Origin of the sequence: Pseudomonas sp. NBRC 111124, assembly GCF_001320245.1 — a bacterium.
GTDB lineage: Bacteria > Pseudomonadota > Gammaproteobacteria > Pseudomonadales > Pseudomonadaceae > Aquipseudomonas.
On sequence record NZ_BCBA01000053.1, the window covers coordinates 112,988 to 170,658 of the forward strand.

A 57,671-nucleotide genomic window follows, 5' to 3' on the forward strand; every position below is an offset into this window, starting at 1 on the left:
TCTTCAGGCACGAACACGCCCACCACGCCTATGCCACCGGTCGCCTTGGTCGAAGCGACCAAGTTGTTCATCGTCAGGTAGTTCGCCTCATGACCATGTTTGTCGCAGCACTGGTAGCCGACACATTCGCATCCGCGGTCGGTGCCTTTGCCATGGGTCAGGTTCATGATTTCTTCCACCGCCTTCTGCTCGACAGCATTGATAGGCGTTGCCCCAAGCTGCGCGGCCAGCTGCAGGCGATCCGGCTGATTGTCGATGACGAATACCTGAGACGCTCCTTTGATGATGGCCGAGTGCGCCGCCATCAGCCCGACGGGCCCAGCACCATAGATGGCAATGCTCTCGCCTGGCTGCAGGCCCGCCAGCTCCGTTGCGTGCCAACCGGTGGGGAAAATATCCGAAAGCATGACGTAGTCGTCTTCACGCTCCTGGGCATCCTCGGGCAGTACGAGGCAGTTGAAATCGGCATAGGGAACACGTAGCAGCTCCGCCTGGCCACCTTGATAGGGCCCCATATCGGCAAAACCGTATGCGGCACCGGCAGCGCCTGGGTTGGCCGTGAGGCAGAAACCCGTGAGCCCTTTTTCGCAGTTCTCGCAGAACCCGCAGCCGATATTGAAGGGCAGGCAGACCCGGTCGCCGACCTTGACCCGGTCGACCCCGGCGCCCACCTCGATCACCTCCCCCAGGTTTTCGTGCCCGAAGACGCGCCCGGCTTCGAAAGAGGTGCGGCCTTCATACATGTGCAGGTCAGAGCCGCAGATGTTGGTCGTGGTGATGCGCACCAGCACATCGGTGGGTTTCTCGATTCTTGCGTCCGGTACGTCCTTGACCGCGACGTCGCGGGGGCCGTTATACACAATCGCTTTCATGTTGAACTCCCAGTATCAATGGGCGACAGAAGAGCGCCCTGCCCTATTGAGGTGTTTACTGAGCATCGACTGTTCAATGCGCCGAGTCATGAGGCGGATCGGTGGCGCTAATCATCATTGCCACGGGCATCAAGAAGTACCCGCCAGGCAGAACCTTCGAACTTAAGGTATGCCATGCACTCGTAACGTTTAGACACATAATAACGGCGAGAAGAGGTCGGTATGCGGATGATCCATGGCACTTCACATTATCGACCGTACACCAGCGCTTCAGGAGGTTGGGGATCGGCCCACTCCGTACTGAACATTCTCTGGCGTGAGCAAGCCTTGATCAAAAGCGCAGCCGCTTTGACCAAACAGAACAAGCCCCAAGGTTTCGCCTGCGTCAGCTGCGCATGGGCCAAACCTGGCGCCCCCCACGCCCTGGAATTTTGCGAGAACGGTGCCAAGGCGACGGCGTGGGAGTTGACATCCTTGCGCAGCTCGCCCGACTTCTTCGCAGCGCATTCGGTGACCGAGCTGCGAGGTTGGACCGATTTTGACCTGGAGCAGCATGGCCGACTTACCCACCCGATGCGCTACGACAAGCAGACTGATCGATATCAGACGACGACATGGGAAGAAGCAACGGAGGCAATCAGCGCTCAGTTACGCGCGCTGCACCCCGACGAGGTTGTCTTCTACGCGTCAGGGCGCGCATCGCTCGAGACGTCGTTCCTCTACCAGCTGTTCGCGCGTGCCTACGGCACCAACAATCTTCCCGACAGCTCGAACATGTGCCACGAGAGTACTTCGGTAGGCCTGCAGGAAAGCATCGGAGTACCGGTGGGTACGGTCACACTCGCCGATTTCGAACACACCGACTGCATCTTTTTCTTTGGGCAGAACGTCGGCAGCAACAGCCCGCGTATGCTTCATCCGTTGCAAGAGGCGCGCAAGCGCAAAGTACCGATCATCACCTTCAATCCGATTCGGGAGCGTGGATTGGAGCGCTTTGTGAATCCCCAGTCCCCTACTGAAATGCTCGGTCCGAACTCCACGGCCATCAGCACTCAATATCATCAAGTCGCCATCGGCGGCGACACCGCTGCCATCATGGGGGTGGCCAAGGCGCTCCTGGAAATGGAAGATCGGGCGAAAAGCAACGGCGAGCCGCCGGTGCTGGATCACGACTTCCTCGCGCAACATACCGACGGCCTCATACGCTTCGTGGACCGGGTGCGGGGGTATGCCTGGGGTCAGCTGGAGGATCGATCCGGCCTGACCCGAAGTGCGATGGAAGCCGCTGCCACCGTTTATGCGCGCAGCGAGAAGGTGATGATCGTCTACGGCATGGGCATGACCCAACATCGGCACGGCGTCGGCAACGTGCAGATGATGGTCAATTTGCTGCTGTTGCGCGGAAATATCGGTAAGCCGGGAGCCGGTATCTGTCCCGTGAGAGGCCACTCGAACGTTCAAGGCCAGCGCACGGTAGGGATCACCGAAGACCCTGCGAAGATTCCCAAAGAAAAAATCGAGTCTCTGTTCGGCTTCCAGGTGCCTGAGCACAAGGGCCTGACGACTGTCGATACCTGCGAGGGCGTTCTCAGCGGCAGTGTGAAGGGCTTCATCGGGCTTGGCGGTAACTTTCTGCGCGCTGTCCCTGATACCAGCCGCATGGAGCCCGCTTGGGCGCGGCTTCGCCTGAGTGTACAGATCGCCACCAAGCTCAACCGCACGCACCTGATACCCGGTGAACACACGTGGCTGCTGCCATGCCTGGGTCGAATAGAAGTCGACCGGCAGCTTGGCGTTGAACAGACGTACACCACTGAAGACAGCACCGGCTGCATACACGCCTGGCGCGGCAACGCCGAACCCGCAGGTGAGCACCTGCGCTCGGAGTTGGCAATCATCGCAGCGTTGGCCCACGCGACGCTTGGCGACTCAGTCGGCATTCCATGGCAGCACTGGAAGCACGACTACGCCCTGGTTCGCGAGGCGATAAGCAAGGTCTATCCAGACATCTTTCATGAATTTGAAGCACGCATGTGGGAGCCCGGCGGGTTTCATCGACCGCTGGGGGCGGCGCATCGTCAATGGACTACGCCATCAGGTAAGGCACAGTTCATCACCCCGGATACGCTCGATGAAGATGATGATGTGCTCACCGGGGAAGCGGGCCGCAATGTCCTGCAACTGATGACGCTGCGCAGCAACGACCAGTTCAACACAACGGTGTACGGCTACGATGATCGCTTCAGGGGCGTAAAGGGCACGCGCAAAGTGGTGTTCCTCAATCGCAACGATATTGTGCGTCTTGGCTTTGCGCCGGGCGACTGGGTTCACTTGCGCACGGCCATCGAACCGGCCGTGCGCCGCGTAGCGGGCCCTTTTCAGATTATCGCGTATGACATTCCCGAGGGATGTGCCGCCTCTTACTACCCTGAGTCCAATTCGCTCATCCCCCTATGGCATTACGCGAAGCGCAGTAAGGTGCCCGCCGCAAAATCGGTGCCCATCATCCTGCTTCAAGCGCAGCCAGACGCTGACGATCTCGAGCACGCCGTGCCCGAATCAGATCAAGTCGTGTAGAGGGGCATCGAGCAGAGGAAACGCTATGGACAGTATTGAATGGGGGCTGATGGCGGCACGGGCCCAATTCGCCGTGACCATCAGCTTTCATATCGTGCTGGCGGCGTTCAGCATCGGTCTGGCGAATTTTCTGCTGGTACTGGAAGTACTGTGGCTGAAGCGCCGGGAACAGGTCTATCTGGATATCTACCAGTATTGGCTGAAGATCTTCGCGCTCAACGTCGCCATCGGTACTGCTTCAGGCCTGATGCTCGAATATCAATTTGGCCTCAATTGGGCACGGCTCTCCAGCCAGGCAGGAGAGATCCTTGGCCCACTGATGTTTTACGAGGTGATGGCGGCTTTTTTCCTGGAGGCAGGCTTCCTCGGGATCATGCTGTTCGGCATGAAAAAAGTCGGGCCAAAGCTGCATTTCTTCGCCACCTGCGCGGTGGCTGTCGGCTCCATCATCAGTGCATTCTGGATCCTGTCGGCAAACTCCTGGATGCACACGCCTAGCGGTTTCGGCATTGGCGCAGATGGGCGGTTTATCGCGCAGGATTGGTGGGCGATTATCTTCAACCCCTCTTTTCCCTATCGCTTCGCTCATATGATGCTGGCGACCTTTCTGGCCACCGCGGTGGTGATCGCTGGCGCAAGTGCATGGCAGTTGTTGCGCGAGCCCTCTAACCGCCATGCCAGAGTCCAGTTCTCCATGGCCATGTGGACCCTTGCGGTACTCGCACCCGCCCAACTTGTCGTGGGTGATCTACACGGCGAGAACACACTGAGGTTCCAGCCCCAGAAAGTGGCGGCGATGGAGGGCGCCTGGGTGCGCCCGTCACCCGGCACAGGTGAACCCCTGCGTGTGTTTGCATTGCCCGATACAGCCGAGCGGCGCAATCATTTCGAATTGGCTATTCCACACGTTGCATCGTTGTATCTGCGCCATGACCTGAGCAGTACGATCAGACCGCTCACGGAATTCTCGCCTGAGGATATTCCTCCTGTCGCGATTGTGTTCTGGGCCTTCCGCCTGATGGTGGGCCTGGGATTGCTGATGATAGTGCTCGGCATCACCAGCCTGGTACTGCGTCATCGACACCGCTTGTACACAGCCCACTGGCTGCACCGTTGCTGCGTGCTGATGGCGCCGGCCGGTTTCATGGCCATGATCAGTGGTTGGGTGGTCACCGAGGTTGGCCGCCAGCCCTTTACCGTCTATGGCTTGCTGCGAACGGCGGACAGTGCATCGCCAGTTTCCAGCGAGCAGATCGTCGGCTCAACACTGGTGATTCTGATCTTTTATCTGCTGGTGTTCGGCATCGGATTGTGGGTATTGCTGCGCATTCTGCGCCATCCGGCCAAAGCAGGAGAGCAGCAACCACAGCCGACCCTTGCGGACGAAATCGGCAGGCCATGAGGTGCACTTATGCTCGACGGTGACGTGATCGTTCTGCTTTCAGCTGCGGCTCTCGCCTTCTCGGTGCTCAGCTATGTCCTGCTCGACGGCACTGATCTGGGAGTGGGTATTCTCTTGGGGTTCACCCGCTGCGCCAGGCGACGACGCGCCATGGCCGTGTCCATTTTGCCAATCTGGGATGCCAACGAAACCTGGCTCGTGCTGGGAGGCGGCGGGCTGTTAGCGCTGTTTCCGCTGGCCTACGCGGTTTTATTGCCGGCGTTATACCTGCCTTTCATTGCGATGTTCCTGGCGCTGATCATCCGCGCCATGGCACTGGAATTTCGGGATTACACGCAAAGCATGAGCATCAAGCGAGGCATCGACACCTTGCACATGTGCGCGTCACTGTTAGCCGGGGGGTGCCAGGGCGCCGCGTTGGGGACACTGGTGCAGGGCATCGCTCAGCAGAACGGGCAGTTCACCGGTTCAGGCTGGGAATGGATCAGCCCTTTCCCGCTGTACTGCGCTGCCGTGCTGGTGGTGGGCTATGCATGGCTAGGGGCTTGTTGGCTGTATTGGCGAAGCGAATCCGACTTACAGCAATCATCACGCAGGCAAGCGCACGTGCTGTGTGTGGCCACCTTCGTGCTGGTGATCATTCTGCTCTTCTGGACATTCGGCTTGTCGCCAGCCTATGCGCAGCGACTTTCCAACCCTGTCGTTATGGGTTCAGCTGGCGGAATTGCGCTCATTGCTTTTATCGGTTTCTGGGCGAGCTTTCGCAGTCGCTACGATGTAATGCCCCTACTCTGTGCGCTGACCCTGTTTGTCCTGGCATTCACACTGATGGTCATTACGATTTTCCCCTTGATCGTGCCACCCAGCCTCACGCTCTTCGCCGCCGCATCAAGCCGGACAAGCCAAACGTTCATGCTGGCGGGTTTTGCCCTGCTGATGCCAGTGACCTTCTTCTACAACACCTACGGCTTTCGAATTTTTAGCGGGAAAATTCATCCGCCAAAGGCTCGCTCGTCAGAATAAACCGAGTATGCATGTGGCAGGTAAAAGAACGGGCCCGGTGCATCCTGCGCCAGGCCCGCACCTTCATTACTCAACCAAGTGCAGATGTTGGTAATCTCCTAACGGTAATAGTCAGTGCAAGGTGTGACTCAGAAAGGTTTCAGGTTGCTCTTCATACGGCCCTTCGGCAGGAAGGTCATTGGGTAGAAGCGAGCCGACTCCGAATGTCATGACCGCCATTCGTACCCGTAGCGCCCGGCAGGCCAAGCGTGATTCCGCTTCGAATTCGGCCAACGCTTGGCCCATCAGGTACTCAACGCCGATCAGCTGATGTGGCGCGGCCTTTTTGCGCAACGTGCTCATTGACGCCTCCGGGAGCTCAGTCTTTGCCATTGATCAAGCCGGAGCCGAGGTCTGCACCGGTGACCGGACTGCTGGTTGGGTCAGACATCGTCCGAAGCTTCATTGCCTCCACAGTTTCCGCCTCAGCAGGGGCAAGCGTCACCGAAGCGGTGCCATCGCCTCCATCGACGGCAGCCGACGGGTTTTCCACGTATTCCCACTCGCTGCCCTCGTTCCAAGGGCCACGTACATTGGGTTCACCGGACATATTGAAGTACTTGTTGGTAAACGCAGGCATGCCAGGGAGTTTGCCTTGAGGGAAATTCGGCTGAATGGCGTGAAGCGCCTTCTCAAAGGAGAGCTGATGGGCGATTTCCCGTGTCATGAGGAAGCCCAGGGCCTCCTTGACCCCTGGGTCATCGGTCACGTTCATCAGGCGCTCGTAGACGATCTTGGCCCGCGCTTCAGCCGCGATATTCGACCGAAAGTCAGCCGTAGGCTCACCGATGGTATCGACATAGGCAGCGCTCCAAGGGACGCCAGCCGAGTTGGTGAGCGGGGCGCCAGCACCATAGAGGATGCTGGTGATGTGTGAGTCATTGCCCGCACCATTGATCGCTCGATACAAATCGCCCTCTTCTTCAACGCCCTCGGCCAAGCGACCTTTGGCGCCCTTGTTGAGCATGACGATGATGGAGCCAACGATCTCCAGGTGGCTGAGTTCCTCGGTGGCGATATCCATGAGCAGGTCCTTACGCCCCGGATCGTCCTCGGCCAATGCCTGGGTGAAATAGCGGCCGGCAGCCGCCAGCTCACCTTGGGCACCACCGAATTGTTCAAGCAACAGGTTGGCAAGGCCCGGATTGGGCTGCGCCACCCTCACGGTATATTGCAAGCGTTTGTTATGAATAAACATGGTTAGCTCCTCGCGGCTAGTCGAACGCCCATCACTATTTGCAGGCGTCGTCAAAGGCTGGGAGTGGAACCTCATGAGTATCGTGCCAAACAGGAAGTAAAGTTCAGGACGGACGGATTACTTGCAAAAGTTCAAATAACCCTCATCACACAAATTCCAAAAATAATTTCCTCCAATAATTAGCGCCCACTTCTATTGCTGTCTGGAACTCACGTCGGCTAAAGACAGGCTTCCCAATAACTTCATCACAATACTATTTAGGGCTGGCGATTTTTTTAGCGAATTTCTTGTACCACCGGACGAGTTAGTCTGAACTTCGCCGCCTCCCGTGGCTTCCCTTGAATACCTATGACGGAAACAAGCGGCTACAGGAGCTGACGCCATGAGAGCATTGACCTATCACGGAGCACACGACGTCAGGGTCGACAACGTCCCTGATCCCATCATCGAGCAAGCAGACGACATCATCCTCAGGGTGACTGCAACCGCCATTTGCGGCTCCGACTTGCACCTCTACCACGGTAAGATTCCACAAACCGAAGCGGGCGATATCTTCGGCCATGAGTTCATGGGCATCGTCGAAGACACCGGTAATGCAGTCACCAACCTGCAGGTCGGCGACCGCGTCGTGATTCCATTCGTGATCGCCTGCGGCAGTTGCTTCTTCTGCCAGCACGATCTGTTCGCTGCCTGTGAAACCACCAATACCGGGCGTGGTGCAATTATCAACAAGAAGGGAATCCCGCCTGGCGCAGCGCTGTTTGGGTACAGCCACCTCTACGGAGGCATCCCAGGCGGACAGGCCGATTACGTCCGGGTACCCAAAGGTAACGTTGGCCCGTTCAAAGTGCCCACTGAACTGGCCGATGACAAAGTGCTGTTCCTCTCGGACATCCTGCCGACTGCATGGCAGGCGGTCATCAATGCCGAAATTGGCCAGGGTTCATCCGTGGCGATCTACGGTGCCGGGCCGGTGGGTTTGCTGAGCGCCGCTTGTGCGCGGATGCTTGGGGCTCAGACCATTTTCATGGTGGATGACAACGACTACCGCTTGGCCTACGCCAAGGAGGCTTACGGCGTCATACCGATCAACTTCGAGCAGGACGACGACCCGGCAGACAGCATCATCCGGCAGACGCCAGGCATGCGCGGGGTGGATGCGGTGATCGACGCGGTTGGCTTCGAGGCTAAAGGCAGTACCGCCGAAACAGTCATGACGGCGCTCAAGATCGAAGGCAGCAGTGGCAAGGCGCTGCGCCAGAGCATTGCTGCAGTGCGTCGTGGCGGCGTTGTCAGCGTCCCTGGTGTGTACGCCGGCTTCATCCATGCGTTCATGTTCGGCGATGCCTTCGACAAAGGCCTCACCTTCAAGATGGGTCAGACCCACGTCCAGAAATACCTGCCTGAACTGCTTGAGCACATCGAAGCAGGCCGCCTGCAACCGGAACTGATCGTCACCCACCGCCTGGCCCTCGAAGAGGCAGCCATGGGCTACAAGATGTTCGATCAAAAGCAGGACAACTGTCGCAAGGTGATCCTGGTGCCAGGGGCTGCAGCGGGCACCTTGGGCCCTGACTACATCTAGTGGAGGCAAGCACATGAATGGTCTGGCCAGCTACTTCTGGATTGCCGTGGTGGCAATTTTATTGCTCATTGACCTGTGGGCCATCGTCAGCGTGTTCAGGAGCGACAAGACGGATGCCGTCAAAGCGGCGTGGGCCCTGCTGATCGTGGTGTTCCCTCTCATTGGCCTGGGCATATGGGGCGTTGCTGGCCCTCGGGGCATCAAGCGAGGCACGGGCCCCACTTCCGACGAGCACAGCAAAGGCTGATGTTTACGAGCGCCACCTTGAGGAGGTTTTCAAAACATGATCGATCGAGCGACTGGCAGTGACCTTTCATTCAAAGGGCCGCTGCGCGGCAAGGTGGTCGTCATCACCGGCGCATCCAGCGGCATAGGCCGCGCCGCCGCGCACGCATTCGCTTGCAAAGGTGCTCGCCTGGTACTCGCAGCACGCGATGAAGAAGCGTTGTTCGATGTCCTGGATGAATGCACCGATTGCGGTACGGATGCCCTGGCGGTTACGACCGACGTCACCCATAGCGACCAGGTTCAAGCGTTGGCCCTGCAGGCTGCGGAATTTGGCCAAGGTCGGATCGATATCTGGGTCAACAATGCCGGCGTGGGGGCGGTCGGCAACTTCGAGGATACGCCACTGGAGGCTCATGAGCAGGTTATTCAGACCGACCTGATCGGTTACCTGCGAGGTGCCTACGTGGCCCTTCCCTTCTTCAAGGCGCAAGGGAGCGGCATTCTGATCAACACGCTGTCGCTGGGCAGCTGGGTGGCCCAACCGTATGCAGCCGCCTACTCGGCCAGCAAGTTCGGATTGCGTGGGCTGACCGAGGCGCTGAGGGGCGAATTAACGGATTTTCCTCACATCCATGTGTGCGATATCTTTCCAGCCGTCATGGACACACCCGGCTTCCGAGACGGCGGCAACTACACAGGACATGCGTTGACCCCGCCAGGCCCGATTTACGACCCCGAACAGGTAGCGAAGGCAATGGTGGCCTGCGCCATCTCACCTCAGGCTCACACCACCGTTGGCACTGCTGCGCGCCTTGCGCATCTGGCCAGCTACCTCGTACCTGGGCTGCCGCTATTGTCGGGGTGGCTGACGCGGTGGGGATTGAACCGCAGCCCCGCCGCCGAGCAGTCGTCGGGTAATCTCTTTGAGCCGCCGACTGGCCGGCGAAGTATCGAGGGTGGTTGGAGAAATCCGGAAAATAGAACCCCTCTGCTGCTAAGTGCAGCCGTAATCGGGCTGCTAGCGGTGCTTGTGATTTCCCACGGGCAGCGCCGGCGCCGATGATTGGCGGCAGGCCGGCCTCGTAGCCTCAACCCACGCCGGTCGGACCATCAAGGACTTGCCTTACCCTGCGGACAAGGTCGTGGGGTTGACAGGGTTTGGAAATGACCTCGAACTCAGAACCCCCGATATCGGTGCGTTCTATCGAGTTTTCCGCGTAGCCGGTGGTCAGCAGCACCTTGATCTGCGGTTGCAGGCGGCGCACCTCTCGGGCGAGCATGACCCCATTCATGCCGCCCGGCATGATCAGGTCGGTGAACAACAGGTCGTAGCGTTCACCTGCCTGTATCAGCTTCAAGGCTTCACGCGCATTGAGCACCATGTCGGCGGCATAGCCGTAATCCTCCAGTACCATCTTGGCCAGTTCCGCCACATCCGGCCGGTCTTCGACGATGAGGATACGCTCGGTGCCGGCGCTACGCTCAGCCACCTTGTTGGGCTTTTGCGGGACGATGTTGGCCTCGTCAACCGGGAAGTACAGACGCAGCGTGGTGCCCTCGCCTTCTTCGGTATAGATGCGCGCAGCCCCGCCGGACTGCTTGGCAAAGCCGTACACCATTGACAAGCCGAGGCCGGAGCCCTTGCCCTCCTCCTTGGTGGTGAAGAAAGGGTCCATTACCCGATCACGGATGCTGGCCGGGATGCCGATCCCATTGTCGGTGACCGACAAGCTCACGTAGTTCCCTGGCAGCAGGCCATCGAAGGACAGGTTGATGTCCGTGACCTGGACATTGCGGGTTTCAATGAACACGTGCGGGCGTTTGCGTCCGATGAGCGCGTCACGCGCATTCATGAAGACGTTGAGCAACGCCATTTCGGCCTGTGTGGCATCGATGCGGCAATTTCGCAGTCTGGTTTCGAGGTCGAACTCCACTACCACCTCGGCACCAAAGGTTCGCTCCATCATCGGCCGCACATCATCGATCAGGTGATTAAGATTAAGGACGCGCCCATGCAATTTCTGCTTGCGGGCAAAGGCCAGCAACTGCTTGGTCAAGGTACTGGCGCGCTCAACCGCCGTCTGGGCGTGCCCCACACTGCGCCGGACCCGGTTGAGATCGACCTGGGATTTGTCTGCTTCGCTTGCGATCAAACCTAAGTACCCGCCCATAACCTGCAGCAGATTGTTGAAATCGTGGGCAATACCCCCGGTCAATTGCCCCAGCGCTTCCATCTTCTGCGCCTGGCGCAGTGCGTCTTCAGCGTCACGCCGACGGCTTACGTCCAGTTGCGAGGCGAAGTAGTAAACGAGGTCGCCGCGCTCGTTGAATATCGGGGAGATGAACAGCGCATTCCAGAAGCTGGAGCCGTCCTTGCGGTAATTGAGAATTTCAGTGGCTATATCGACACGCTGTGCGATGGAATCGCGCAAGGTGTCGACGACCGAAGCATCGGTCTCAGGGCCCTGCAAGAACCGACAATTGCGTCCGATGATCTCCCCAAGGCCATAGCCCGTCATTTCCAGAAACGCCCGATTGGCGAAGATGATCGGGTTGTCGTCACGGTTGGGGTCGGTGACGATCATTGGCATGCGGGTGGTTTCCACGGCTGCGAAAAAAATGTCGTTCGGCAGCTGAGTGATGTCGCCTGATGCCTGGTTACTGACGCGCGCCTTCTTGCTGGTCAAGCAAACCTCCTTGATCACTGTGATGCTGACCGATCTGGACAACGATAAAGGGCAAATTGCTCACCCCTCACCGCTGCGCTTGAAATGATGATCGGTGCACTACTGTCGACTCGCCGTCGCTTCGCTTAGTTTCACCTTATGGGCCCATCATCTGCATTGAACCCTTCTGCGCGTCGCCTACTCCATCGAGAGCAACCGTGATTTTTCCCAGCCCCTGAAGAGGTGTCCCATGAACGCAATCGAACTGCTGATCCAGGACCATCAACTGGTGAAGAAACTGCTCGAGGAACTGTCCTCTACCACCGAACGCGCCGTGAAAAAACGCGCCGAACTGCTCGAGCGCATCAAGCAGGAAGTGAGTATCCATACGGCTCTGGAAGAAGAAATCCTGTACCCCGCGATCAAGCAGGCCGGCGGCAAGGAAGAAGCAAAGATGTATTACGAGGCCAAGGAGGAACACCGCACGGTCGACTCGCTGGTCATACCCGACCTGCTGCAGACCGATACCGGCACCGTGGAGTTCGCCGGCCGGGTCAAGGTGATGAAGGAACTGCTTGAGCACCATATCGAGGAGGAAGAAAGCGAGCTGTTCCCTACCGCACGCAAGCTGCTGGGCAAGCAGGCGCTGGAAGAGATGGGCCAGGCCATGGAGGCGCAGAAGAAACTGCTCAAGGGCGAACAGCGCGCAGCGTGATAACCGCCAGCGCGCCCATCCGGGCGCGCTGGCCCGGGTTTACTCAGTGGGCGACTCGGTGTTGACCATCGGCGGCACCGACGCCAGCGGGAATGCCCGGCGCTGCTCACGGCGCCGGGCAAACGGCCGTGGTGCCAGCGGCTCCAGAGCCTGCGGTTGGCCGGTTTCCAGCGCGCGCTGGATCGCCGCTATTACCCGCACATCACGCCAGCCCTCCTCACCATCAGGCTCCGGCGCCAGGTTGCTCAATATGCAGTCGGAAAAGTAAGCGGTTTCTCCGGCGAATTGATCGACGACCGGGTTCACGTGGACGCGGGTTTCGCCGTCAATGGTCGCCCGGTAACTGATCGCCACACCTTCCCCATATCCAAAGCACGGCGAGGCTTCGATTTCGCCCTTGCTCCCCAGCAACTGGAAACGCTCAGTGTCCGGCAAGGTGTAGCTGACGGTGAACTGAGCCAGGCGCTCATCGGGAAAGCGCAGGCTGACGGTGACCGTGTCCCAGGTGTCGATGCTGCTGCCCGGCGAGTGCACGCCCACTGCAGCAACCTCGATGGGCTCGGCATTGAACAATTGGCGCACCATGTTCAGCGGGTACGGCCCCATGTCGGCTACGGGGCCTGCACCGAAGCCGTTCTGCGCCCGGTGGTTGTCAGGCTTGACGCGCTGGGTAAAGGTCGAGGTAAACAGCCGCGGCTCACCGAAATTGCCGGCATGCACCCGCTCGATCATGTCCAGCGTGCCGGGCTCGCAGTGCAGGCGGTAGGCGACCATCAGCCTGGCGCCTGTCCGCCGGGAAGCCTCGATCATTGCCTGGCAATCGGCTTCGTCGGTGCCCATGGGTTTTTCCAACAGCACATGGATGCCCGCCTCCAGCGCCGGAATCACGAACTCGCGGTGGCGAAAATTCGGCGTGGCGACGTACACCGCATCCACTTCGCCCGAGCCGAGCAGCGCCGCGTAATCTTCGTAGGCATAGGCTTTGAGCCCGTACCGATCAGCCAGTGCCGTCGCCTTCTGCGGGTCGTCGGTGACCAATGCGGTCATGACCGAGTTGTCGGTCTGGCCGATGCCCGGCATGAACGCGCCTTGGGAAATCGAGCCGCCAGCCACTACGCCATAGCGGATCTTGCCTGCTGCATTGGGCATGAAACCCCTCCTTGTCGTGACGATGATTGATGTCGGTTACCAGAGTGGGCAGGTCGTTCGGCCGTGAGGTTCCATAAATCTGGCCGTCGTGAGTGTCGGCAAAGCGTTATGAACCTGGATGGAAGCTCGTCAGTCCCACATCGAAACGCAATCAGTTTGGGTATCGCGTGATGAATGACTGGATCGACTTTCTCGAATGGCCTGCCATGGTCCTCACCGTGCTGGCCGCCTGGTGCATCGGTTCACGGCGCCCGGGCAGACGCAAGCTGGGCTTCTGCTGCTTCATCGCCAGCAACGTGCTGTGGGGGGTATGGGGATGGCAGGCACAGGCTTGGGCGCTGATTATCCTGCAGGCCTGTCTGGGCGTCATGAACCTGCGAGGCTGGAAGAAAAACACCGCGATGGAGCCGGGCTGAATCCACGGGTTCGTGCCTATGTGCACCGCAAAGTACGGCGCCTGAGATGTTCGTTCCACCCGTCGGCGCCATCGCACAGGTCACCACACGGGCAGGACGAAGTAAGGGTGAACACCCTAAAAGGAGATTAACCATGAAGGCCCTCAGAACCCACACAGTATTATTGGCACTGTGCCTTGGCATCAGCGCACCCCTTGTGCTGGCCGCCACTGACATGAACGACCAACGCGCGCCTGGCACGCAAACCCAAGACAGCGGCCACATGAATGGCAATGGCGGCGCCACCGGCTCAGGTACGCCTGGGGATGGCATGGGTACCGGCTCAGGAGGTACAGATAGCAATGGCACTGACAATACCGGTGGTGATGGCACCACAAACGGCTCGGGGACTGGTACTGGAAGCGGAAGCGGAAGCGGAAGCGGCAGCGGCAATGGTACCGGCACGGACACTGGCGGCGGCACCGGCACCGGCACCGGCACCGGCACCGGCGGCTCGGGCGCTAGCGGCTCAGGTAGTTGAAGGCCGGATGCGAGCATTACTCTTGAACTGACCCATAGGCGTGCCCAGGGGCGAAAGCTTGGCCATGATGCCCTTGGACATGCCTGTTCCTATGCCCACTCCCAGCGGTATCATCGACGGCGCGTAAAGGTGCTGACACGCGCTCCGAGACGACACCCACGCGCCTGAGTCATTGCTGCCCTCTTCCTCATTTTTTTTCTCGGTCATTGCTTTTGCATTGGTCTCGCTTAATGATGACCGACTGTGGTCGCTGGAGGCATCTTCGATGGCCTGCTAACGGCTTTCGCAAGTGAGGAAACCGCACATGGTTGATACCACCTCCACAGTCAGTGAACAGCCGCCATCGCAAGCGACTCAGCAGCCGATCGGCCTCTATCAAGCCTTCCTGTTCTGGCTCAAGTTAGGCTTCATCAGCTTTGGCGGGCCCGCCGGACAGATCTCGATCATGCACCAGGAGCTGGTCGAGCGCAGGCGGTGGATCAGCGAGAAGCGCTTTCTGCACGCGCTGAACTACTGCATGTTGCTGCCCGGCCCCGAGGCTCAGCAGCTCGCCACGTATATCGGTTGGCTCATGCACCGCAGCTGGGGCGGGGTGATTGCCGGCGCCTTGTTCGTGCTGCCTTCGTTGGTCATCCTGATCGCTTTGTCCTGGGTCTATGTCGCCTTTGGCGAGGTACCGATAGTCGCGGGGATTTTCTATGGCATCAAGCCGGCGGTCACGGCCATTGTCGTCCACGCCGCCCACCGGATTGGTTCACGGGCCCTGAAGAATGGCTGGCTGTGGGCCATGGCCGGAGCCTCGTTCATCGCCATCTTCGCCTTCAACGTGCCGTTCCCACTGATAGTGCTGATGGCTGCCATCATCGGCTATCTGGGTGGTCGCTTCGCCCCAGGCAAATTCATGCTCGGCGGTAGCCACGGGGCGGCGAAGAACGGCTTTGGCCCGGCTGTGATCGATGACGACACGCCAACCCCTGAACATGCCCGTTTCAGCTGGGGGCATCTGCTACGGCTGCTGCTGGTCGGTGCAGGACTGTGGGTGCTGCCCATGGGGTTGCTGACGCTGTCGTTTGGCTGGGACGGCACCCTGACGCAGATGGGCTGGTTCTTCACCAAGGCCGCCCTGATGACGTTTGGCGGCGCATACGCGGTGCTGCCCTATGTTTACCAGGGCGCTGTCGGGCACTACGGTTGGCTGACGCCAACCCAGATGATCGATGGCCTTGCCTTGGGGGAAACCACGCCAGGGCCATTGATCATGGTGGTGGCCTTCGTCGGCTTCATCGGTGGCTACGTCCAGCCGATGTTCGGCAGCGAACACCCATTCCTTGCCGGCGCTGTCGCGGCGAGCCTCGTCACCTGGTTCACCTTTTTGCCATCGTTCCTGTTCATTCTCATCGGTGGCCCGTTGGTAGAGTCGACCCACAACGAGATTAAATTTACCGCACCGCTGACGGCGATCACGGCTGCAGTAGTGGGCGTGATTCTGAACCTCGCCCTGTTCTTCGGCTACCACGTGCTTTGGCCGAAAGGCTTTGGCGGAGCATTTGACTGGCCTTGCGCAGTGATTGCCGCTGCAGCGGCGATTGCTTTGTTCCGCTTCAAGCGGGGCGTGATTCAGGTGCTGTTCGCCTGCGCCCTGGCTGGCCTGGCCGTTCACCTGTTGCGGGCATGAAGCCTGAGCATCTGCTCAGCAGTACATTTTAGCTCAACGAAACCATTGTTTTTCATGAATCAATATGCCCATATCGCATACTTAACAGAAACAACAATCAGTAAAACTCATAATTAGCTTAGACCCAAAAAGCCTTTTACAGAAGAAAAATATAAGCATACGGTCTTATGCAGCTACCTCATCACGCTGGGGCGCCGAAGGAGTCGGCACTGATCGCTCCATACCCTGAACCTGTGGTGAGAAATCGATATGCTGCACATCAACCAACGCCCGCCCTTTGCGCTGCGATCAGGGCTGACCGCACTTGTTACCTGCCTGGCGCTGCCGCAACTCTCAGTGCAGGCAGCCGAGCCGGAAGAAACCCGGCTCGGCACCGTCTCGGTGATTTCCACCGGCCTGCGTGGGCAGCAGCGCACTGTCGCCGACAGCCCAACGCCCATCGACATCATCAACAGCGAGCAATTGCTCAAAACCGGCCGGGCCGAACTGTCGGAAGCCATATCCAAGTTGCTGCCTTCGTTCAACTTCGGCACCAACATCGCCGGGGTCAATTCGTCAGTACGGCCGCTCAGCAACCGCGGCCTAGGGCCGGCGTACACGTTGGTACTGGTCAACGGCAAACGCCGGCATAACGGCGCGGCCCCCGCCAATGGCAGTATCGACACCAGTGGTGCCAACGCAGTCGACATCGACATGATCCCGATCAGTGCGGTCGACCATATCGAGGTGCTCAAGGACAGCGCCGCCGCCCAGTACGGCTCTGATGCGGTGGCCGGGGTCATCAACATCATCCTCAAGAGCAACGCTTCCGGCGGCTATGCCGAGGCCAGCTACGGCCAATTGTTCTCGGGCCAGGGCGAAACCATCAAGACCGCTGCCGATCATGGTTTCGCGCTGGGTGACGGGGGCTTCCTGCACCTTTCTGCCGACGCTCGCAAACGCGGTACAGCCACCTGGGTCGGCAAATCACCCGACAGCGTGCGGGCGTTTTTTGAAGATGATCGCCAGGCCAGCTGGGATCATGTGAGCACCCGGAACGGCGACCCTGACCTGAAAGCGTTCAACCTCGCCTACAACGCCGAGCTGCCGTTATCCGACGACCTCAAACTCTACTCCTACGCCACCTATGGCGAGCGCAAGACCGAAGCCAACAATCAGTTGCGCGCAGCCAATGGCGCGGCGTCAATCCCGGCGCTGTTTCCCGACGGCTACTACCCCTTGAACAACCTCAAGGATACTGACTACCAGTTCCTGTTCGGGGGTAAAGGTAACGCCGCAGATTGGGATTGGGACCTGTCCACTACCTATGGCCGCGACAAGATCGAGCATGCCAGTGACCTGACTGCCAACCCGACCTATGGCCCGGCGTCGCCGACCCAGTGGGATGATCTGGCAACCCTGCAGTTCGAGCAGTGGGTCAACAACCTGGATATCACGCGCCATTTCGATGGGCTGTTCGGTGTTTCTGTTCCCACCCAGGTGTCTGTCGGCCTGGAACACCGCTGGGAACGCTTCCGGACATTTGCCGGCAATGACCCACGTGCCTACAGCGTCGGCCCCTACACCTTCCCCGTGGGTAGCCCGCTGTATGTCGCCAACGGTGCGCAACCGTCAACCGGCGCGCAGGGCGTACTGGCAATCCGACCGGAAGATGAAGCGGATCTGAAGCGCAACAACTATGCGGCCTATCTGGACCTGGGTTTTGATCTCACGCCGAAATGGTACGTCGGCATCGCCGGGCGTGCGGAGCACTATGACGACATCAAGGAAAACACCTACAGCTTCAAACTCAACTCACGCTACGCGCTCACTGACCAGGTCGCCGTTCGCGGCACACTGGGTTCCGGCTTCCGCGCGCCCTCTCTGACCCAGCTCGGCTACACCGTCACCGATAACCGTACCGCGGCCGACGCGAATGGCAACGCGGTGCCTGCCTTGCGTTACACCGCCACGCCAGACAGCCCCGTGGCCCAGGCGTTGGGCGCAACGGATCTGAAGCCAGAAAAATCGCGCAATGCAGGCCTTGGCATCACCTGGCAGCCAGCGCCGCGCACCAGCTTTACCGCCGACGCCTACGTGATCGATATCGACGACCGCATCCTGCTCAGCGAAAACCTGTATGACCGCAGCAACGGCAGCGGCGTGATCGGCGACATCCTCGAGTCGGTCGGCGTGGCCCGCAACACGTGGGTCAGTTATTACACCAACGCCTTCGATACGCGCACCCGCGGTATCGACCTGGTAGCCGATCACAGCAGCCAGTTCGGCGCCTGGGGCGATGTACGCTGGAGCGCTGCGTTCAATTACAACAAGACCACCCTCGAGGGCAGCCGCGGCACGCCGGCCGCCCTGCAAAACGCCGGCGTCAGTGTCGTGGGGCATGCCGCAGAAGGCTTGCTGGTGGCAGCCACACCACGCAGCAAATGGATACTGGGGGCCAACTGGACCCTCGGCGACTTCGCCGCCAACCTGCAGACCACTCGCTACGGCAAGGTCGAGACCTGGCAACAGAATGCCGCCAATGACCGTTCATTCGGCGCCAAGTGGATCACCGACCTCGACCTGTCCTACCTGCTGTTCGACAGCCTGACGCTCAGCGTCGGCGGTACCAACATCTTCAACGTGCGCCCCGACAACAATGGCATCACCCAGGCTGCCTACAAGTACAACTACGGATCCCCGCCTTTCCATCCTGGCGGCGGGTTCTGGTACACCAAGATCGCCTACGACTTCTGACTGCATGCGCAGGTTACCCAGCAGCAACCTGCGCGCTCCGTCACTCTCACAATCAATGAAACCTGAGGTCCCGATGACTGTGCTTGTTCTGGAAAATCCTCCCGTGGATGTTGTCGACGCCAATGCCTTCAAACTGGCCATGCGTAATACGGCGGCATCGGTCAACATCATCACCTGTGCAGGCAGTGACGGCGACTACGGCCTGACAGCCACGGCCTTCAGCTCGGTGACACTCGACCCACCCACCGTACTGGTCGCGGTGAACGCGAGCGCCAGCATTTACCCACACCTGATCCAGCACAAGCGCTTCTGCGTCAACGTACTGAAGGAAAATGCCGAGTCTGTCGCCGGTGACTTCGCCGGGGGACTGCCTGCAGAACAACGCTTTGGCCGCCACGCCTGGCGGCGATTGGCCAGCGGCAACCCGGCACTGCTGGCCAGCGCGGCCGGTTTCGATTGCCGTATCAGCGAACTCCACCACATCGGCACGCATCTGGTGGCGATCGCTGAAGTCCTGGAATGCTGGCACAGCGACGAGCTGCCATTGCTGTATGCCTCGGGCCGTTACGGCGGCTTCTCCTGAGCGGCCCGGCAAGCTCTGCTTGCGATGACTAGGGCTGCGCCGGCTCATAAAGGCTCACCGCGCTGGCATCCACCGCCTTTGGCAGCAACCCCTCGCGATAGAACGCATCGGCGATGCGCTGCTGCTCGGCCAGGTTCTCCCGCTTCACAGGCTGCACGTCATAACTGCGCCGTGCGTTGGCCTGCTGCACCGTGACACTGTCCAGGTTACCCCACAGCGGGCCAAGGATACGCGCGGCTTCTGCCGGGTTGGCCTTGGTCCAGGCACCGACCTCGCGCAAGGCCAGGTAGACCTGCTGCAACACCTCGGGGTGGGCCTTGGCGTAATCGCTGCCGGCCAGGTAGTAACGCTGGTAGCTGGCCAGCTCGCTGCCATCGGCCAGGATGCGCGCATGCTGCTGACGCTGGGCACTGGCCACGTACGGGTCCCAGGTTACCCACGCGTCGACCTTGTGGTTCTCGAACGCGGCGCGGCCATCGGCGGGAATCAGGTAGGCCGGGGTGATGTCCTTGAAGGTGAGGCCCGCCTTGGCCAGGGCCTGGATCAGCAGGTAGTGGCTGCCCGCTGCCTTCGTCACCGCCACGCGCTTGCCTTTGAGGTCGGCCAGGGTCTTGAGCGGCGAGTCCGCCGGCACCAGGATCGCCTGGGCAGTTGGCGAGGGGGTTTCGCGGGCGAAGTAAGTCAGCTTGGCACCCGCCGCCTGGGTAAACACCGGCACGGTGTCGGCAACATCTGCCGACAGGTCGACATTGCCCAGGTTCAGCGCCTCCAGCAGCGGCAACCCGCTGGGAAACTCGTGCCAGGTGACACGAATGCCCTCGGCCTGCAGGCGTTGCTCGAGGCTGCCGCGAGCCTTGAGCAGGGTCAGCAGGGTCGAGGACTTCTGGTAGCCGATGCGCAGGGTCTGCTCGGCGCTGGCCAGGCTTGGCAGCAACGCACTGGCCAGCAGCGCCAGCACTAGCTGGCGCAAGGGTTTCAATGGCATGAAAAGATCTCCGGAGTCAGGGTTGCGCGGCCAGCTTGGCGGCGCCTGGAAGGGTGAAGCCACTGGCGAAGGTGGGAGCCACGTCGAGGCGTTCGTTCATCAGGCCATGGGCGTGATAGAAGTCGGCGGTGTCCTGCTGTTCTGCCACGGTCTGCGGGTCGACTACTTGCCAGCGCAGCTGGCGACGCTCGAACTGCAGGCGGGCAGCGTCCTCGGGGAAGCCGATGATTGCAGCCAAGGTTTTCGAGTAACTGTCCAGATGCTGGTTGGCCCACACTTGCGCGCCCGCCAGGCGGTTGAGGTAGTCCTGCAACGCCGCACGCCGTGCAGGTTGGTCAAGGGCCTTGTCGGTGGCGGCGAGGAAACTGTTGCCGCTGGACAGGCCGCGGCCGTTGACCAGCACCCGGCCCTGCCCACTCAGCTCCGCCAGCGCGGTGTAAGGCTCCCAGGTCGACCAGGCGTCCACCGAGCCGTTGGCCAAGGCGATCTTGGCATCCACTGGCCCGAGAAAACGGAACTCCACGTCTTTCTCGCTCAGCCCAACCTGGTCCAGTGCCTTGAGCGCCAAGTGATGACCAATCGAACCTCGGCCGGTGGCGATGCGCTTGCCCTTGAGCTCGGCCGCACTGTGCAGCGGCGCGTCAGGCCGCACCAGCAGCGCTGTACCGTAGGGGTCGGATTTGTCCACGGCGATTGCCTTGACCGGGGCCCCCGAGGCCAGCACGAACAACAACGGCGCATCACCGATGATGCCGGCATCGATCGCCCCGGCATTGAGCGCCTCGGCTAGCGGCGCGGCAGCAGGGAATTCGGCCCAGTGGATGTCATAGGGCAAGTCGCGCAAGGCGTCGGCGGCTTCCAGCTGGGCGCGCATGTTGCCCTTCTGGTCACCGATGCGCAGGGTCAGGCGCTCAGCGGCGCTGGCCTGGCTGGCCAGCAGCAGTGCCGCGGCCAGGGTCAATAGTTTCGCTCGAATGGACATGACGCTCCTCGGTGTCTTGGCGGGCGGCATCATGCGGCCCGGTCAGGCGACTCTAGCGAGAACCATCAAATAAATTAAAGTAATTTTAGGAATAACCTAATATGCGTTTTTATCTTTCCAAATCATGTGGATGGCATTACCTGCCTTTGCGATTATGCTGTTACTTTATTTTTCCCGTTCGAGCCTGTGAGCGCCGATTATGAAAATCGATGATATGGACGCCTTCGTCGCGGTCATTCGTTGCCAGTCAACCAACCTTGCCGCCGAGGCCCTGCAACTGACGCAGCCGGCCATCACCCGCCGGGTGCAGAACTTCGAGGAAGACCTCGGCGCCACCCTGCTCGACCGCAACACCAAACCCCTCAAACCTACCCCCATGGGCCTGCGGGTGTACGAGCAGTGCAAGGCGATCCTGCGTGAGATCGACTCGCTGCGCGAACTGGTGGCCAACGATGGCGCCCCGTCGGGCACCCTGCGCCTTGGTGTACCGCAGACCCTGGGTGATGTGGTGCTGCTTGACGCCCTGGCGCAGATCCGCGAAGCCTACCCACAGCTGCGTACCCAGGTCAGCAGTGGCTGGGGCAGCAGCCTGATCGCGCGCATGGAGAACGGCGAACTGGACGCCGCTGCCGCGTTGTTCCCACCCGGCAAGATCTTCCCCGAGGGTATCGCCAGCCAGTCCATCGTACGCATGCCGCTGAAGGTGGTGGCAGCCAAGGGCAGCGCAGGCAAACGCAGCTACAAGCTCAAGGACTGTTATACCCGAGGCTGGGTGCTCAACCCTGACGGCTGCGGTTTCCGCGCCGGGCTGCAGCGTGCACTGAGCGAGCAAGGGTTGAGCCTGTCGATCAATCTGGAGACCTTCGGCACCGAGTTGCAGCTGGGGCTGGTCGCCAACGGCCAGGGCCTGGGGCTGGTCCCGGAACCCTTGCTGCAGGCCAGCCGGCATCGCGATGCGCTGGATGTGCTCAATGTCAGCGATTTCAAGCCACAGGTGGACCTGTGGCTGTTCCATCCGCGCTACCTGGGCAACCTGCAGGAGCCGGTGGAACTGTTTGGTGAAGTGGCTGGCCACCGTCTACTGGGCTGAGCCTGTCGGGGCTGCCAGGCAGCCCCGACGTTAAATGCAAAACATGCATAATATAAAAACACTAAATATAAAAATCTAATAATTAGCTTAGAACCAAAAAGACTTTTACAGACGTCATCCATACGAATACGGTCTTAGGCAACACACCGTCATTCAGGGATGAAACCCCATGAGTCACCCCTCCGACAGCGCCCTCGCCGAGCTGACGCAAGCCCTTGCGGCCAATGCCGAGCGCTACGACCGCAGTGCCCAGTTCCCTCAGGACAACTTCAGCCTGCTGCACCGTCACGGCCTGCTTGCCCTGACCGTGCCGCATGCCTTGGGTGGCGGCGGCGCCGACCTCGCCAGCGCACGCCGGGTCATCAGCGCCGTTGGCAAAGGCGACCCGGCCACCGCGCTGATCCTGGTGATGCAGTACCTGCAGCACTTCCGCCTGCAGGACGAAGCGCGCTGGCCCGAGCACCTGCGCCGACGCGTGGCCTTTGATGCCGTGCAGCACGGTGCCCTGATCAATGCCCTGCGCGTGGAGCCCGAACTCGGTACGCCGGCCCGCGGCGGCTTGCCTGCCACCGTGGCACGGCGCACCGCCGAAGGCTGGCGCCTGAGCGGCCGCAAGATCTACTCCACCGGCAGCCACGGCCTGACCTGGTACCTGGTGTGGGGCCGCAGCGATGACAGCGACCCGCTGGTGGGTGGCTTCCTGGTGCATCGCGATACCCCAGGCATCACCATCGTCGACGACTGGGACCACCTGGGCATGCGCGCCACCTGCAGCCACGAAGTGCGCTTTGATGACGTGCTGATCCCCCTCGACCACGCCGTCAGTGTCAGCCCTGCAAGTGCGCCAAAGGCCGAACTCGACGGCGAAAGCCTGCTGTGGATGGCCGTGCTGTTGCCGGCGGTGTACGACGGTGTGGCCCGTGCCGCCCGCGACTGGCTGGCGGGCTTCCTCAAGCAGCGCACGCCGTCCAATCTGGGTGCACCGCTGGCCAGCCTGCCACGTTTCCAGGAAGTGCTGGGCCGCATCGACACCCTGCTGTTCGCCAACCAGAGTCTGCTCGACGCCGCCGCCAGCGGGCAGATCGCCGCGCCGCATGCCGGCCAGCTCAAGCACCTGGTCAGCAGCAATGCCATCCAGGCCGTGGAGCTGGCCATCGAAGCCGCCGGCAACCCCGGCCTGTCCCGGCGCAACCCACTGGAACGGCACTACCGCGACGTGCTCTGCAGCCGCATCCACACCCCGCAGGACGACGTGGTGTTCGGCCAGGTCGGCCGCGCGGCACTGACGCAGGTGCAGCCATGAGCCATTCGATCATTGCCAGCCAGCTGGACCCCCAGGTCAACCAGCAACTGCGCGAGCACTTGCCGGACCATGAAGTCATCGATATCGCCTATGGCCAGCTGGCCCTGGAGGCCCCCGCCGACGTCTTCATCCTGCGCCCCATCAACGTGCGCGGGCAGCGCGTCGACACCCCACCCGCAGGCTGGCCATGGGGGCTCAAGTGGGTACAGCTGGTGTCTTCGGGCATCGACTTCTACCCCGACTGGGTGTTCAAGGGCGCACCTGTGACCAGTGGCAAAGGCGCCAATGCCGAACAAGTGGCCGAGTTCGCCCTGGCCCTGGTGTTTGCCGCCGCCAAGCAGTTGCCCGGGCTGTGGGTCAAGCATGCCGACTGGCGCCTGACCCCGCTGGCACCCCTGCGTGGCCGTACCCTGGGCATCCTCGGCTTTGGCAGCATCGGCCAGAGCCTGGCACGCAAGGCCGTGGCCCTGGGCATGCGGGTACTGGCCCTTAGCCGCCCCGGCCAGGCCATCGCCGAATTGCCTGGCGTGGAGCGCGCCAGCGACCTGCGCCAGCTGTTCGCCGGCAGCGACCACCTGGTGCTGGCCGCCCCGCTCACCCCGGCCACCCGTGGCCTGATCGACCGGCAGGTGCTGGCCTATGCCCGCCCCGGCCTGCACCTGATCAACATCGCTCGCGGCGGCCTGCTCGATCAGGAGGCCCTGCTGGAGGCCCTGGACAGCGGCCTGATCGGCCGAGCGAGCCTGGATGTCACCGAGCCCGAGCCGCTGCCCGCCGGCCATCCGCTGTACCAGCACCCACGGGTGTTCCTGTCACCCCACACCTCGGCCATTTCCGAGGATGGCTACCCGGCCTTCCTCGAAGCCTTTATCGCCAACTTCCACCGCTACCGCGAGCAGGCGCCCCTGGCCAATTTGGTCGACACCGCACGCGGCTACTGATTACCGGAGAGCACACCATGAGTTCACTGTCTGCCATCACCCCTCATACCGACACCGTGCGCGACCGGGTCAGCGCCGAAGAATGGGACGTGCGCGTCAAGCTGGCCGCCGCCTACCGCCTGGCGGCACTGTTCCGCTGGACCGATCACATCTACACGCATTTCTCGGCCCGCGTGCCGGGGCCGGTCGAACACTTCCTGATCAACGCCTTCGGCCTGCTGTTCGACGAAATCAGCGCCTCCAACCTGGTCAAGGTGGACGTCGACGGCACGATCATCGACGACCCGCTGGGGCTGGGCATCAACCAGGCCGGCTATGTGATCCACAGCGCCATTCACCGCGCCAGGCCCGATCTGAAAGCCGTGCTGCACACCCACACCCGCGACGGCGCGGCGGTGTCGGCACAGCGCGACGGCCTGCTGCCGATCTCCCAGCACGCCCTGGGCTATTACAGCCGGGTGGCCTACCACGACTACGAAGGCGTGGCCCTGGACCTGGACGAGCAACAGCGGCTGGTGGCCAACCTGGGCGACAGCAACATCCTCATCCTGCGCAACCACGGGCTGCTCACCGGGGGCATCAGTGTCGAGCATGCGTTTCGTGAACTGCATGGGCTGGAGCGGGCCTGCAACATTCAGGTGGCAGCCCAGGCCGGGGGCAACGCGCAGCTGCTGCATGCGCCACAGGCGGCGATTGCCAAGGTGCACGAGCAATCGAAGCGCTTTGCCGATGGCAAGGGCGAAGGCATTCAGCGGCATTGGGATGCGTTGATCCGCCAGCTGGACCGTGAAGGCCGCGATTACCAGGACTGACAGGTATCCGTTTGCTGTTCTGCGAAAAGACCGGAACAGCAGCCCCCACTTTGATGAAGGACCACCCCATGCCCCCACTGCGCCGCCTGTTCGCCATCGGCTCCCTGGCCCTGGCCCTCACCGCCTGCTCGCCCGCCGACAACAGCAGCACCAGCAAAACCCTTAATATCGCCTTCTGGGGGGACAACACCACCCTGGTCAGCGTCGACCCCTTCCAGGTCTACTGGCTGGAACACCGCGTGCTGCTGCGCAACGTCGCCGAATCGCTCACTGACCAGGACCCGGAGAGCGGCCGCATCATCCCTTGGCTGGCAAAAAGCTGGGAGGTCGGTGCCGATGCCTTGAGCTACACCTTCCACCTGCGCCAGGACGTGACTTTCAGCAACGGCGAACGTTTCGACGCCCACGCGGTGAAAACCGCCTTCGACAGCAACAAGGCCTTCGCCACCCAGCTGCCGGCCACGTTCGGCGCTACCTACCTGGCCGGCTACGACCACGCCGAAGTGCTGGACGATTTCACCGTGCGGCTGGTCCTGGCAAAACCCAACGCTGGCTTTCTGCAAGCCACCTCGACCACCAACCTGGCCATCCTCGCCCCCGCGTCCTACCAGCTGACGGCTCAGGAACGCTCGCTGGGCAAGATCATCGGTACCGGCCCGTTCGTACTCGAACATTACACGCCGGAAGTCGGCGCGCGCCTGGTCAAGCGCGCCGACTACGCCTGGCCCTCGGCCAACGTGCGCAACCAGGGCCCGGCGCACCTGGACGCCGTGGAAGTCAGCTACATCCCCGAAGAAAGCGTGCGCAACGGCCTGTTCCTGCAGGGCAAGGCCGATATCCTGTGGCCGCGCAACCCGTTCTCGGAAGTCGACCTCAAGCTGTTCCAGGCCAAGGGTGCAACACTGCAGAGCCGTTCGTTGCCAGGCCCAGCCCTGAACCTCTACCCCAACACCCGCAACGGCCGACTGCTGGGCGACCGCCAGGTGCGCCTGGCGCTGCAAAAGGCCATCGACCGCACCAGTTACGCGCACACCGTATACAACGCCGAATTCCCGGTGGTTAGCGGCGTGTATGACGTGACCACCCCCTACTTCAAGCCCCAGGCCGGCAAGCTCGCCTACGACCCCCAGGGCGCCGAGCAGCTGCTCGACGCTGCGGGCTGGCACAAGGGCGAGGATGGTTACCGGCACAAGAATGGCCAGCGCCTGACCCTGCGCTACAACCTGACCCCCGCCGAAAGTGCCGGTGACGTGCTGGTGCAGGACCAGCTGCGCAAGGTCGGCATCGAGCTCAAGCTGAACGTGCTGACCCGCGCCGAATGGGTGGCCGGCAACGCGGCAGGCAGCTACGACCTGACTTCGACCTACATGACCCGCGCCGACCCGATTATCCTGCAGACCATCCTCGACCCGCGCGCAGCCAACAGCGCCACGGTCGCCACCAACACCTACGAGCCACACACCCTGGCCACCGCCCAGGCGCTGTTCGACCATGGCATCACCGCCACCGCCGATCCCCAGCGGGCCCAGGCCTACGGCCAATTGCAGGACCTGCTGGTCGACGAAGCCTCGGCGTTCCCGCTCTACGAACGGGTGTGGCAGGCCGCCACCGCGCCGCGGGTCAAGGACTTCCGCTGGACCGCTGAAGGTTTCGCCTTGCTCAGCGACATCCAGGTCGAGCAGCCATGAAACGCTACCTGATCGGCCGATTGGGCCAGGCGCTGCTGGTGCTGTGGGGCGCCTACACCATCACCTATTTCATCCTCTACCTGCTGCCCGGCGACACCCTGGCGATCATGCTCAGCGCTTCGGGCATGGAGGCCGACGGCCTGTCGCCCGAGGACCTGGCCAAGGCCCGTGCTTACTACGGGCTGGACAAGGGCCTGTTCGAACAGTACTTCGACCTGCTGTGGCGCGCCCTGCACGGTGACCTTGGCCAGTCGCTGTCGCTCGGCCGGCCGGTCACCGCGCTGTTGGCCGAGCGCCTGCCGCAGACCCTGGCGCTGGCTGGTGCGGCGATCGTGCTGTCGCTGCTGGCCGGGGTCGGCCTGGCCTACCTGACCGCCTACGTGCAATGGCGACCGCTGAAGACCGCGCTGGCGCGCCTGCCCTCGCTGGGCTTTTCGGTGCCGGTGTTCTGGATGGGGCTGCTGCTGATCCAGGTGTTCGCCTTCGCCCTGGGCTGGTTCCCGGCCACGGGCAGCCAGGGCCTGGCCAGCCTGATACTGCCGGCAATCACCCTGGCGATCCCCAGCGCCGCCGTATACGCCCAGGTGCTGCAGCGGGGTTTTCAGGGGGTGTGGCAAGAGCCGTACATCACCACCGCGTTTGCCAAGGGCCTGAGCCGGGCGCAGGTGCAGGCGCGCCATGGCTTGCGCAACGCGGCCCTGCCGCTGCTGACCCTGGTCGGCCTGCAGGTGGGCAACACGGTGTCCGGCGCGGTCCTGGTGGAGACCATCTTTTCGCGCAATGGCGTCGGCCGCCTGGCCCAGGAAGCCGTGCTGCGCCAGGACATCCCGGTGGTGCTGGCGATCGTTGCGGTGTCGGCCGCCGCCTTCGTGGTGGTCAACCTGATCGTCGACCTGCTCTACCCCTACCTCGACCCCCGCATTACCCACGCCACCAAGGTGAGCTGAGATGACCATCGACCTTACCCGCATCGCCCATGAAGCGCTGCCGGCCACGACCTGGCAACGGCGCACGCGCCTGCAGCGCGCGCAGCAGGCGCTGGTGCCGCTGCTACGCCGCCCAGGCTTCAGCCTGGCCCTGCTGATCGTGCTGTTCGCCCTGCTGAGCGCGCTGGTCCCCCACTGGCTGACCAGTTTCGACCCGTACGCTACCGCGCCGGCCGCCAAACTCAGTGCGCCCGGCGCAGCGCACTGGTTCGGCACCGACGAGCTGGGCCGCGACCTGTACACCCGGGTGGTGTACGGTGCTCGCCTGTCGGTGCTGGCTGCCCTGTTGGCCGTGGCCATTGCGCTGGTCGGCGGCCTTGGCCTGGGCGTGCTGGCCGGTTTTGCCGGCGGGCGCGTCGACGCGGCGCTGATGCGCCTGATCGACGTGCTGCTGGCCCTGCCCGGGCTGCTGCTGGCCCTGGCCATCGTCACCGCCATCGGTTTCGGCACAGTGCCGGTTGCCGTCGCCGTGGGCGTCGGCATCATTCCGGGGTTCGCCCGTACCACCCGCGCCGAAGTGCTGCGCATCAAGACCCTGCCCTATGTCGAGGCCGCGCGGCTGGGCGGTGCCAGCTGGGCACGTACACTGCTGCGCCATGTGCTGCCCAACGCCTGGGGCCCGGTGGCCGTGCTCGCGACCCTGGACTTCGGCGCGGCGATCCTGGCCACCGCCGGGCTGAGTTTTCTCGGCTTCGGCGCAGCGCCGCCGGCTGCGGAATGGGGCACGCTGATCGCCAACGGCCGGCACTTTCTGATCACTGCCCCCTGGGTATCGCTGCTGCCGGGGCTGTTCGTGGTCGCGGTGGTGTTCAGCCTCAACCACCTGGCGCGCAGCGCCGAGGAGCAAGCCCGATGAGCCAGCCTGCGTTGATCGAAGTGCGTGACCTGAGTGTCAGCTATGGCTTTGCCGGGCAACGCACGCACGCCCTGAAGCAACTGTCGTTCAGCCTGGCCCAGGGCGAGACCCTGGCCATCGTCGGCGAGTCGGGTTCGGGCAAGTCGACCTTGGCCAGCGCCCTGCTCGGCCTGCTGCCGGGCAATGCGCGCATCGACCAGGGCCAGTTGTGGGTCGACGGCATCGAGGTGACCCGTGCCAGCGAGCGGGCCAAACGCCAGCTGCGCGGGCGCACCATCGGCCTGGTGCCGCAAGACCCGATGGTCAGCCTCAACCCGACCCTGCAAATTGGCCAACAGATTGCCGAAGCGCTGGTGCTGGCCCGTGGCCGGCGCTACCCGACAGTGGCCGCCGAGGTGCTGGAGCTGCTAGCCCAGGTTGGCCTGGACGACCCGGCGCTGCGGGCCCGCCAGTATCCCCACGAGCTGTCCGGGGGCATGCGCCAGCGGGTGCTGATCGCCATCGCCCTGGCCGGCCAGCCGCGGCTGATCATCGCCGACGAGCCGACCAGTGCGCTGGACGTGACCGTGCAGCGACGCATTCTCGACCACCTGCAGCAACTGGTAGCCGAACGCGGCATCTCGCTGCTGATCATCACCCACGATCTGGGCATGGCCTGCGACCGTGCCGACCGCCTGCTGGTGATGAAACAGGGCCAGCTCGTGGAACAGGCCTCGCCCCGGCAGATCCTCTGGGGCGCGCAGCAGCCCTATACACGCGACCTGCTCAACGCAGCGCCCGCCTTCGTGCCGCGGCAACGGCCAGCTGGCGTGCCGAAGCAGGCGCCGCTGTTGCGCCTGAGCAACGTCGGCAAACGCTTTGCGCTACCTGGGCAGGATGGCGACTTCATCGCACTGCACGGTGTGAGTCTGGAGGTGCAGGCCGGGCAGACCCTGGCGATCGTTGGCGAGTCAGGCTCAGGCAAAAGTACTGCGCTACGCATTGCCTTGGGGCTGGAGAACCCCAGCCAGGGGCACGTCGAATTTGCCGGCGAAGAGGTCAGCGGATACAGCTGGCGGCAATTCCGCCCGCTGCGCCGGCGCATCCAGCTGGTGCAGCAGAATCCGTTTGCCGCACTCGACCCCCGCTTCACGGTGTTCGACAGCATCGTTGAACCGCTGGTGTCGTTCGGCCTGCTCAAGGGCGAGGCACTGGAGCGCAAGGCCCGCGAACTGATCGCCCGGGTGCAGTTGCCGGTTCACTTCCTCGACCGTCTGCCGCGGGAACTGTCCGGCGGCCAGCGCCAGCGGGTGGCGATAGCGCGGGCATTGGCCCTGGAGCCCGAGGTGCTGCTGCTCGATGAGCCGGTGAGTGCACTGGACGTGTCGGTGCAGGCACAGATTCTGGCGCTGCTGAACGCGCTGCAGCAGGAGTTGGGGATGGCCTATGTGCTGGTCTCCCATGACTTGGCAGTGGTGGCGAGCATGGCCGACCAGGTGCTGGTGCTACGGCGCGGGCAGGTGGTCGAGCAAGGGCCGGCGGTGCAGGTGTTCAGCGAGCCGGCCAACGCCTACACGCGCGAACTGATTGCGGCGATACCCGGGCATTCGCGCAGTGTGCTGCCGGTGGCCGTCTAGCGGGGGCGTGTAGTTTGCGGTGTTCGCCTTGGCATTTTTAGCGCCTGTGAGATCGAGCGCCGCCCGCGCGGCGCTTCGCGGGGCAAGCCCGCTCCTACATCTGTTTCGGGCCAATTATTCCTGTTTCCATTGGCGCGCGGTCCCTTGTTGGTACGACGCAATATCGTGTCATGTGCCAAGGGTACGCGCGGCAATGGTGGCAGGAGATACTGGCCCGAAACAGATGTAGGAGCGGGCTTGCCCCGCGAAGCGCCGCGCGGGCGGCGCTCGATCTCACAGGCGCAAAAACTCTATCGTCGGACCCATCGCCCCCAACACAAAATCCACATAGAACATATTAAACAAAACACTAAATAACCATCCCGCATAATTAGCTTAGAACCACAAAGCCTTTCACAACCCCCACCACCGCGCGCTAACGTCGCCATCAACAGTCCGACCCCACACCTGGCGGAGGCCGTCCACACCGACCTAAACCCACAGGTATCATCCATGAGCAAGCGACAGATCCACCTCGGCGCCATGATCCACGGCGTCGGTCACGGCTGGGGCGAATGGCGCCACCCCGAGGCACTGGCCGATGCCAGCGTCAACTTCGGTTTCTACAAGCAACAGGCGCAACTGGCCGAAGCCGCCAGGTTCGACTTCGCCTTCATCGCCGACAGCCTGCACATCCACGCCCGCTCCAGCCCTCACTACCTCAACCGCTTCGAGCCACTGACCATCCTCTCGGCACTGGCGGCCGTCACCGAGCACATCGGCCTGGTGGCCACGGTCACGGTCAGCTACACCGAGCCCTTCCAGGTCGCCCGCCAGTTCGCCTCCCTCGACCTGATCAGCGGCGGCCGTGCCGGCTGGAACGTGGTCACCTCGTGGCTGTCGGGCACCGCCGACAACTTCGGCAAGGCCGAGCACCCGGCGCACGCGGTGCGCTATCGCATCGCCCGCGAGCACGTCGAGGTGGTCCAGGGCCTGTGGGACTCGTGGGAAGACGACGCCTTTACCCGCAACAAGCAGAGCGGCGAATTCTTCGACCCGGCCAAGCTGCACACACTCGGCCACCAGGGCGAGTTCTTCAAGGTCAAAGGCCCGCTCAACATCCAGCGCTCGCCCCAGGGCCAGCCACTGATCTTCCAGGCCGGCGTCTCGGAGGACGGCCGAAATTTTGCTGCGCAGAATGCCGATGCGATCTTCGTCAACCCCGAGTCGTTCAGCGATGCCCAAGCCTATTATCAGGACCTCAAGCAACGCGCCGCAGCCCATGGCCGCAACCCTCAGGCGCTGTTCATCCTGCCGGGCATCCGCCCCATCGTCGGCCGCGACGAAGCGGAAGTCGAGCGCCGCTACCAGCAGGCAGTCGAGCTGGTGAGCATCGAGGACGCGTTGGTCGCCCTCGGCCGCCCGTTCAACGACTATGACTTCAGCCAGCATGACCTGGATGCGCCGTTCCCCGACCTGGGCACGCTGGGCGACAACAGCCACAAGGGCACCGCCGACCAGCTCAAGCAACTGGCGCGCGACGAGGGCCTGAGCCTGCGCGCGGTGGCGCTGCGCTTCTCGCGACCTCGGCGGGACTTCACCGGTACCCCGGAGCAGGTTGCCGATGCCTTGCAGAAGTGGTTCGACAACGAAGCCGCCGACGGCTTCATCATCAACTCGCTGCTGCCCGACGGCCTGCAGTACTTCACCGAGCTGGTGGTGCCCCTGCTGCAGGCCCGCGGCCTGACGCGCAGCGAATACACCGGCAACACCCTGCGCGACAATTTTGGCCTGAGCGTACCGACCAACCGCAACACCCTGCGTCGCGAACAGGCCGCTGTCGCCTGAAAACGCCCCGATTGAAAAGGAGTTCCACTGCATGAGCCTCGAATTCATCGGCCTCATCGGCCCCCAGGAAAGCAGCGAATCACAGGCCCCACGCGGCCCGCTGGTTGACCTGGCGTTCATCAAGGCCTTCGCCCAGGCCCAGGAATATGGCGGTTTCGACAAAGCCTTGCTGGCGGTCAACACCAGCGCGCCCGACTCGATGATCCTGGCCAGCTATGTCGCCGCGCTCACCGAACGCATCGGCCTGCTGGTGGCCCACCGCCCCGGTTTCCAGGCACCCACCTTCGCCGCCCGGCAGTTCGCCACCCTCGATCAGCTCAGCGGCGGCCGCGCCTCGATCAACGTGATCACCGGCGGCGACAGCGGCGACCTGCAACGTGACGGCGACTTCCTCGACAAAGATGCCCGCTACGCCCGCACCGACGAATACCTGGATGTGCTGCGCAACACCTGGACGCAACAGCAACCGTTCGACCACCACGGCGCGCACTATCGGGTCGAAGACAACCTGACTCTGGTCAAGCCGGTGGGCCAGTTGCCGGTGTACTTCTCCGGCGCCTCGGACGCTGCGGTAGAGGTCGCGGCGAAGCACGCCGACGTGTACATGATGTGGGGTGAGCCGCTGGAGCAGGTGCGCGAACGCATCGCCCAGGTGCGTAAGGCCGCCGCCCGCTACGGGCGGGAAAAACACATCCGTTTCAGCCTGTCGTTGCGGCCGATCCTGGGGGCCACCGAGGACGAAGCCTGGGCCCGCGCCGAGCGCATCCTGGCCGACGCCCAGCAGCGCATCGGCATACGCCAGGGCAACCGGCGCGAGAAGAACTTCGGCAAGAGCAATATCGGCTCCGAGCGCCTGGTCCAGCTGGCCAGCTAACGCAAGGTGCATGACACCCGGCTGTGGACCGAAATCGCGGCCTTGGGCGGTGGCGCCGGCAATTCCACCTCGCTGGTGGGCACCCCGGAGCAGGTGGCCGAGGCTGCACTGGCGTACTACGAGTTGGGGGTGAGCACCTTCCTGTTCCGTGGTTTCGACCAGCTGCGTGATGCCGTGGAGTACGGGCAGTCGCTGATTCCGCAGATTCGCCAGCGCGTTGAGCAACGGGAGGCACAACGCACGACCCGCTCGGCCTAGATCCCCTTCGCCTGCCCAAGCGCCGCCTGCGCGGCGCATCGCGAGCGCTCGCGCCTACCGGGGTATATACGCCCCCTTCGTAGGCGCGAGCGCAGCTCGCGATGCGCCGCGCAGGCGGCGTTCTATTTACACCAAAAAATTAACTTTGCGCATTTAACAGCCTACTAATTATTCTTACATTACATAATTAAGTTAGAACCAAAAAGACTTTCACACCTTGTTGAAAGTCCATTAGGTTCTACTTACCGACCCCCAACATGGCGGAGGCAAATGGATTGTGCCAGCCGCCGTCGAGCCCTTCTCCAGGGCAGCCCACCCGTTGCGCACATCCGGACCTTACCTTCTCGGAGCACGCGACATGGGATTGTCCCGTAGAGATCTGATCACCCGCCTCGCCGCCATTGGCGGCTACTCGGCGGCCCTGGGCGCACTGGGCAACAATGCCCTGGCCGCCACCTTCGAACCCCTGCAACTGGCCGCCAACGGTGGCAACGGCAAGCGCGTGGTGATTGTCGGCGCCGGTATTTCCGGCCTGGTATCGGCCTACGAGCTGCGCAAGGCCGGCTTTTCCGTCACCGTCCTCGAAGCCCGCGAGCGCGTCGGCGGCCGGGTCTGGACCCTGCGCCACGGTGACCGTATCGAACACAATGACGGCAGCGCACAAACCGTCGAGTTCGACCCGGGCCACTTCTTCAACGCGGGCGCCGCACGCCTGCCCAGCCACCACCTGACCATCCTCGGCTATTGCCGCGAGCTGGGCGTGGAGCTGCAGGTGCTGGTCAATAGCAGCCGCAACGCCCTGGCCCAGCCCGACCTTGCCCGCCCACCGCTGCTGCTGCGCCAGGCGGTCAACGACACCCGCGGTCACTTCAGCGAACTGCTGGCGCGCAGCGTCAGCCGCAACAGCCTCGATGCCGAGCTCGACAGCGGCCAGCGCAAGGCCTTGCTGGAGTTTCTCAAGGTCTATGGCGACCTCGACAGCCAGCAGCAATATCGCGGTTCGGTGCGCGCCGGTTACACACGCTTTGCCGGTGCCGGCGACCAGACGCCGGTGCAGCGTCAGCCGGTACCGCTGGACCAGCTGCTGGACAGCAACCTGTTGCTGCCACTGGTGTTCGACGAAATACCCGAATTTTCCTCGACCATGTTCCAGCCGGTGGGCGGCATGGACCAGATCCCCAAGGCCTTCTACCGCCAGGTCAAGGACAGCGTGCGCCTGGGCGCCGAGGTGCTGGGGGTGGAGACCGGCGAGCAAGGTGCCAAGGTGGTATGGCGCGACCGCAAAAGCGGCAAGCAACACGTGGAACAGGCCGATTACGCCATCGTCACCCTGCCCCTGCCGCTGCTGGCGAAACTGCCGAACAACTTCAATGCGCCGTTCAAGCAAGCCATCGCCAGCGCCGAAGGCGACAAAGCCAACAAAGTCGCCTGGCAGTCACCGCGCTTTTGGGAAACCGACTTCCAGATTTACGGCGGGCTCAGCTACATCAACCACGAGGCGCGCACCCTGTGGTACCCCAGCGACCACCTCAACAGCGCCCAGGGCGTGCTGGTAGCTACCTACAACACTGGCGCCGTAGCCCAGCAGTTCGCTGGCAAATCGCTGCAGGCACAGATCGCCTCGTCGCGCCAGGCGGTGGAATCGCTGCACCCCGGCCACAGCCACAAGCTGGGCCGGCCGGTGGTGGTGAACTGGTCGAAGATCCCGTTCAGCGAAGCGCCATGGATCGTTCACGACGAAGTTGCCCAGCCTGGCTACGACGTGCTCAACCAACCCCAGGGCCGCACCTGGCTGGCCAGCGATGCCCTGGCCCATGGCGGGGTCGGCATCTGGCAGAACAGCGCCGCCGAATCCGCCCGCCGGGTGGTGGGCCTGATCGCTCGCCATGCCAGCCATTCCACCCGCGGCGCCGCCGCCTGACCTGCAAGGAACCTCCCATGCCTCGTCTTCTTCTGCTTGCCGGAGTACTCATGTCGCTGACCCTCACTGCCCACGCCGACGGCATCAAGCGGGTCGCACCCGCCGGCTCGAATTTCCCCATCTCGCAACTGGTCACGGTACCGGCCGGCAGCCAGCTGACCTTCGTCAGCGGCACCTTGCCGGACGTCGCCGACCCCAAGGCGCCCAAGGGCAGCATCGCCGCGCTGGGCAACACCGAAACCCAGGCCCGCTCGGTGCTGAACAAGCTGCGCACGGTATTGCGCAGCCAGGGCCTGGACCTGGGCGATATCGTCCAGCTGCGGGTGTTCCTGGTGGGTGACCCGGCCAACGGCGGCGCCCTCGACTTCGCCGGGCTGCAAGCGGCCTACAGCGAATTCTTCGCCACTGCCGAACAACCCCGTACCCCGACCCGTACCGCCATACAGGTGGTGGCCCTGCCGCTGCCCGGCGCGCTGGTGGAAATCGACGCGATCGCGGCCAAGGCGCCGTAAGCGCGCCCGCCCTGCCAGACAAGGAACTGCGTGCATGAAGCAAGCGTTAAAATCTGCCCCGTTTTTCAGCGTGGCCCTGGTCGCCGGGTTGCACACCGCACCGACCTTGGCCGAAGAATCCGCCGTCCAGGCCCTCGGTACAGTGATCGTCACCGGCAACCGTGGCAGCGAAAAGCGCACCGTCACCAGCAGCCCGGTGCCCATCGACGTGATCAGCGCCAAGCAGCTGCAGGAAACCGGCAAGCCCGGCCTGATGGAGGCCCTCAGTGCCAGCGTGCCGTCGCTGACCCTGCCGGAAAAGACCGGCTGGGACGCCAGCGGCATGGCCCGCGCGCCAAGCCTGCGCGGGCTCAATGCGGCCCAGGTGCTGGTGCTGGTGAACGGCAAACGCCGCCACACCAGCGCCACCCTGAACATCAGCGGCATCAACGCCGGTGCTGCGCCCAGCGACCTCGACCTGATCCCGATCAGCGCCATCGACCATGTCGAAGTGCTGCGTGACGGGGCGGCAGCCCAGTATGGCTCCGACGCCATCGCCGGGGTGATCAACGTGATCCTCAAAGCCGACACCAGCGGTACTGCGGTGAGCAACGTCGGCCAGGGTTACGACGGCAAGAAACAGACCGTGCAGCAAAGCCTCAACAAAGGCTTCGAGATCGGCCGCGACGGCGTCCTTCAGCTGGCGCTCGACGCCCGCAGCCAGAACGACGACAACAAGGCCAGCGCCAACGGCTACAGCCAGGCCGAAGCACTGGACCGTGCGGGCAAGGTCACCTACGGCGGCTATGGCACACCGAAGATCAACCTGCTGACCCTGGGTTACAACGCCGAGCTGCCGCTGGAAGATGACCTCACCCTGTATTCGTTCAGCACCTGGTCGTACCGCAAGGCCGAGCAAGGTCAGAACTTCCGCCTGCCGACCATCGTCAACACCATCACCACCGGCCCCAACGGTCGCCCGTCCGGCTACACGCCCACCTGGTACATCGAGGAATACGATTACCAGGCGGCATTCGGTGCCAGGGGCCTGGCCGGCGACTGGGACTGGGACCTGTCCAGCACCTACGGGCGCAACCAGGCCAAACAAGGCACCTGGAACAACCAGAACCCGTCGCTGGGCGAGGCCACGCCCAACCATTTCGAATCCGGTACCTGGGTCAGCTCGCAGCTGACCAGCAACCTCGACCTGCACCGCAGCTTCGAGGTGGGGCTGGCCAAGCCACTGGACTTCTCCTGGGGCCTGGAGCAACGGCGCGACACCTACCAGGTACAGGCCGGCGACTGGGCCAGCTGGGCGGACGGCGGCTACTGCGCGGCGCCCGGTAACTGCGCCGCGTCCGGTGCCCAGGTCACCAACGGTATTTCCCCCGCCGAGGCCGACAGCGCCAGCCGCAACAGTTACGCGGGTTATGTGGATGTCGGTTTCAACCCACTGCCGCAATGGTACTGGGGTGCGGCCCTGCGCTATGAGCATTACGATCGCGGCATCGGCGCCACCCGCAGCGGCAAGCTGACCAGCCGCTACGAGCTGACCCCGGAGCTGGCGGTGCGGGCCACGGTGAGCAACGGCTTCCGTGCGCCGTCACTGGCCAACAGCCTGTTCAGCGCCCGCTCCACCACCTACGGCGTTGTCGACGGCGTGTACCAGTCGATCAACTATGGCGTGCTGCCGGTGGACTCGGCCGCTGCCCAGGCCTTGGGCGCCGAACCCCTGAAGCCGGAAAAGTCGACCAACTACAGCCTCGGCCTGACCTGGCAACCCAGCGAGCGCCTGGCCTTCACCGCCGACGCCTACCTGATCAACGTACGCGACCGCATCACCCTCACCGGCACGCTGCTTGGCTCGGAGGTGACCCAGACCCTGCTGGCCAACGGCATCGACTCGACCTCGGGCGGCCAGTACTTTACCAACGGCGCCGACACCCGTACCAAAGGCCTGGATCTGGTGGGCAGCTACGACCATGACCTGGGCAGCGCCGGCACTGTCAAATGGACGGCAGCCTTCAACTGGAACGACACCGAGATCCTCGCCTACAAGGACAGCGTGAACATCCTCGGCACCTCTTACGAGCTGATGAACCGCCAAGCGCGCAATTTCCTCACCGATGTGCAGCCGCACACCAAGCTGATCCTCGGCGGCAACTGGCGCCTGGACCGCTACCGGGTCAACCTGGGGCTGACCCGCTACGGCTCATGGCGCGAAGTGAACGCCGCCAATGACCGTTCGCTGGACCGCGAATACAAGGCACGCTGGATCACCGACCTGGATGTGGGTTACCAGTTGACCAAGGATTTGGAACTGGCGATCGGCGCACGCAACCTGTTCGATGTGTACCCCGAGCGCCAGGCGCCGAGCAGCAAGACCATGACCAAAGGGTATGGCGCCTATTCGCCGTATGGTTTCACCGGGGGATACTACTTCGGGAGGCTGACGTACAACTTCTGAGATGGCCGGGGGCCGCAACGCGGCCCCCGGTGATTTACTGGCTGAACCGCGGAAGCGGCAACCCCAGGCTCTCGCGCAACGTGCTGCCTTCATAGGCCGTACGGTAAACCCCACGTTCCTGCAGCAATGGCACCACCTCCTCGGTAAACCGGCGGAACTGCCCCGGATGCCCGATGTAGATATTGAACCCGTCCAACGCCCTGGACTCGAACCACTCGGCCATCTTCGCCGCCACCGTTTCAGCCGACCCCACAAACGCCCCGGGCCGTAACTGACGGCCGAACTCGACCGCCTGGCGCAGGCTGAAGCCCTTGTCCCGGGCCTGGTCGGCGATGCGCTTGGCGTTGGTGAAGAAGCTGCTGCGGGCGTATTCCAGGCTCTGCTGCGGGAACGGCGCGTCGAGGTCGTACTGGCTGAAGTCATGCCAGCCGAAATTGCGCCCGAACTCTTTCAACGCCAGTTCGAAACTGTGGTCAGCCTGGTGGTAGTGACGTTCGATCTCGCGGGCGTGCTCATCGGTGTCGCCCACGTAGATTTCCGCCCCCGGCAACACCAGCACCTGCTCCGGATCACGCCCCAAACGTGCGGCGCGGCCCTTGATGTCGCGGTAGAACGCCTGGCCTTGTTCAATGCTGGCGGCATGGGTGAACACCACGTCGGCGGTGGCCGCGCCCAGGTCTCGACCCTGCTCGGAGTCACCGGCCTGGAAGATCACCGGCTGGCCCTGTGGCGAGCGCTGGATGTTCAACGGCCCGACGACGGAAAAGTGCTCGCCCTTGTGCGCGAGATCATGCAGTTTGGCCGGGTCGAGGAAACGGCCGCTGGCCCGATCGCGGGGGAACGCATCGTCTTCATACGAATGCCACAGCCCCTGCACCACCTGCACATGCTCCTGGGCGCGGGCGTAACGGGTGTCGTAGTCGTAGTGCTCGTCCAGCCCGTAGTTGCCGGCGGTGCCGGCATCACCGCTGGTGACCACGTTCCAGCCGGCGCGGCCCTTGCTGATCAGGTCCAGCGAGGCGAGCCGGCGGGCGACGTTGAACGGCGCGTTATACGAGGTCGTCAGGGTGCCGACCAGGCCGATATGGCGGGTGCTGACCGCCAGCGCTGAAAGCAGGGTCAGCGGCTCCAGACGGTTGAGGTAATGCGAGGGCGAGCCGGGCGTGATGAACTGGCTGTCGACGATGAATATCAGGTCGAACAGCGCAGCTTCCGCCTGGCGGGCGATGTCGATGTACCAGTCGATATTGACGCTGGCATCGGCGGGCAATTCGGGGTCGAGCCACAGGTTGTGCCGGCCCGGGCCACCACAGCCCATGGTCAGGGCACCGAGTTTGATCTGTCGTTTACGCATGGTTAAGTCCTGATCGGTGGATGCGCTCGTTTGCAGGCGCGGGAAGCTGGCGTTTCAGTTGCCGCTGATGGCCGCGCCAAACGAGGTGTCGAACAGGTTCGCGGCCGGGTACGCCTTGATCAGCCCAAGCCCGGCGAAGAAGTCCACGGTCTTCTGTGCATCGACAAGGACCTGCGGGTTCAACGGTGCCAGGTCGGTACGCGCGCGGGCGAACCAGGCGCGGGCAATGTCGCCGTCTGCGCGGGTACGCTGAGCCCAGGCATCGGCGTAGGCCTCGGTGTTGGCCGGGGCGCTCAGGGTCCAGTCACGGGCCTTTTTCAGGCGCTGCAGGAAGTCAGCGATCTGGGCACGCTTTTGCTCCACCGACGTGCTGTTGGCCACCACGAAGCTCTGCGCCGGGATCACCCCTTCAGCGGTGGCCAGCACGCGGGCGCCCTGGCGCTCCTGTTGGGTCACGTAAGGTTCCCAGGTGGCGATCACGTCCACCGAACCCCCGTCCAGGGCGTGGGAGGCGTCCAGTGCGCTGAGATAACGCAGTTCCAGCGCATCGCGAGGTACCCCGGCCTGGTCCAGGGCGCTGAACAGCAATTGCTGGCTCCACGACCCTTTCCAGATCGCTGCGCGCTTGCCACGCAGGTCCTGCAGGCTGTTAATGCCGGAGTCCTTGCGCGCCAGGATGGCCACGCCTTGCAGATTCTGCCGGCTGACCGCGATCACCTTGATTGGCGCCCCCAGGGCACCCAGGAACAGCGGCGGCGCATCGCCCAGCAGGCCGATGTCGAGGCTGCCGACATTGAGCGCCTCGGCCACGGGCGAGCCTGCGGTGAACTGCTTCCATTCCAGCGTATAAGGCAGGTCGTCGAGCACCCCGGCCGCTTCCATCACCGCGCGGGCGTTGTAGCTCTGGTCGCCGACCACCAGGGTCTGAGCGGCGGCGGCAAGGCTGAAAGTGGTGGCCAGCAGCGTGGCGGCCAAGTGTTTGATGTAGCGCACGTTCGTCTCCAGATACCCGTTCGGGGCATGTGAGGCGATCCGCGCGTGCGGTCTCGTCTTGAATTATTTATAGCCCGAAGGCATTAGCTTTTAGTTTTTTATAATCTATAGCGAGTACTGAGGCCTGTGAAATGCACAATAGGCATATCCTCATGCCTTCAGGGTAACGCCATTTCAAAACATAACCGCGCAGCTGTAAATGCATTATTTGCATATTAGCTTATTATCATTTTGCATTTTGCGAATAGATTCCAGGTTTGTTAGGGTTAACTGAAACCTGTAAGCCGAGCCTGAACCATGAGCCAGAACCCGCGCCCGGAGCGCTTGCGCCGTTTCATCGACCGCCTTGCCGGGCTGCTCGATCAGCAACCCGATGAAGCGACCCTCCTCGACCATGGCCAGCGCTTGCTGGCCGAACTGGTCGCCCATGATGACTGGCTGCCAGACGACCTCGCCCAGCCCGACCCGCAGCGCTACCAGCAGTACCTGCTGCACTGCGATTCGCGTCAGCGGTTCTCGGTGGTGAGCTTCGTCTGGGGCCCTGGGCAGCAAACCCCCATCCACGACCACCGGGTCTGGGGCCTGATCGGCATGCTGCGCGGTGCCGAGCTTGCCCAAGGCTTCGCCCGTGACGCCAACGGCGGGCTGACACCGGAGGGCCCGGCGGTACGCCTGGCGCCCGGCCAGGTGGAAGCGGTATCGCCGCGTATCGGCGACATCCACCAGGTCAGCAATGCGTTCGCCGACCAGGTTTCGATCAGCATCCACGTCTATGGCGGCAACATCGGTGCGGTTAAACGCGCGGTATACGCCGCGGACGGCAGCGAAAAACCGTTTATCTCCGGCTATTCCAATACCCGCCTGCCCAACATCTGGGACCTGTCCAAAGAGAGCCCTGCCCAATGAGCACCGTCACTACCCGCCGTTACCACGACATCCGCCGTGCCTTGCTGGCCCGGGAAGAACTGGCCTTGATCGACGTGCGCGAGGAAGACCCGTTCGCCCAGGACCACCCGCTGTTCGCGGCCAACATTCCCTTGTCGAAACTGGAGCTTGAAGTGTTCGACCGGGTACCGCGGCGTGATACCGCCATCACCGTCTACGACGACGGTGAAGGCCTCGCGGCCGTCGCGGCACAACGCCTGTTGGCCCTGGGCTACAGCGACGTGGCCGTGCTCGAAGGCGGCCTTGCGGGCTGGCGCGCGGCCGGTGGCGAGCTGTTCCGCGATGTCAACGTGCCGAGCAAGGCCTTCGGCGAACTGGTCGAGAGCGTACGCCATACCCCGTCGCTCGCCGCTGAGCAGGTGCAGGCGCTGCTGGATGACAAGGCCAACGTGGTGGTGCTCGACGCCCGCCGCTTCGACGAATACCAGACCATGAGCATTCCCGGCGGCATCAGCGTACCTGGCGCCGAGCTGGTGCTGCGCGTGGCCGAGCTGGCACCAGACCCGGCTACCCAAGTGATCGTCAACTGCGCCGGGCGCACCCGCAGCATCATCGGCACCCAATCCCTGGTCAACGCCGGCATCCCCAACCCGGTGGCAGCCCTGCGCAACGGCACCATTGGCTGGACCCTCGCCGGCCAGCAACTGGCCCACGGCCAGGCGCGCCGCTTCGCCAGCGTCAGTGACACGACCCGTGCCAACGCCGCACAGCAGGCCCACCGCGTGGCCGAGCGCGCCGGTGTGCTGCGCCTCGACCGTGCCGGGCTGGCCAACTGGCAGGCCGAAACGTCCCGCACCACCTACCTGTTTGATGTGCGCACGCCTGAGGAATACAGCGCCGGCCACCTACCTGGTAGCCGTCCGGTGCCCGGCGGGCAACTGGTGCAGGAAACCGACCATTTCGCCAGCGTGCGCGGGGCGCGCATCGTGCTGGTGGACGACGACGGTGTGCGCGCCAACATGAGCGCTTCGTGGCTGGCTCAGATGGGCTGGCAGGTGGCGGTACTCGACGGCCTGACCACGGCGGACTTCAGCGCCAGCGGCGACTGGCAGCCGCAACTGCCGGCATTGCCCGAGGCCCGCGAGGTCACCGTCGAACAACTGGCCAGCTGGCTGGAAGCGCAAGGCACTGTGCTGCTCGATTTCACCACCAGCGCCAATTACGTCAAGCGTCATATCCCAGGCGCCCATTGGGCGATCCGTGCGCAGCTGGCTGAAGCACTGGAGCGCCTGCCGCAGGCCAGCCGTTACGTGCTGACCTGCGGCAGCAGCCTGCTGGCACGCTTCGCCGCCCAAGACCTGCAGGCCCTGACCCGCACCCCGGTGTACCTGCTCGAAGGCGGCACCACCCGCTGGATCGCTGCCGGGCAAGCGCTGGAAAGCGGCGAGCGCCACCTTACCGTGCCACGTAGCGACCGCTACCGACGCCCCTACGAGGGCACGGACAACCCGCGCGAGGCCATGCAAGGCTACCTGGACTGGGAATTCGGCCTGATTGCGCAACTGGAGCGCGACGGCACCCATGGGTTCAAGGTGCTCTGAACCTGACCACGCGACAACGATGATAGCCGCGCGTCCACGTGGCCCGGAGTGGTTCCACCGCCCAGCACGTGGCTCACGGCGCTTTGCCCCCAACCCGCATGGTCAAAGCCGTTGCAGCCAAGAGCATCACACCACTGGCGATGAACGTCGCCTGATAACCCATATGGTCGTAGAGCACCCCACCCAGAGTAGCGCCCAAGGTGATCGCCAATTGAATCACCGCAACCATCAGGCCGCCCCCCGCTTCGGCATCTTCAGGCAGCATCCTGGCGAGCCAGGTGAACCACCCAACGGGCGCACATGTGGCAATCAGACCCCAGGCGCCCAACAGCACCGCCGTCGGAACCAGCCAGGAACCCGTAGCGATCACTGCGAAGGCAATGGCCGCCATCAACAGTGGAATGCCAAGCAGTACCCTGGGCAGATGCCGACCTACGAGCGATCCGACCATCATCGTGCCGAGCAACCCTGCAACACCGATGATCAGCAGAAGTAACGAAAGTGTCGGCACGTCCACTTGGGTGACCGTTTCCAGGAAGGGCCGCAAGTAGGTGAACAGTGTGAACTGCCCCATGAACAGGAACCCAACCGCGGCCATACCAAGCGCAACCTTGGCGTTTGTCAGCAGCCGCAGAGATCCAGTGGCAGCACCCGTCGTTCGCTCACTCGGCATCGATGGCAATGTGAATGCTTGCCAGATCAATGCCAGTACGGCGAGCGGCACGACACAGAAGAACGCGCCCCGCCAGCCGATTACACCACCCAGATAGCTGCCTACCGGCGCAGCGACGGCCGTGGCCAAAGCAGTCCCCCCCTGCATCACGGCAATGGCCCTGGGCACAAGCGCGTCAGGGGCGATGCGCATCATCACGGCAGTCGACATTGACCAGTAACCGCCAATCGCAACGCCCAGTATTGCCCGCCCCAACATCAACACGGTGTAGTTCGGAGCAAAGGCGACGAGCGCACCTGAAACCAGCATCAAGGCTGTGGTGCCCAACAGGACGGGCTTGCGATCAACGCCCTGGGTCATCGATGCCAGCAACAAGCTGGTGATCACGGCGAAAAAGCCCGAGATGGCAATGGCCTGCCCGGCCTGACCCTCTGTCAGCGACAGGTCCGAGGCGATAGGCGTAAGCAGGCTCACGGGTAGAAATTCGGACGCAACCAGCGCAAAGGCACAAAGGGACATTGCCAGGACGGCGCCCCAGACGTGGCGGCTGGCACGCGGGGCTGACAGGACTGTGCTACTCATAAGTATTCTCGAATCTGACAAAGGCAACGGATTGCCATCATCCCAGCCCGAAAATCAGGATCAGTAGAGCAATCTGCCGGTTTTCTTGCCTGATCGTCCAAGTGGCTGTCCAACGTGATGGACAGCGCCAAGTGCAGAGGCTTAGAGTTTTTCCAGAATGAACGGGATAACGAGCCATGAACGCGCCGATCGCTGACCCTACCGATGCTGCACCCTTGCAGTCGCTGCGCAGCATCATCGCCCTGCACACGCCAACGCCCGGTGATTTCAGGACGAGAATCGATGATCTCGCCGTCTACCGACGCGATGTACCTTGCCCACCTGTGACCTGCATGGTGGAGCCGAGCGTGGTCCTGGTGGCACAGGGGGCCAAGGAAATGGTGATTGGGGGGGATGGCTACCCCTACAACGCGGAACGTTTCCTGATCACATCGCTGAATCTGCCGGCGCACTCCTCAGTGACAGCAGCGTCCCCGGACGCGCCGTGCCTGGGGCTTGTGTTCAAGCTCGACCTGCGGACGCTGGCGGAGCTAATAGCGCAGGATGTGCGGTTACCTGCCGCAGGCAAGCCTGTAGAAGGCAGCGCGGGCGTGGGCACCTTGACCCCGCAACTTCTGGCCAGCTTCGGGCGGCTCGTCGAGCTGCTTGAAGAGCCCGAGGCCATTCCAGTGCTCTGGCCATTGATCCAACGAGAGATCCACTACCGCCTGCTCATGAGCGACCAGGCGCCGCTGCTGCGCCACATCGCCTCTGTCGGCAGCAAAGGGCATCGCATAGCCAAGGCTATCGACTGGATCAAGCTCAACTATGCGTCGCCGCTGCGCGTGGAGGATCTGGCGTCACGCGTGCAGATGGGGACGTCGACATTTCATCAACATTTCCGGCAGCTGACGGCAATGAGCCCGTTGCAGTACCAGAAATGGATCCGGCTCAATGAGGCGAAGCGGCTGATGCTCAATGAAAACCTTGACGCCGCCACTGCGGGCTTCAAGGTGGGTTACGAAAGCCCGTCGCAATTCAGCCGTGAGTACGGCCGCCAGTTTGGCACGCCGCCGAAACGCGACATCGCCGATTTGCGCCGTGGCGCCAGTAGCGACTGACCTCTTCACTTACTCTTTGCAGAAGCATCTGGCGAAACACGGCAAAGGTTTCTGGCTAGTCTTGTTGCAGGCGCCCACCGTCGCGCTTGCCTACATCTATTTTCACCACAGGAGACAAAGTCTTACTTCATTCAGGCTATTTTTTGAATGAATCGAAACGAATAGCCTGCAACCACTTTTCAGACTCTGGAGTCAGCGCTCATGAAGGCCGTCGTTTACACCCAACCCGGTTTGCCTATCCAAGACCCGCAAGCGCTCTACGACGCCGAGTTGCCTACGCCCAAACCGGGTGCCCGGGATCTGCTGGTTGAGGTCAAGGCAATTGCCGTAAACCCGGTGGACACTAAAATCCGTGCAAGCCGTGGGGGTGAGCAGCCGCAGGTGCTTGGCTGGGATGCTGTCGGCGTCGTCCGCGAGGTAGGCGCTGACGTGACATTGTTCCAACCGGGCGATGAGGTGTTCTACGCCGGCGCCATTGATCGCCCTGGCACCTACAGCGAGCTTCACGTAGTCGATGAACGCATCGTTGGGCACAAGCCCCGGAGCCTGGATAACGCCAGCGCTGCAGCCTTGCCGCTGACCTCGATCACCGCATGGGAGTTGCTGTTCGACCGCCTGGGCATTGACGAAAATGCAGGCAAGGGTCAGAGCCTTCTGGTGGTTGGAGCTGCCGGTGGTGTCGGTTCAATCCTGATTCAGCTTGCCAGCAAGCTCACGCAGCTGACCGTCATCGGCACTGCCTCACGGTCTGAAACCCAAGGCTGGGTGAAAGAACTGGGCGCCCATCATGTCATCGACCATTCCCAGCCGATCCCCCTTCAACTCAAAGCGCTCAAGCTCGAGCCAGTCGACTATGTGATCAGCCTGACGCACACCGACACCTACCTTGCCCAGCTGGTTGAAGTGCTCCGTCCACAAGGCAAGCTCGCACTGATCGACGATCCCGCGCAGTTGGATGTCATGCCACTCAAGCGCAAGTCGCTGTCGTTGCACTGGGAGCTGATGTTCACGCGTTCGCTGTACCAGACCGAGGACATGATCAAGCAGCACCAACTGCTCGACCGTATTTCGCAACTGGTCGATGAAGGGGTTCTCAAGACCACCCTCGGCGAGCATTTCGGTGCGATCAACGCCGACAACCTCAAGCGCGCCCATGCGGTGATTGAAAGCGGTAAGGCTCGGGGCAAGATCGTGCTGGAAAATTTCTGATCGTAATTTCAGCGTCGAACCCGCACTGCGGTGAGAACAGCGTTCACCAGCCCATCCAGCCAGTGCTGGTGGACACTGATCACCACGCACCTTGCTGGGCGACATCCTGAACGCTGGCATGGGCTTCCTTATGGTGATGACCCGCTTGCTCGAAAACGAGTTCCGGTCTTGGAATTCTCACGATGCCAGGCCATTGGCAATGGGTTCAAGCCCACTGGTCAGTGCCTTGGAACAGCCCTGCTCCGCCGAGCCTCCATGCCTATACACACAATAAGGAGGTCGTGGTCATGATTGATCCAACAACAGGCATGAAGACCGGTGAGCGTTACGCCGTAGAGAACGTGGAACGTGCTCATCAGTTTCCAGGTTTCTTTCTCGATGGAAAATACTACCTCGGCCCCGAGTTGCTGACTGCCGTAGGTTGGCTGGAGGGTGACCGGTTCATTTACGACAACCTCGATGCTGCAGGCGAACCGGTCTTTCCTGATCGCGTAGCAGGACACATCCGTGACCTGACACTGACCCTGGTGGATGAAACAGTCTTGAAGCTGTCCAGGCTGGAAGTCAGCGCCACGGTTGACAACGCTCAGGCTGCTGACCAATCGCCCACCGATGCGGCGTTGAACCGCAACCGCTACACGGTGCAGCCTTCCGAAGATCTGCTCGCCCCACCCAGTGCGCGGCAACGCATGGACGCGGTCGGCCTTACCCAGAAGGACACGGTACCGTTAATGCTGAGTGCGGCCGTTATCGGCTTCCTGACCGGGTTGGTCATTACCCATGCACAACGCAGGCGCCGCTGAGGCCATTGTTAGCCAGCGCTGCAACCTGTTGATTTAACCTTGGCTGCGATAGCTGCGCGGTGTCATGCCCAGCTGTTTTTTGAAGGACTTGGAGAAATGGGCGGAGTCGGCGAAGCCCCAGCGGGCGCCAATGTCGGTGATCGAACGGTGCCCACAGGACGGGTTGCGCAGGTCCTGGGCGGCCTTGAGCAACCGCTCGCGCAGGATGTAGCGGCAGACGCTGTCGCCGCTGGCTTCGAACAGGCGATACAGCTGGCGGCTGGAAATGCCCAGTTCTTCAGCCAGGGCTACCGGCGTCAGGCGTGGCGAGTCCAGGCGTTGCAGGATCAGCGACTGCACTTCGTGCAAATGCAGGCCGGGCGAACTGTCGCGCGCCCGGTATTCCAGCACCGAACCAAGCAGCCCCACCAGCGCCGCCTGCAGCCCGTCGCCGTCCTCCGGGCAAGCCCACTGTTCGAGTTCGCCCTCGGCCACCTGGCGCACCAGCGTCGCCAGCAACTGGCCGCAGGCGCCGGCGGTGGAAAGCTTGCCGAAACGGCTGGCGTCCAGGTTTTTCAGGCGCTCACGAGGCACGTGGATGGACACGTGGGAGAACAACCCACGAGGCACCATCTTCATGGCCTGCGCCGAGTCCAGCAAGGCCATGTCGCCTTCGCGCAGGTCCATCACCCGGTCGCCCAGTTCGATGGACATTTCCCCTTGCTGCTGTAACACAAGGAAACAATGTGAATCGCCGTCACGCGCAGCCTCGCGCCCTGAACGGGCAATTGCATGGGCATTACTACGGATGTGAGCAACCTGCGTGGTGCCCAGCAGCGAGGGGCGCAGATCGCCGATGAAAAGGCTCTGGCACTGGTCGTAGCGCGTTTCGAAGCGCCCGCATACTGCGTGGACACTCGCGTTCCAGACAGACATCGCTTGACCGTTCATGGTCCACCTCTAGCTAAGCACGCGCCATATTAGTGCAATTTTCACGTGATTTTGGGTAACAAAAAGACGGAATTTAATAGCGCAAGCACATACCGTGCCACATTGCCCATCGCGGCTTGAGGCCGGAGCGGCGTTGCCATGCGGGGAAGGTCTGGGCCTTTTATCAAGGAGTCATGCTTGATTTCCAACCACTACGAACTTCAGCTTTCTCTAACCAGGCTGCATCCCTCACAGCTTCGGTAAAGTCACCGCGCCGCTAATCGACTCGCGTTTACCCGCCTGCTGCGAACGCAATACGGCAGCACCGTAAATCGCCAGCACGCTGATCGAGCAGGCACCGGAGAACAGCAGCACCGCGGTGTAGCCGTAGGCTTCGATCAGCAGGCCACCGACTGCCGGCCCCACCGCCGCGCCGATCGACAGGCACAACGCGCCCAGGGCCACCAGGCGGCCCGACAGGTCGAACTCGGCCATCACGCCGAAGGTATAGGCCAGCACGAAGCTGATCGAGAACAGGAAGCACATCACCCCGGCCACATAGGTGGTCAGCGAGTCGAACTGCGCCAACAGCACCAGGCCCGCCACCTCGGCCGCGATGATCACGGCCACCGGCAGGAAGCGCCCAGCCTTCAGGCCGATCGACGAGGCGATGAAGCCGCCGCCGGCATTGACGATGAAGCCCAACGCCAGCACCGAGCCGATGGTGTCCGAAGCCAGGCCGCTCTTCTTGCCCATCAGTTCCAGGAACGCCCATACCGACATGATGCCGGTCAGGAACACTAGGCTGGCAAGCAGGCTCAGCCAGGCGATGGTCCGGCTCTCGCGGCACACCGGCGCCCCGCCAGCGCGTGCTTCCAGCTGCCGTGTGCTGCGACTCGGTACCCACGGCAAAGGCGCTACGCCCATCAGCAGCAGGCTGATCACCAGCGTCACCAGCATGCCCTGAAAGCCCCACAGCGGCGCCACCGCGACCGGCAGCACAATCAGCAGCAAGGCGCCGGGCACGGTCTCCATGCCCAGCTTGAAGCCGAAAGCGCGCTCAGGTTGCGCGCTGTCGCCGAAAATGGTCATCGCCAGGGCATACAACGCACCGGTACCGGCCCCCGCCAGGGCCATGAGCAGCATCAGCGTTTCGTACGTGGGGTTACCCAGCATGCCGGCCAGCGCAACCGCTACCAGCACCGACGACAGGGTAGAAATCACCCGCCAGCTCAGGCGCTGGATCCACAGCAGCGAGGCCAGGCCGAGCACACCGAAACCGAGGTTCATGGCCATGGCCAGGCTGCCCAGTTGCTGCTCGCCATAACCGAACTGCTCGGCCAGGGCGCCGAACAGCACCGGCAACACATTGAGCAGCAGCGCCCCGCCAGCGGAAACCAGGCCAGCGCAGATGTACACGGAAGTCTTGTCAATCGGATGGGATGTTGTTGTTTTCATGGATTGATCCTGGATGGGAAGTGCGGGTGTACAGCGGTGTGACACGACCGTCCCTGGCTGATGCCTTGTAACGCCCCCAGTGTGCAACGCCCGAAGGCCGGCGGCATGTACGCCTTTGCCGGGCTTTTGGTCATGGCTGCCAGCGCAGCCGTCGCCAAAAATCCGCTGAAAACGCGCAAAGCCTCAGGCTAGAGAGCGCGGATCAATAGGGCCGCAGACACCCCGTCATTCCTGACCAATTCGGGATAGCCGCCCGCCCTGATGGGTTCCTAAGATCGGCGCCGTCGGCAGCGACCTTCGCAGCCGGCCCTCTTCCTCCGCCCCGAGATGAGCCATGACGACAACTACAAAAATCGACTTTCTCTACCTGTCCGAGCAGGACATGATCCGCGCCGGTGTCACCGACATGCTGGCCTGCGTGAACACCATGGAGCAGATGTTCGCCCTGCTCCACCACGGCGACTACCGCATGGCCGGGCCGAACAGCGACTCCCACGGCGCGATGATCACCTTCCCCAAGGATTCGCCCTTCCCCAACATGCCCAAGCCCACCGCCGACCGGCGCATGATGGCGATGCCAGCCTACCTGGGCGGCGGCTTCTGCACCGCCGGGGTCAAGTGGTACGGCTCCAACATCGCCAACCGCGAAAAGGGCCTGCCGCGTTCGATCCTGTTGTTCACCCTCAATGACCCGGACACCGGCGCCCCCCTGGCGCACATGTCGGCCAACCTGCTGTCGGCGTACCGCACCGGCGCCATCCCCGGTGTCGGCGCACGCCACCTGGCCCGCCGCGACGCGCGGGTGATCGGCCTGCTAGGCCCAGGCGTAATGGGCAAAACCACCGTGGCCGCGTTCATGGCCGTGTGCCCGCAGGTCGACACCCTCAAGCTCAAGGGCCGTGGCCAAAAGAGCCTGGAAGATTTCATCAGCTGGGTAGGCGAAACCTACCCACAGATCACCACCCTCGAAGTGGTGGACAGCATCGAGGACGTGGTGCGCGGCTCGGACCTGGTGACTTACTGCACCTCAGGCGAGACCGGTGACCCTTCCACCTACCCGCTGGTCAAGCGCGAATGGGTCAAGCCCGGTGCATTCCTGGCGATGCCTGCCGGCTGCAGCATCGACGCCGGCATGGAACAGGCCGACGTGCGCAAGGTGGTCGACAACACCGGCCTGTACGAGGCCTGGTTCGAGGAACTGCCCAAGCCCGCGCACAACCATGTGCCGCTGGTGGGTGTGCGCTTCATGGACATGATCGCCGAAGGCAGCCTGCCGGCCGACCAGCTGGAAGACATCGGCAAGATCGTCGCCGGCGTTGCGCCCGGCCGCAGCAACGACGAAGAGATCATCATCATGTCGGTGGGCGGCATGCCGGTCGAGGATGTGGCCTGGGGCACGGTGGTGTACCGCCAGGCGCTGGAACGCGGTGTGGGCGTGCGCCTGAACCTGTGGGAAAGCCCGGCGCTGAGCTGATTCATCCCTCCAACCCTAAGGACAATGCCATGCTGCAGATCACCAAACTCAAGACCGGTTCGAAATACGAGACCCTGGGCAGCTATTCACGCCTGGTGGCCGTGGACGACTGGATCTTCGTCTCCAACACCGCCGGGCGCAATCCGGCCACCGGCGAGATTCCCGAAGACCTCGAGGCCCAGACCCGCCAGGTGTTCGCCAACATCGAAGCGGCGCTGCATGCCGTGGATGCAACCCTGGCCGACGTGGTCTGCTCGCGGGTGTTCATCCAGAAGCCTGAGGATGTCGCCAGCGTGATGACGATTGTCGGCGAAGTGTTTCGCGGCATCGACCCGGCCAGCACCGTCACCTGCCCGCCCCTGGGCGCAACGGTCTACCGGGTTGAGCTTGAGGTGACCGCCTACCGCGGTGCCTCCCGCGCCACCCCCCAGCTGATCGACCTGTCGCGCTAGCCCGTCCTCGAGGAGAACCGTCCATGTCCCCTGTCATCGCGCCGGTGCAGTGCGCAACCACACCCCCCAGTGCCACCACCGTGGTCATCATCGGCGGCGGCATCGTCGGCCTGACCGCGGCACTGACCCTCGCCGAGCGCAACATCCCGGTGGTGGTGCTGGAGAAAGGCCGCATCGCCGGCGAGCAGTCCTCGCGTAATCTCGGCTGGGTGCGCAAGACCAGCCGCCACCGCGAAGACCTGCCCCTGGCCTTGGCAGCGGACCGGTTATGGGCGCAAATGCCGGCCCGGGTCGGGCGCGAAGTCGGCTACCGGCAGGCGGGCATCCTGTTCGCCGCCCGAGACCCAGGGCAAATGGCGATGCACGAAGCCTGGTTGAAGTCGGTGCAAGGCTTGCCGGTAGGGTCCCGCCTGCTGAGCAACGCGGAAATCGCCCAGCGCGTGCCAGGCGGGCAAGCAACCTGGGCTGGCGGCATCTTCACCGAAAGCGATGGCCGTGCCGAACCGACCCTGGCCAGCAGTGCCATCGCCACGGCGGCCATGGCCCGTGGCGCGGTGATCGTGGAGCACTGCGCCGTGCGCAGCATCACCACCGCCGCCGGACGCATTGACGGCGTGGTCACCGAACACGGCGAAATCCGCTGCGAGCAGGTGCTGCTGGCCGGCGGCTTGTGGTCGCGGCGCCTGCTGGGCAATCACGGGATCGCCTTGCCGACCTTGCCGTTGAACTGCTCGGTGCTGCGTACTGCAGCCATGCAAGGCCCGACCGACATCGCCGTGGGCGGCCCGGACTTTTCGTTCCGCAAGCATATCGACGGCGGTTTCATCATCACCCAGCGGGGTGCCCTCGATGCGCACCTGACCCTGGATCATGCCTTGCTCGGGCGACGTTACCTGCCGCAGTTCCGCGCTCAGCGGGGTTTGCTGCGGGTGTCGTTCGGCAAGCCCTTCTTCAAGGACCTGGCACTGGCCCGGCGCTGGTCGCCCACTTCGGTTTCCCCGTTCGAGCACATTCGCACCCAGGACCCTGCCGCCAACCCCGCCTTGAACCAGGAGGCGCTGAACAACCTCAGGGCCGCCTGGCCGGTGTTCAAGCAGGCGCGCATCGAGCAGGCGTGGGCCGGCACCATCGATGTGACACCTGACTCGCTGCCGGTGATCGGGCACGTTCAACCGCTGCCGGGGATGGTGCTGGCAACCGGCTTCTCCGGCCACGGCTTCGGCACCTCACCTGCGGCCGGGCAACTGGCGGCGGACCTGATCGACGGCAGCACCCCGCTGGTCGACCCGTCGCCTTACCGCCTGGAGCGCTTTGCCTGATCGACAGCGTCCAGGCGAGCGGTGTGTGAAGGCAGTTCACCGAACAGCGCACGGTAAGCGCCGGAAAAATGCCCGAGGTGGGTAAAGCCCAGGTCACTGGCCACCCGGGCGACGGTGAACTGCTCTGCTGCGGTGCGCTGCAGCCGTTGGCGCACGGCATTCAGGCGCACCGCGCGCAGGTATTCGACCGGGCTCAGGCCGGTCACCCCGAGAAAACTGCGCTGCAAGGTGCTGCGGCTGACATCCAGCCGCTCGCAGATCTGCAACACCGACAACGGCTCGTCCAGGCAATCCAGGCCCATCTGATGCGCCTGCCGGACCAGATAGGCACTGACTGCAACACTCCCCGAGCGCCCGCCGCCGTTCTGACTGACCTGCTCGAGCAACACCAGCATGCACTCGAGCAGCAAGTCTTCAAGCTGCGCTTCCACCAGTGCTTCGCCCTGCAGCGCCGCATCGATCAGCCCTTGCAGCTGCAGGCGTATCGCCCCCAGAAAAGCCGGGCTGACGTTCAACCGGGTGGTCCGGTTCAACGCACGCAGTTCCTGGGCGCTGAACTCACGTTCGGCCAGTTGTTCCAGACGATCGGCGTCGACACTGACCGCCAGCAGGTCCATGCCCTCGGGCGCATGGACGAAAAACTCCTGGCCACTGTGAAGAAGCGTGACATCCGCGCTACCCACGCTGCTGCCCTGGAACACCCCGGCACCCGCACTGCCAGCCGGTAGCGCCAGGCAAAAGCGCCGCGCCGGCGCCGCGCCGTGCTGGACCACACGTTTGTCCAGGCATTCGCGAAAGATCTGAAAGCGTTCTGCGGTGAGATGGGTGAGCTCGGTGTGGGCACTGCCGGCGCTGATCTGGTCGTAGGTCTGCTGCCAGCCGAGGATCGCGCTGGCGTGGGCGTTGACGTCGTTGAAGCGATGGCGTTGAGCGTGCATGACGTATCTGTTACCTCGATTGCATGGGGCGACAGAAAGCAAAGAGCGGGCCACTCAGGCAGGCAAGCGGGTTATCCTGCAAGCCCACCTCGTCGCGAGATTGCCATGTCTTCTGCTGCCGACGCTGCGCCCATCCAGCGCGCCGACCGAGATTCGCGCAACGCCGCCCAAGTGCTCGGCCTGTGCCTGCCCAGTGATGTACTGCTCTACCTGTTGTTGCCGATGTATGCCAGCGACTTTGGCGTGACCCTGGCCCAGGCCGGCGTGCTGCTGGCGGCCAATCGCCTGGTACGCATCATCGGCTACGGCTGGGTGGTGCGCTTCTATGCCCGGTACGGTGACCGCGCGGCCTGCAGCCTCGCCGCCGGTGCCGCCGCGCTCTGCGCACTGGGCAATGCCACGCTGTCCGGTTTTGCCGCGCTGCTGGTGTTGCGACTGGTTTGGGGCCTGTGCTTCGCCACCTTCAATCTCAGCACCCAGACCCTCGCCACCGCCGAGGCGCAGGGTGCGGCTAGGCGCGCCGGGCGTTCGCGGGCAACCCTGGCCATCGGGCCGATGCTGGCGTTGCCGCTGGGCGCAGTGATGGCCCAAGCCTATGGCCCGCGCAGCGTGTTCTTCGTGCTCTGCATCAGCGCCTTGTGCGGCCTGTGGCGCGCCCGCGCGTTGCCCGCCGGCGGCCATGCGATTGCCAGCCCGAGTGGCCGGCGCCTGCGTCTGCCAGACAGCATCGCCACCTGGTCTTTCATCGAAGGTGTAGCGCTGGACGGGCTGTTCATCTTCGGCCTGTCGCTCTATGCGCACGTGCACATGGCCAGCTCGGGCGTGCTGGTAGCCGGTGTGCTGATGGCAGTGCGCTACCTGAGCGAAATGCTTTTCAGCCCCTTCGGCGGGCGCCTGGCCGACCGCTTCGGGTCCCTGCGCATGCTGGTGGTGCTGTCGCTGGCCACCTCGCTGGCACTGCTGGTGTTCGCCAGCCAATGGCTGTTCATCGGTGCCTTCTTCGTGCTTGTGCTGCGCGCCTTGCAGCTGCCGCTGGTGATGACGCTGGTTGCACAGCGCAACCCGCAGGCGCGCATCCAGGCGCTGGCCGGCAACGCCGTATGGCGCGACATCGGCGCCGGGCTCGGGCCGATGCTGGCGGGCGTGCTGCTGCCGCAGGTGCCCGCCATCTGGGCCTATACCGGTGCGGCCTTGGTGCTCGCCCTGGCGGCGCTCAATTGCGCCTGGCAGCCGCACCGATAAAATTGTACAGAAATTATTTTCTGTATAGATTTATCCAGACACCTGCACTATACCTTGTACATCAACCAGTTTTTGTACAGGTATTGTGCATGTCCACCTACCTGCAACACTTCATCGAACGCTTTGCCACGCTGGGTCCAGACAATCTCGACCTGCTCGGCGACTTGTACAGCGACGATGTCAGCTTTCGCGACCCTCTCCATCACGTCAGCGGGCTCGCGGCCCTGCACGCCTATTTCGCACAGCTGTACGCCAACGTTTCCGAGGTCCGCTACAGCTTCGAGGGCCTCGATGAGACAGAGCCGGGCCATGGCTACATCCGCTGGGTCTTGCACTACCGCCATCCGCGGCTGGCCGGCGGCCACCCGATCAGCCTGCAAGGCTGCAGCCATCTGCGCTGGCGTGGCCGGGTCTACTTTCATCAGGACTACTTCGACGCTGGCGCCTTGCTCTATGAACACGTTCCGGTCCTGGGCGGCGCAGTTCGCTGGCTCAAGGGGAGGCTGACATGAGCCGTTGCTGGCTGACCGGTGCCAGCAGCGGCATCGGCGCGGTACTGGCGCTGCGCTTGCTCGAGCAAGGCCACCAGGTAGCGCTGGGGGCACGTCGGGCAGAAAGCCTGGCTAACCTCGCCGCACGCTTTCCGGGCCAGGTCCTGTTGGCCATCGGCGATGTCGACCAGCCTGAGCAGGTCGCCCTGATCGCCTCACAGATCGAACAGGCCTGGGGCTCGCTGGACCTGGTCATTCTGAATGCCGGCACCTGCGAATACCTGGAGCCCGGGCAGTTCGACCCCGCCCTGATCGAACGGGTGATCCGCACCAACCTGATCGGCACCAGCCATTGCCTGGCCGCCGCCCTGCCCTTGCTGCGCCGCGGCCAGCGCCCGCACCTGGTGGTGATGGGCAGCTCGGTCAGCTGGTTTGCACTGCCACGCGCCGGTGCCTATGGCGCGTCCAAGGCGGCGCTGCGATACCTGGTCGAATCCCTGCGCCTGGACCTGGCCCGCGAAAACATTGATGTCACTCTGGTCAACCCCGGCTTTGTCGATACCCCGCTGACCCGCCGCAACGACTTCCCCATGCCACAGCTGTGGAGCGCCGAGCGCGCCGCCGGATATATTGCCGCACGGCTGCCACGCCGCCCGCTGGAGATCACCTTCCCCGCCGCCTTCACCCTGTTGCTGCGCCTGCTCGGCGCACTGCCGGCACGGTGGCGCCTGAAGCTGGGCCTGCGCCTGGCTCGCCAACCTCAGGGCTGACCCATGCGTATCGCCATCATCGGCAGCGGCATCGCCGGCCTCACCTGTGCCCACCTGCTGTCACGCCGGCATGCCGTCACGCTGTTTGAAGCGGCGGACCGGGTCGGCGGCCACACCCATACCGTCGATGTGAACTGGCGCGGCCGGCAGTACGCGGTGGACACCGGTTTCATCGTCTTCAACGACTGGACCTATCCGCACTTCATTCGCCTGCTGGAACACCTGGGCGTGGCCTCGCGGATCACCGAGATGAGCTTTTCGGTGCACGACCCGCGTACGGGTTTCGAGTACAACGGGCACGACCTGAGCAGCCTGTTTGCCCAGCGCCGCAATCTGCTGTCGCCAGGCTTCTGGGGCATGCTGCGCGATGTGCTGCGGTTCAACCGCCAGGCGCTGGATGACCTGGACCAGCAGCGCATCGATGGCACGACCACCCTGGGCGACTACTTGCGCGACAAGCGCTACGGGCAACGCTTCATCGACCATTACATCGTGCCCATGGGTTCGGCCATCTGGTCGATGTCACGGGCCGACATGCTGCATTTTCCGCTGCAGTTCTTCGTGCGTTTCTGCCGCAACCACGGCCTGCTGTCGGTCAACCATCGCCCGCAATGGCGGGTGATCGAGGGCGGTTCACGCAGCTACCTGGCGCCGCTGTGCCGGCCCTTTGCCGAACACATCCGGCTGAACTGCCCGGTGCAACGGGTGAGCCGCGACAACCAAGGCGTGACGGTGGCCTGGGCAGGTGGCAGCGAACGGTTCGACAAAGTGGTCTTCGCCTGCCACAGCGACCAGGCCCTGGCACTGCTGGTCAACCCCAGCGAGCAGGAGCAGGCGATCCTCGGCGCCATCCGCTACGCCAGCAACGACGTGGTGCTGCACACCGACACCCGCCTGCTGCCCCGCCGGCGCAGGGCCTGGGCCAGCTGGAACTACC

The 57,671-nt window shown here is 63.1% G+C and carries 47 protein-coding genes and 3 pseudogenes (2 of these 50 running past the window's edge); 37 read left to right on the plus strand and 13 right to left on the minus strand.

The window, feature by feature from the left end:
- A protein-coding gene (locus APH28_RS20510) for a glutathione-independent formaldehyde dehydrogenase (RefSeq protein ID WP_060512353.1) crosses the window boundary here: on the minus strand, positions 1-872 show its 5' portion. It extends 268 nt beyond the left edge of the window; the window shows 872 of its 1,140 coding nt (coding positions 1-872); the start codon lies at positions 870-872; the stop codon falls past the left edge of the window.
- 222 nt (positions 873-1,094) lie between these two features.
- Between APH28_RS20510 and APH28_RS20515 the strand changes: the two genes are divergently transcribed.
- Genes APH28_RS20515 through APH28_RS20525 form a run of 3 tightly spaced genes read left to right on the plus strand, consistent with a single transcriptional unit; the run spans position 1,095 to position 5,874 of the window.
- A complete protein-coding gene (locus APH28_RS20515) occupies positions 1,095-3,449 on the plus strand; it encodes an FdhF/YdeP family oxidoreductase (protein WP_060512354.1) in 2,355 nt (784 codons plus the stop codon).
- Positions 3,450-3,474: 25 nt separating this feature from the next.
- The gene (locus APH28_RS20520) at positions 3,475-4,851 is read left to right on the plus strand and encodes a cytochrome ubiquinol oxidase subunit I (protein ID WP_060512355.1); all 1,377 of its coding nucleotides are present in this window, start codon (positions 3,475-3,477) and stop codon (positions 4,849-4,851) included.
- 9 nt (positions 4,852-4,860) lie between these two features.
- Complete coding sequence (locus APH28_RS20525; protein WP_060512356.1) at positions 4,861-5,874, plus strand: cytochrome d ubiquinol oxidase subunit II; 1,014 nt, start codon at positions 4,861-4,863, stop codon at positions 5,872-5,874.
- Between the two features lie 111 nt (positions 5,875-5,985).
- Here the strand turns inward: APH28_RS20525 and APH28_RS20530 are convergent, their stop codons facing one another.
- Positions 5,986-6,216 (minus strand): hypothetical protein, encoded by a 231-nt coding sequence (locus APH28_RS20530; protein WP_060512357.1) that lies wholly within the window; start codon positions 6,214-6,216, stop codon positions 5,986-5,988.
- 16 nt (positions 6,217-6,232) lie between these two features.
- Positions 6,233-7,111, minus strand: coding sequence for a manganese catalase family protein (locus tag APH28_RS20535; RefSeq protein ID WP_060512358.1), 879 nt, complete (start codon positions 7,109-7,111; stop codon positions 6,233-6,235).
- A 382-nt stretch (positions 7,112-7,493) separates the two neighbouring features.
- Between APH28_RS20535 and APH28_RS20540 the strand changes: the two genes are divergently transcribed.
- From APH28_RS20540 to APH28_RS20550, 3 genes and pseudogenes are all read left to right on the plus strand, one after another.
- Positions 7,494-8,696, plus strand: coding sequence for a zinc-dependent alcohol dehydrogenase (locus tag APH28_RS20540; protein ID WP_060512359.1), 1,203 nt, complete (start codon positions 7,494-7,496; stop codon positions 8,694-8,696).
- Between the two features lie 13 nt (positions 8,697-8,709).
- On the plus strand, positions 8,710-8,943 hold the full coding sequence (locus APH28_RS20545) for a PLD nuclease N-terminal domain-containing protein (RefSeq protein ID WP_060512360.1): 234 nt from the start codon (positions 8,710-8,712) through the stop codon (positions 8,941-8,943).
- A gap of 72 nt (positions 8,944-9,015) precedes the next feature.
- Positions 9,016-9,987, plus strand: a pseudogene (locus APH28_RS20550) (SDR family oxidoreductase); the annotation flags it as partial.
- Between the two features lie 25 nt (positions 9,988-10,012).
- Here APH28_RS20550 and APH28_RS20555 read toward each other — a convergent pair.
- A complete protein-coding gene (locus APH28_RS20555) occupies positions 10,013-11,611 on the minus strand; it encodes a hybrid sensor histidine kinase/response regulator (protein WP_060512361.1) in 1,599 nt (532 codons plus the stop codon).
- 229 nt (positions 11,612-11,840) lie between these two features.
- On the opposite strand from APH28_RS20555, the gene APH28_RS20560 reads away from it, so the two are divergent.
- On the plus strand, positions 11,841-12,305 hold the full coding sequence (locus APH28_RS20560; RefSeq protein WP_060512362.1) for a hemerythrin domain-containing protein: 465 nt from the start codon (positions 11,841-11,843) through the stop codon (positions 12,303-12,305).
- 39 nt (positions 12,306-12,344) lie between these two features.
- On the opposite strand, the gene APH28_RS20565 is transcribed toward APH28_RS20560, so the two are convergent.
- A complete protein-coding gene (locus APH28_RS20565) occupies positions 12,345-13,454 on the minus strand; it encodes a Gfo/Idh/MocA family protein (RefSeq protein ID WP_060512363.1) in 1,110 nt (369 codons plus the stop codon).
- A gap of 170 nt (positions 13,455-13,624) precedes the next feature.
- Between APH28_RS20565 and APH28_RS20570 the strand changes: the two genes are divergently transcribed.
- From APH28_RS20570 to APH28_RS20590, 5 genes are all read left to right on the plus strand, one after another.
- Positions 13,625-13,870, plus strand: a complete 246-nt coding sequence (locus tag APH28_RS20570) for a hypothetical protein (RefSeq protein WP_060512364.1) — start codon at positions 13,625-13,627, stop codon at positions 13,868-13,870.
- 133 nt (positions 13,871-14,003) lie between these two features.
- The gene (locus tag APH28_RS28255) at positions 14,004-14,390 is read left to right on the plus strand and encodes a hypothetical protein (RefSeq protein WP_082432356.1); all 387 of its coding nucleotides are present in this window, start codon (positions 14,004-14,006) and stop codon (positions 14,388-14,390) included.
- 304 nt (positions 14,391-14,694) lie between these two features.
- Positions 14,695-16,065 carry a chromate efflux transporter gene (chrA, locus tag APH28_RS20580; protein ID WP_060512366.1) on the plus strand — a complete coding sequence of 457 codons (1,371 nt, stop codon included), beginning with the start codon at positions 14,695-14,697 and terminating at the stop codon, positions 16,063-16,065.
- A 249-nt stretch (positions 16,066-16,314) separates the two neighbouring features.
- Positions 16,315-18,801, plus strand: a complete 2,487-nt coding sequence (locus APH28_RS20585) for a TonB-dependent siderophore receptor (RefSeq protein WP_060512367.1) — start codon at positions 16,315-16,317, stop codon at positions 18,799-18,801.
- A gap of 73 nt (positions 18,802-18,874) precedes the next feature.
- The gene (locus APH28_RS20590; RefSeq protein WP_177334284.1) at positions 18,875-19,384 is read left to right on the plus strand and encodes a flavin reductase; all 510 of its coding nucleotides are present in this window, start codon (positions 18,875-18,877) and stop codon (positions 19,382-19,384) included.
- A 28-nt stretch (positions 19,385-19,412) separates the two neighbouring features.
- On the opposite strand, the gene APH28_RS20595 is transcribed toward APH28_RS20590, so the two are convergent.
- Positions 19,413-20,369, minus strand: a complete 957-nt coding sequence (locus APH28_RS20595; RefSeq protein WP_060512369.1) for an aliphatic sulfonate ABC transporter substrate-binding protein — start codon at positions 20,367-20,369, stop codon at positions 19,413-19,415.
- Between the two features lie 16 nt (positions 20,370-20,385).
- Positions 20,386-21,351, minus strand: a complete 966-nt coding sequence (locus tag APH28_RS20600; protein WP_060512370.1) for an ABC transporter substrate-binding protein — start codon at positions 21,349-21,351, stop codon at positions 20,386-20,388.
- A gap of 199 nt (positions 21,352-21,550) precedes the next feature.
- On the opposite strand from APH28_RS20600, the gene APH28_RS20605 reads away from it, so the two are divergent.
- From APH28_RS20605 to APH28_RS20665, 13 genes and pseudogenes are all read left to right on the plus strand, one after another.
- Entirely contained in the window at positions 21,551-22,441 is an 891-nt protein-coding gene (locus APH28_RS20605; RefSeq protein WP_060512371.1) for a LysR family transcriptional regulator, read from the plus strand.
- A gap of 169 nt (positions 22,442-22,610) precedes the next feature.
- On the plus strand, positions 22,611-23,744 hold the full coding sequence (locus tag APH28_RS20610) for an acyl-CoA dehydrogenase family protein (RefSeq protein ID WP_060512372.1): 1,134 nt from the start codon (positions 22,611-22,613) through the stop codon (positions 23,742-23,744).
- A complete protein-coding gene (locus APH28_RS20615; protein WP_060512373.1) occupies positions 23,741-24,685 on the plus strand; it encodes a D-isomer specific 2-hydroxyacid dehydrogenase family protein in 945 nt (314 codons plus the stop codon). The genes APH28_RS20610 and APH28_RS20615 overlap by 4 nt, the downstream gene beginning before the upstream one ends.
- Before the next feature lie 17 nt (positions 24,686-24,702).
- Positions 24,703-25,497, plus strand: coding sequence for a class II aldolase/adducin family protein (locus APH28_RS20620; RefSeq protein WP_060512374.1), 795 nt, complete (start codon positions 24,703-24,705; stop codon positions 25,495-25,497).
- Positions 25,498-25,565: 68 nt separating this feature from the next.
- The gene (locus APH28_RS20625; protein ID WP_060512375.1) at positions 25,566-27,185 is read left to right on the plus strand and encodes an ABC transporter substrate-binding protein; all 1,620 of its coding nucleotides are present in this window, start codon (positions 25,566-25,568) and stop codon (positions 27,183-27,185) included.
- Positions 27,182-28,132, plus strand: coding sequence for an ABC transporter permease (locus APH28_RS20630; RefSeq protein WP_060512376.1), 951 nt, complete (start codon positions 27,182-27,184; stop codon positions 28,130-28,132). Before APH28_RS20625 ends, APH28_RS20630 begins: the two co-directional genes overlap by 4 nt.
- A 1-nt stretch (position 28,133) precedes the next feature.
- Entirely contained in the window at positions 28,134-29,027 is an 894-nt protein-coding gene (locus APH28_RS20635) for an ABC transporter permease (protein ID WP_060512377.1), read from the plus strand.
- Positions 29,024-30,643 carry an ABC transporter ATP-binding protein gene (locus APH28_RS20640; RefSeq protein ID WP_060512378.1) on the plus strand — a complete coding sequence of 540 codons (1,620 nt, stop codon included), beginning with the start codon at positions 29,024-29,026 and terminating at the stop codon, positions 30,641-30,643. The genes APH28_RS20635 and APH28_RS20640 overlap by 4 nt, the downstream gene beginning before the upstream one ends.
- A 492-nt stretch (positions 30,644-31,135) precedes the next feature.
- The gene (locus APH28_RS20645; protein ID WP_060512379.1) at positions 31,136-32,470 is read left to right on the plus strand and encodes an LLM class flavin-dependent oxidoreductase; all 1,335 of its coding nucleotides are present in this window, start codon (positions 31,136-31,138) and stop codon (positions 32,468-32,470) included.
- A gap of 31 nt (positions 32,471-32,501) precedes the next feature.
- A pseudogene (locus APH28_RS20650) lies at positions 32,502-33,602 on the plus strand (LLM class flavin-dependent oxidoreductase).
- Between the two features lie 358 nt (positions 33,603-33,960).
- Positions 33,961-35,523 carry an FAD-dependent oxidoreductase gene (locus APH28_RS20655; protein ID WP_060512380.1) on the plus strand — a complete coding sequence of 521 codons (1,563 nt, stop codon included), beginning with the start codon at positions 33,961-33,963 and terminating at the stop codon, positions 35,521-35,523.
- 17 nt (positions 35,524-35,540) lie between these two features.
- A complete protein-coding gene (locus APH28_RS20660) occupies positions 35,541-36,035 on the plus strand; it encodes a RidA family protein (RefSeq protein WP_060512381.1) in 495 nt (164 codons plus the stop codon).
- Positions 36,036-36,069: 34 nt separating this feature from the next.
- On the plus strand, positions 36,070-38,481 hold the full coding sequence (locus tag APH28_RS20665; protein ID WP_060512382.1) for a TonB-dependent siderophore receptor: 2,412 nt from the start codon (positions 36,070-36,072) through the stop codon (positions 38,479-38,481).
- Positions 38,482-38,515: 34 nt separating this feature from the next.
- On the opposite strand, the gene APH28_RS20670 is transcribed toward APH28_RS20665, so the two are convergent.
- Positions 38,516-39,835, minus strand: a complete 1,320-nt coding sequence (locus APH28_RS20670; protein WP_060512383.1) for an LLM class flavin-dependent oxidoreductase — start codon at positions 39,833-39,835, stop codon at positions 38,516-38,518.
- Between the two features lie 54 nt (positions 39,836-39,889).
- Complete coding sequence (locus APH28_RS20675) at positions 39,890-40,828, minus strand: ABC transporter substrate-binding protein (RefSeq protein ID WP_060512384.1); 939 nt, start codon at positions 40,826-40,828, stop codon at positions 39,890-39,892.
- 297 nt (positions 40,829-41,125) lie between these two features.
- On the opposite strand from APH28_RS20675, the gene APH28_RS20680 reads away from it, so the two are divergent.
- Both APH28_RS20680 and APH28_RS20685 read left to right on the plus strand, forming a co-directional pair.
- Positions 41,126-41,734: a cysteine dioxygenase gene (locus APH28_RS20680; protein WP_060512385.1), complete on the plus strand. Its 609-nt coding sequence runs from the start codon at positions 41,126-41,128 to the stop codon at positions 41,732-41,734.
- On the plus strand, positions 41,731-43,314 hold the full coding sequence (locus APH28_RS20685; RefSeq protein ID WP_060512386.1) for a rhodanese-related sulfurtransferase: 1,584 nt from the start codon (positions 41,731-41,733) through the stop codon (positions 43,312-43,314). Before APH28_RS20680 ends, APH28_RS20685 begins: the two co-directional genes overlap by 4 nt.
- Before the next feature lie 73 nt (positions 43,315-43,387).
- Here the strand turns inward: APH28_RS20685 and APH28_RS20690 are convergent, their stop codons facing one another.
- Positions 43,388-44,569, minus strand: coding sequence for an MFS transporter (locus APH28_RS20690; protein ID WP_060512387.1), 1,182 nt, complete (start codon positions 44,567-44,569; stop codon positions 43,388-43,390).
- 176 nt (positions 44,570-44,745) lie between these two features.
- On the opposite strand from APH28_RS20690, the gene APH28_RS20695 reads away from it, so the two are divergent.
- The 3 genes and pseudogenes from APH28_RS20695 to APH28_RS28895 form a co-directional block, all read left to right on the plus strand.
- Positions 44,746-45,669, plus strand: a complete 924-nt coding sequence (locus APH28_RS20695) for an AraC family transcriptional regulator (RefSeq protein WP_060512388.1) — start codon at positions 44,746-44,748, stop codon at positions 45,667-45,669.
- A gap of 201 nt (positions 45,670-45,870) precedes the next feature.
- Positions 45,871-46,878, plus strand: coding sequence for a zinc-binding alcohol dehydrogenase family protein (locus APH28_RS20700; protein ID WP_060512389.1), 1,008 nt, complete (start codon positions 45,871-45,873; stop codon positions 46,876-46,878).
- A 287-nt stretch (positions 46,879-47,165) separates the two neighbouring features.
- Positions 47,166-47,492, plus strand: a pseudogene (locus tag APH28_RS28895) (short-chain dehydrogenase); the annotation flags it as partial.
- A 222-nt stretch (positions 47,493-47,714) separates the two neighbouring features.
- Here APH28_RS28895 and feaR read toward each other — a convergent pair.
- A complete protein-coding gene (gene feaR, locus APH28_RS20710; protein WP_060512391.1) occupies positions 47,715-48,611 on the minus strand; it encodes a transcriptional regulator FeaR in 897 nt (298 codons plus the stop codon).
- Between the two features lie 228 nt (positions 48,612-48,839).
- Positions 48,840-50,048 (minus strand): sugar MFS transporter, encoded by a 1,209-nt coding sequence (locus APH28_RS20715; protein WP_060512392.1) that lies wholly within the window; start codon positions 50,046-50,048, stop codon positions 48,840-48,842.
- Between the two features lie 334 nt (positions 50,049-50,382).
- Here APH28_RS20715 and APH28_RS20720 point away from each other — a divergent pair, with 334 nt between their 5' ends.
- Genes APH28_RS20720 through APH28_RS20730 form a run of 3 tightly spaced genes read left to right on the plus strand, consistent with a single transcriptional unit; the run spans position 50,383 to position 53,293 of the window.
- Positions 50,383-51,522, plus strand: a complete 1,140-nt coding sequence (locus tag APH28_RS20720; RefSeq protein ID WP_060512393.1) for a tyramine oxidase subunit B — start codon at positions 50,383-50,385, stop codon at positions 51,520-51,522.
- A 29-nt stretch (positions 51,523-51,551) separates the two neighbouring features.
- The gene (locus tag APH28_RS20725) at positions 51,552-51,974 is read left to right on the plus strand and encodes a Rid family hydrolase (RefSeq protein WP_060512394.1); all 423 of its coding nucleotides are present in this window, start codon (positions 51,552-51,554) and stop codon (positions 51,972-51,974) included.
- A 23-nt stretch (positions 51,975-51,997) separates the two neighbouring features.
- Positions 51,998-53,293 carry an FAD-binding oxidoreductase gene (locus APH28_RS20730; protein WP_060512395.1) on the plus strand — a complete coding sequence of 432 codons (1,296 nt, stop codon included), beginning with the start codon at positions 51,998-52,000 and terminating at the stop codon, positions 53,291-53,293.
- Here APH28_RS20730 and APH28_RS20735 read toward each other — a convergent pair.
- A complete protein-coding gene (locus APH28_RS20735; RefSeq protein ID WP_060512396.1) occupies positions 53,269-54,231 on the minus strand; it encodes a helix-turn-helix domain-containing protein in 963 nt (320 codons plus the stop codon). The two genes, APH28_RS20730 and APH28_RS20735, sit on opposite strands and share 25 nt — an antisense overlap.
- A gap of 105 nt (positions 54,232-54,336) precedes the next feature.
- Here APH28_RS20735 and APH28_RS20740 point away from each other — a divergent pair, with 105 nt between their 5' ends.
- The 4 genes from APH28_RS20740 to APH28_RS20755 form a co-directional block, all read left to right on the plus strand.
- Positions 54,337-55,473, plus strand: a complete 1,137-nt coding sequence (locus tag APH28_RS20740) for an MFS transporter (RefSeq protein ID WP_060512397.1) — start codon at positions 54,337-54,339, stop codon at positions 55,471-55,473.
- An 89-nt stretch (positions 55,474-55,562) separates the two neighbouring features.
- Positions 55,563-55,985, plus strand: coding sequence for a nuclear transport factor 2 family protein (locus APH28_RS20745; RefSeq protein WP_060512398.1), 423 nt, complete (start codon positions 55,563-55,565; stop codon positions 55,983-55,985).
- Positions 55,982-56,734, plus strand: coding sequence for an SDR family oxidoreductase (locus tag APH28_RS20750; RefSeq protein ID WP_060512399.1), 753 nt, complete (start codon positions 55,982-55,984; stop codon positions 56,732-56,734). The genes APH28_RS20745 and APH28_RS20750 overlap by 4 nt, the downstream gene beginning before the upstream one ends.
- 3 nt (positions 56,735-56,737) lie before the next feature.
- Positions 56,738-57,671 carry the 5' portion of an NAD(P)/FAD-dependent oxidoreductase gene (locus APH28_RS20755; RefSeq protein ID WP_060512400.1) on the plus strand. Its footprint extends 314 nt past the window's final position, so only the first 934 of its 1,248 coding nucleotides appear in the window; the start codon lies at positions 56,738-56,740; its stop codon lies beyond the right edge, outside the window.

Excerpts from the sequence above, each read along its gene's own strand:
- APH28_RS20535 (WP_060512358.1), bottom strand. The coding sequence starts at position 7,111 with ATGTTTATTCATAACAAACGCTTGCAATATACCGTGAGGGTGGCGCAG.
- APH28_RS20725 (WP_060512394.1), top strand. The coding sequence starts at position 51,552 with ATGCTGCAGATCACCAAACTCAAGACCGGTTCGAAATACGAGACCCTG.
- APH28_RS20645 (WP_060512379.1), top strand. The coding sequence starts at position 31,136 with ATGAGCAAGCGACAGATCCACCTCGGCGCCATGATCCACGGCGTCGGT.
- APH28_RS28255 (WP_082432356.1), top strand. The coding sequence starts at position 14,004 with ATGAAGGCCCTCAGAACCCACACAGTATTATTGGCACTGTGCCTTGGC.
- APH28_RS20525 (WP_060512356.1), top strand. The coding sequence starts at position 4,861 with ATGCTCGACGGTGACGTGATCGTTCTGCTTTCAGCTGCGGCTCTCGCC.
- APH28_RS20640 (WP_060512378.1), top strand. The coding sequence starts at position 29,024 with ATGAGCCAGCCTGCGTTGATCGAAGTGCGTGACCTGAGTGTCAGCTAT.
- APH28_RS20605 (WP_060512371.1), top strand. The coding sequence starts at position 21,551 with ATGAAAATCGATGATATGGACGCCTTCGTCGCGGTCATTCGTTGCCAG.
- APH28_RS20695 (WP_060512388.1), top strand. The coding sequence starts at position 44,746 with ATGAACGCGCCGATCGCTGACCCTACCGATGCTGCACCCTTGCAGTCG.
- APH28_RS20665 (WP_060512382.1), top strand. The coding sequence starts at position 36,070 with ATGAAGCAAGCGTTAAAATCTGCCCCGTTTTTCAGCGTGGCCCTGGTC.
- APH28_RS20590 (WP_177334284.1), top strand. The coding sequence starts at position 18,875 with ATGACTGTGCTTGTTCTGGAAAATCCTCCCGTGGATGTTGTCGACGCC.
- APH28_RS20530 (WP_060512357.1), bottom strand. The coding sequence starts at position 6,216 with ATGAGCACGTTGCGCAAAAAGGCCGCGCCACATCAGCTGATCGGCGTT.
- APH28_RS20715 (WP_060512392.1), bottom strand. The coding sequence starts at position 50,048 with ATGAAAACAACAACATCCCATCCGATTGACAAGACTTCCGTGTACATC.
- APH28_RS20600 (WP_060512370.1), bottom strand. The coding sequence starts at position 21,351 with ATGTCCATTCGAGCGAAACTATTGACCCTGGCCGCGGCACTGCTGCTG.
- APH28_RS20540 (WP_060512359.1), top strand. The coding sequence starts at position 7,494 with ATGAGAGCATTGACCTATCACGGAGCACACGACGTCAGGGTCGACAAC.
- APH28_RS20750 (WP_060512399.1), top strand. The coding sequence starts at position 55,982 with ATGAGCCGTTGCTGGCTGACCGGTGCCAGCAGCGGCATCGGCGCGGTA.
- APH28_RS20740 (WP_060512397.1), top strand. The coding sequence starts at position 54,337 with ATGTCTTCTGCTGCCGACGCTGCGCCCATCCAGCGCGCCGACCGAGAT.
- APH28_RS20520 (WP_060512355.1), top strand. The coding sequence starts at position 3,475 with ATGGACAGTATTGAATGGGGGCTGATGGCGGCACGGGCCCAATTCGCC.
- APH28_RS20545 (WP_060512360.1), top strand. The coding sequence starts at position 8,710 with ATGAATGGTCTGGCCAGCTACTTCTGGATTGCCGTGGTGGCAATTTTA.
- APH28_RS20630 (WP_060512376.1), top strand. The coding sequence starts at position 27,182 with ATGAAACGCTACCTGATCGGCCGATTGGGCCAGGCGCTGCTGGTGCTG.
- APH28_RS20720 (WP_060512393.1), top strand. The coding sequence starts at position 50,383 with ATGACGACAACTACAAAAATCGACTTTCTCTACCTGTCCGAGCAGGAC.
- APH28_RS20620 (WP_060512374.1), top strand. The coding sequence starts at position 24,703 with ATGAGTTCACTGTCTGCCATCACCCCTCATACCGACACCGTGCGCGAC.
- APH28_RS20595 (WP_060512369.1), bottom strand. The coding sequence starts at position 20,369 with ATGCCATTGAAACCCTTGCGCCAGCTAGTGCTGGCGCTGCTGGCCAGT.
- APH28_RS20635 (WP_060512377.1), top strand. The coding sequence starts at position 28,134 with ATGACCATCGACCTTACCCGCATCGCCCATGAAGCGCTGCCGGCCACG.
- APH28_RS20735 (WP_060512396.1), bottom strand. The coding sequence starts at position 54,231 with ATGCACGCTCAACGCCATCGCTTCAACGACGTCAACGCCCACGCCAGC.
- APH28_RS20610 (WP_060512372.1), top strand. The coding sequence starts at position 22,611 with ATGAGTCACCCCTCCGACAGCGCCCTCGCCGAGCTGACGCAAGCCCTT.
- APH28_RS20660 (WP_060512381.1), top strand. The coding sequence starts at position 35,541 with ATGCCTCGTCTTCTTCTGCTTGCCGGAGTACTCATGTCGCTGACCCTC.
- APH28_RS20680 (WP_060512385.1), top strand. The coding sequence starts at position 41,126 with ATGAGCCAGAACCCGCGCCCGGAGCGCTTGCGCCGTTTCATCGACCGC.
- APH28_RS20560 (WP_060512362.1), top strand. The coding sequence starts at position 11,841 with ATGAACGCAATCGAACTGCTGATCCAGGACCATCAACTGGTGAAGAAA.
- APH28_RS20570 (WP_060512364.1), top strand. The coding sequence starts at position 13,625 with ATGAATGACTGGATCGACTTTCTCGAATGGCCTGCCATGGTCCTCACC.
- APH28_RS20625 (WP_060512375.1), top strand. The coding sequence starts at position 25,566 with ATGCCCCCACTGCGCCGCCTGTTCGCCATCGGCTCCCTGGCCCTGGCC.
- APH28_RS20585 (WP_060512367.1), top strand. The coding sequence starts at position 16,315 with ATGCTGCACATCAACCAACGCCCGCCCTTTGCGCTGCGATCAGGGCTG.
- feaR (WP_060512391.1), bottom strand. The coding sequence starts at position 48,611 with ATGAACGGTCAAGCGATGTCTGTCTGGAACGCGAGTGTCCACGCAGTA.
- APH28_RS20730 (WP_060512395.1), top strand. The coding sequence starts at position 51,998 with ATGTCCCCTGTCATCGCGCCGGTGCAGTGCGCAACCACACCCCCCAGT.
- APH28_RS20685 (WP_060512386.1), top strand. The coding sequence starts at position 41,731 with ATGAGCACCGTCACTACCCGCCGTTACCACGACATCCGCCGTGCCTTG.
- APH28_RS20745 (WP_060512398.1), top strand. The coding sequence starts at position 55,563 with ATGTCCACCTACCTGCAACACTTCATCGAACGCTTTGCCACGCTGGGT.
- chrA (WP_060512366.1), top strand. The coding sequence starts at position 14,695 with ATGGTTGATACCACCTCCACAGTCAGTGAACAGCCGCCATCGCAAGCG.
- APH28_RS20565 (WP_060512363.1), bottom strand. The coding sequence starts at position 13,454 with ATGCCCAATGCAGCAGGCAAGATCCGCTATGGCGTAGTGGCTGGCGGC.
- APH28_RS20700 (WP_060512389.1), top strand. The coding sequence starts at position 45,871 with ATGAAGGCCGTCGTTTACACCCAACCCGGTTTGCCTATCCAAGACCCG.
- APH28_RS20515 (WP_060512354.1), top strand. The coding sequence starts at position 1,095 with ATGCGGATGATCCATGGCACTTCACATTATCGACCGTACACCAGCGCT.
- APH28_RS20615 (WP_060512373.1), top strand. The coding sequence starts at position 23,741 with ATGAGCCATTCGATCATTGCCAGCCAGCTGGACCCCCAGGTCAACCAG.
- APH28_RS20670 (WP_060512383.1), bottom strand. The coding sequence starts at position 39,835 with ATGCGTAAACGACAGATCAAACTCGGTGCCCTGACCATGGGCTGTGGT.
- APH28_RS20655 (WP_060512380.1), top strand. The coding sequence starts at position 33,961 with ATGGGATTGTCCCGTAGAGATCTGATCACCCGCCTCGCCGCCATTGGC.
- APH28_RS20690 (WP_060512387.1), bottom strand. The coding sequence starts at position 44,569 with ATGAGTAGCACAGTCCTGTCAGCCCCGCGTGCCAGCCGCCACGTCTGG.